Source organism: Sphingomonas sp. BK345 (genome assembly GCF_014193845.1).
In the GTDB taxonomy this organism is placed as follows: domain Bacteria; phylum Pseudomonadota; class Alphaproteobacteria; order Sphingomonadales; family Sphingomonadaceae; genus Sphingomonas.
Genome location: NZ_JACHZX010000004.1, coordinates 55,054 through 110,391 on the forward strand (window position 1 = coordinate 55,054; position 55,338 = coordinate 110,391).

Below are 55,338 nucleotides of genomic sequence, written 5' to 3' on the forward strand. Positions count from 1 at the left end.
CTTCATCGCGATCGGCCTGCCCTATCGCATCGTCGGCGGCTTCCGCTTCTACGAGCGCGCCGAGATCCGCGACGCGCTCGCCTATCTGCGCGTCGTCCACCAGCCCGCCGACGACCTCGCCCTCGAGCGGATCGTCAACACGCCCAAGCGCGGCCTCGGCGACAAGGCGATCGCCAAGCTCCACCAGCTCGCCCGCGCCGAGCGGCTGCCGCTGTCGATCGCGGCGGCGCGCATCCTCGACAGCGACGAACTCACCCCACAGGCGCGCAAGGCGCTCGGCCGCTTCGTCGGCGACGTCGCGCGCTGGCGCGACATGGCCAACGATCTGCCCCACGCCGAGCTGGCGCGTCAGATCCTCGACGAGAGCGGCTATACCGCGATGTGGCAGGCGGAGAAGTCGGCCGAGGCGGCAGGGCGGCTCGAGAACCTCACCGAGCTGGTGCGCGCGATGGAGGAATATGAGAGCCTGACCGCCTTCCTCGAGCATGTCAGCCTCGTCATGGACAATGAGGCAACGCGCGAGGACCCCAAGGTGACGATCATGACGATCCACGCCGCCAAGGGGCTGGAGTTCGACACCGTCTTCCTCGCCGGCTGGGAAGAAGGGCTGTTCCCGTCGCAGCGCGCGCTTGACGAGGGCGGCACGCGCAGCCTCGAGGAGGAGCGCCGCCTCGCTTATGTCGCGATCACGCGCGCGCGCCGCCGCGCCACCATCCTCCACGCCGCCAACCGGCGCATCTACGGGCAATGGACCAGCTCGCTGCCGTCGCGCTTCGTCGGCGAGCTGCCCGACGCGCATGTCGAGAGCGAGACGAGCATGTCGGGCGGCGAGAGCCTGTGGCGCGCCAATTGGAGCGAGCGCGCCGATCCCTTCGCCGACGTAGCGCGCGGCACCGGCCGCGGCCCGGGCTGGCAGCGCGCGGCAGGGACGCTCGGCACGCAGGGCGGGAGCAAGCCCGGCGGCGAGTGGACCAGCCGCACCTTCTCGCGCGAGCCCGTCCGCGTGGTGGAGAGCCGCGCCTCGGCGGTGAGCATCGGCAACAAGGGCCGTGGCGACCTCGCCGTGGGGCAGCGCGTGTTCCACCAGAAGTTCGGCTATGGCGCGATCGCCGAGATCGAGGGCAACAAGCTCGAGATCGACTTCGAGCAAGCGGGGCGCAAGCGCGTGATGGACAGTTTCGTCAGCGCCAGCTGAGACTTTCCCGATGTCTCCGGGTTGTCCGCGTCGGAGGTGTGCCATGTCCGAGACCGCCGAGAAGACCGATCCCGACTTGTGGGAAAAGGTGAAGGACGAGATCACCGCCGGGGCGAAGGGCGGCAAGAAGGGCCAATGGTCCGCTCGCAAGGCGCAGATGGCGGTCGCCGAGTATAAGAAGCGCGGCGGCGGCTTTGAGGGCGGCAAGGACGAGGACAATTCGCTGCACCAGTGGAGCGAGGAGGATTGGGGCACCAAGTCGGGCGCGAAGAGCGAGGAGAGCGGCGAGCGCTATCTGCCGAAGAAGGCGCGCGAGGCACTGTCCGACAAGGAATATGCGCGCACCAGCGCGAAAAAGCGGGCGGACACGAAGAAGGGGAAGCAATTCTCCGCCCAGCCCGACGATGTAGCGGCGAAGACGCGGCCGTACCGCGACCATCGCTCCAAGGCCGACCTCTATGCCGAGGCGAAGAAGCGCGACATTCCGGGTCGCTCGACGATGAGGAAGGACGAGCTGGCGAAGGCGCTCGCGCGGTAGCTGGCGATTCCCGATGGCCATTGCCGACCAATGTGCCCAAGCGAAGGCCTCGGCCAAGTTGGGCAGCGCTCGTGCCCCTTACCACGCCCTCCCCACCTAGATCGCAGCCTCCGCCACGGCACAAGGGGGCGCGCCTTCCTACTCGCGCAGCTCGACCGCGCCGCTTCCCCACAACGCCCACCAGATGATCGCGGGCTGAAGTAGCAGCCGCGGCGCATGGTACCAGATCGGCAGGCCCGTATCGCTGCCGAGGTCGAGCATCGCGTGGTAGATGTTGGCCGGCCACACGCACAGCGCATAGGCCGCAAGCCCCCATCCCGCGAAGCGCCGCGTCGCGCGCGGCAGCAGCATGGCCGCGCCGGCCAGCTCGATCACGCCGGTCACCACCACCACCGCGATCGGCAGCGGGATCACGGGCGGAACGATCCCCGCCATCGCGTCGGTGAAGACGAAATGCGCGATGCCGCCCAGCGCGTAGAACAGCGCGAGCGCCCATCGGCCCCAGCGCCGCGCGTCACTCTCGCGCTGGCGCTTGAAGCCGTAGGAAGCGTAGCGATCAACCGGCAAGCCGGTCAGACCTCCACAGCCAGGAGCGTCACGCCCTCGTACTTGTCGTCCCCCGGGACGAACAACTCGCTCGGCTTGAAGCGTCGGGGCGTGATCCGCAGACCCGTCAGCCCGGCGAGCTTGAACGCGCCGATCTTGGGTTCCTTGGGCGGCTGACCGTCGCGCTCCAGCGTGAGCGCGTCGAGATAGATCTCGCCGTGCTTGGTATACAGGATGTGCGGCGCCAGTGTCACCTCGCCGCGATTATAGGTCGCGGCGATCGCCTGCTGCTTGACGATCGCCTCGAAGACGATCGGGACGGTGTCGGGGACGGCGCTTGGCTTGTTCATCGTCTGAGCATTCATCACGCTGCCCCTAGCCGATCACGCTGCATCGCAGCAAGAACCTCGCGAGATCGGCTACGTTCCCATCATAGCACGAGAAACCCTTCAACGCGGCATCAACTTCTGCGCGAAATAGGTCATCTGCAGCGCCTGCAGCCGCGCCCCCTGCTCGATATCCGCATCGCCCGAATGGCCCCCCGCCGTGTCCTCGTAGAAGAGGTAGGGCAGCCCATATTCCTTGAGCCGCGCGGCGAACTTGCGCGCGTGCTGCGGGCCGACCCGGTCGTCCTTGGTGGTCGTCCAGATGTACGGCTCGGGGTAGCGCACACCCTTGCGGATGTTCTGATACGGCGAGATCGTGCTGAGAAAGGCGCGCTCCTCGGGCACGCTGACCGAGCCATATTCGTCGACCCAGGAGGCGCCCGCCGCGATCTGTTCATAGCGCAGCATGTCGAGCAGCGGCACCTGGATCGTCACCGCCTGCCACAATTCGGGGTGCTGGTTGAACTCGACGCCCATCAGCAGCCCGCCGTTCGAGCCGCCGTAGATGCCCAGCTTCCGCGGGCTGGTCATCCGACGCGCGATAAGGTCCTTCGCCACCGCGGCGAAATCGTCGTAGATCACCTGTCGCTTGGTCTTGCGCCCGGCGTCGTGCCACGCCGGACCGAACTCGCCCCCGCCGCGGATGTTGGCGAGCACATAAGCGCCGCCGCGCTCGAGCCATAATTTGCCGGTGATGGCCGAGTAGCCCGGCAGCATCGGCAGCTCGAACCCACCATAAGCGGTCATGATCGTCGGCGTGCTGCCGTCGTGGCGGATGCCGTCTCGGTGGACGATGAAATAGGGGACCTTTGTACCGTCGGTGGAGGTCGCCTCATGCTGTTCGACCACCAGCCCGGCGGCGTCGAACTTCGCCGGCAGCGTCTTCACCGCCGCTCCCGCCGTCGCGGTCGCGGCGTCGAGCGGCAGCAGCGTCGTCGGCGTCAGGAAGCCGGTCACCGTCACATAGGCATGGTCGCTCTTGTCGTCGGCGCTCGCCACGCTCAGCGACGCATTGTCGGGGAGCGCGACGGGTCGTGCCGTCCAGCCCTCCTCCCCCGGCGTGTAGACTGTCGCCCGCCCGCGGACATTGTCGTTGTAGATCAGCACCAGCCGATCCTTCGTCGTCACCAACTCGTCGACCGACTGGCGCGGGTTGGGCGCGAACACCACCGTCGGGTTCAGCGTCCCCCCCTCGACGTCGGCGAGCGGCACGGAAGCGATCGCGCCCGCCGGCACCTTGCCCCACGGGTCGCTGGTGCGGAACAGCACCTGGCCGTGGACCATGGCCTCGGGGAAGGTGCGCGCCGGCACGTCGAGTTTGCGCGTCCCCGCCGGAGTCCAGACATAGGTCTCGCCGCCGAAGAAGGTCGTCTGCCGCGTGATCGTGACCAGCCGGTGGCCCTGGCCATCGGTGATCACCCCGGCATAGGTGCCGAGCTGGTCGCCCGGCTGGCCGCGGTAGGCCTCGGTCGCCGCGTCCAGCGGCTGGCCGCGCTTCACCATCTTGACCACGAAAGGATAGCTCGAGGCGGTCATGGTCCCCGCGCCCCAGTCGCGGCTGACCAGCAGCGTATCCTTGTCGAGCCAGCTCGCGCCCTGTTTCGACTTGGGCAAAGCGAAGCCGCCGGCGACGATTGTGCCGGCAGCAAGGTCGAACTCGCGATAGCTGATCGCGTCCTCGCCACCCTCGGACAGCGCGACCAGGCACAGCCGCTCCTCGGGCTGGAGGCAGGTCGCGCCCTTCCACACCCATTTCTTGCCCTCTGCCTTCGACAGCGCGTCGAGGTCGAGGACGGTCGTCCATCTCGGCTGCGGTCGGGCATAATCGGCCTCGCTGGTCCAGCGCCAGATGCCCTGCGGATGATCGGCATCGCGCCAGAAATTGTAGATGCGGCCATACAATTGGCTCGGCATCGGGATGCGATCCTTCGCCGCGGCGATCGCCAGCGCCTGCTGGTAGAAGGTTTGGTAGCGCGGATCGGCCTGCAGCCGCGGCAGCGTGCGCTTGTTCTCTGCCTCGACCCAGGCGAGCGCCCTGGCGCCGTCCTTGTCCTCGAGCCAGACATGGGGATCGTCGGTCATCGCCTTGCTCTGGGCGAGCGCCGCCGATGCCGCAAGCGCCGCGGCGAGCGCCACCCCGATGGCGAGCCTTCCCCGTTCCGAAACTCTCATCGCAGCGACCCTTCCCTTCGTTGCCGCTATCCTTGCGGCGGGCGGCGGCGCGGAACAAGCCGCAACGTGGCGAGTCGGGCAGGCAAGGATGCCGCCCGCTGACCCGATCCGACGCGCCGCCGCGGGCGCCCCCGCCGCCGATGGCCTGCCCGCACCGCGCCGCTACGCCGCGGTCGCGGCGCTCTGCTTCGGCACCGCCCTGGTGATCATTGACGGCGGCGTCGCCAATGTGGCGCTGCCGACGATCGCGCGCGACCTCGGCGTGGCGTCGTCGGCGGTAGTGGCGATCGTGACCGTCTATCAGCTGATGCTGGTGATGATGCTGCTGCCCTTCGCCGGACTAGGCGAGCGGATCGGGCTGAAGCGGATGTACCAGCTCGGCCAGATGATCTTCACCGTCGCGACCTTGCTCTGCTTCTTCGCCAAGAGCCTGCCCTTCCTGCTGGTGGTGCGCGCGGCGCAGGCGATCGGCGCGGCGGGTGCCTTGGCGGTCGCCTCGGCGCTGATCCGCCAGACCTATCCGAGCGCCCAGCTCGGGCGCGGCCTCGGCATCAACTCGGTGGTGGTGTCGAGCTCGGCCGCGGCGGCGCCGACCATCGGCGGACTGGTGCTCGCGGTGGCGCCCTGGCCCTGGGTGTTCGCCAGCGCGATCCCCTTCGCGCTCGCCTCGCTGCTGTTCGGCCGCGCCCTGCCCGACCCCGTACCGCGCGACCAGCGCTTCGACGTGCTTGGCGCGGTGATGTGCGCGGCAATGTTCGGGCTGGTGATCGGGGGCGCCGAGAGCGCGGTCCATGGCGACAGCCCGGTGGTGTCCGCCGCGATCGTGCTGCTTGGCGTCGCGATCGGCGTGATCTATGTCCGGCGCGAGCGAGGGACCGCCGACCCGATCCTGCCGGTCGACCTGCTCGCGCGGCCGGTGATCGCGCTGTCGACGATCGGTGGCTTCACCGCCTTCGTCGCCTCAATGACGCTGCTGTTGTCGGCGCCGTTCCGGCTCACGCACGAATATGGCTTCACCGCGGCCGAGGTCGGCGCGGCGATCGCGCCCTGGCCGCTGACCAACATGATCGTCGCGCCGCTCACCGGCTGGCTATCCGACCGCGTGCCGGCGGGGCTGCTCGGCGGGATCGGCATGGCGATCTCAATCGTCGCGCTGGTGCTGATCGCGCTGATGCCGGCTGATCCGAGCTATTTCGACGTGGCGTGGCGGATGGCGCTGTGCGGCTCCGGCTTCGGCACCTTCCTGCCACCGAACGCGCGGCTGATCATCGGATCGGCACCGCGCGCGCGCGTCGCCGCGGCGGGCGGGCTGGTGAGCACGGTGCGGCTGGTCGGCCAGACCACCGGGGCGACCCTGGTGGCGGCGCTGCTGGCGGTCGGCGTCGGCGCCGGGGCGGTGCCGCCGCTGGTGTCGGCCGGCTTGGCGCTGGTGGCGGGCGCGTGCAGCCTCGCGCGACTGCGTCCCTCGGTGCGCGAGGCGGGTAGCGGTGAGGCGGAGGCGGTGCCGGCGGCGACCGTGCGGTAAGCGCGGAGATGTGTTCGCGCACGCGGGAACTGAGTGGCGGCAAACGACGGTGACATGGGTCTCTGAGCTCCTGCGGGGCGCAGGAGCAAGAGCCCCAAGTCTCAAGTCACCTGCCCGACCCTACCCTCGCATCCCCGCCCAGGCGAGCCACAGCCACCCCGCGATCAGCAGCGTCCCGCCGATCGGCGTCACCGCGCCGAGCCAGCGTGGCAGGCCGAGCGCCATCAGATAGAGGGTTCCCGCGAACAGCGCGCCGCCGGCGAGGAACAGCCACGCCGGCCCACGCGCCTCCAGCCGCAGCGCCATCAAAGCAGCGACTGCGTGGACCAACTGATAGTGGCTCCCTGTCTTGAGCCATTCCACCGCCGCGCCACTGGCGCCATGCGCCCCGAACGCGCCCGCGCCCACCGCTAGCGCACCCGACAGCGCCGCCAGGATCACTAGCCAGTTCACTCGCGCTGCCCCCCGCCCCACGGCGCCTGCTCGGCGACCAGCGCGCGCGCGGCGCGGATGTCGCCCGCCTCGATCTGGATGCGCAGCCGCTCACGGTCGCGCGCACGGTACATCTGCTCGGCGCGGTCGATCTCGGCGGGCGAGACGCCCAGCCCCTCCATCGCCAGCCGCGCCATGCGGATCGCGGACTCGAGCACCTCGCGCACCACGGCGCGCGCGGGCCCGGGCTTCAGCCGCACCAGCGCGCGCCGGTCGAAGGCCCGGACGTAAATGGCCGCGCGCGGGAAAGCCTCGTGCACCGCCTCGAGCTGGCCGAGATCGAGTTGGTCGCCGTCCATGCAGAACATAATAAGCTCTGCCTCGGCCGCACCGGCCTGGCGCAGCAGGTCGAGCCGCGTACCGTCGCCGTAGTAGACCTTGGAGCCGAACTCCTCGGCGATGTCGATCATCTCGATGTCGGTGTCGATCAGCGTGACCGGGATGTCCTGCATCATCAGCATCTGCCCGACCGTCTGCCCGAAGCGGCCATAGCCGACGATGATCGCGTTGGCGCCGTCCGCCTTGGGACCGTCCCGTGCGCCGTCGGAGACGATCGGCTCCTCGCGGAAGCGGCGCGTGAACATCATCAGGAAGGGCGTCGTCGCCATCGACAGCGTGATGATCGCGCCGAACAGGCTCGCCGCCTGGGGCGCGATCAGATAGGCGTTCTGCGCCTGGGCGAGCAGCACGAAGCCGAATTCGCCACCCTGGCTCAGCAGCAGTCCGAGCGCGACCGCCTGCCGCCACTTCATGCGGAAGGCGAGCCCCAGCCCGGTGATGATCCCTGCCTTGGTGACGATCAGCGCCGCCGCCATCGCCACCACGAAGAAGGGCCGCTCGGCGATCGCGTGCAGGTCGAGCATCATCCCGACCGCGAGGAAGAACAGCCCGAGCAGGATCGAGCGGAACGGCTCGACGTCGGTCTCCAGCTCGTGGCGATAGGGGCTGTCCGCCAGCATCACGCCGGCGACGAAGGCGCCGAGCGCGGTGGAGAGCCCGAGCCACTCCATGAGCGCCGCCGCGGCGATCACGGTGAACAAGGCGGCGAAGACGAACATCTCGCGCTCGCCGAGATTGCCAATGCCGCGGAACAGCGGGCGCAACACGAACCGTCCGACCGCCACAAGCCCCGCGATCGCCAGCACGGTGTAGATCACCAGCAGCCAGCCCGGCGGCCCCGCCGCCGCCTCGGGGTTGCGGCTCATCGCGGCGATGATCGTGATCATCGGGATGATCGACAAGTCCTGGAACAGCAGGATCGAGAAGGCGCGCTCGCCAAAGGGCGTGCGCAGTCGTCCCGAGGACTGCAGCATCGGCAGCACCTGTGCGGTCGAGGACAGGGCCAGCGGCATCCCTACCGCTAGCGCCGCGGCCAGCGAGAATGTCGCCGCGAGCGCGAGGATCGCGGCGATGGCGACGCCGCAGGCGACGACCTGGAGCAGCCCCAGCCCGAGGATGTCCTCCTTGAGCCGCCACAGCCGCGTCGGGCTCAGTTCCAGCCCGACGATGAAGAGCAGCAGGGTGATGCCGAGCTCGGCGAAGCCCAGCTTGGTCTCGGCGTCGCCGACCAGGCCCAGCAATTGCGGCCCGACCAGCGCACCGGCGACGAGGAAGCCCAGCGTGGCGCCCAGCCCGAGCCGGCGGAACAGCAGCACGAAGACCAGCCCCGCGCCGAGCAGGATGGTGCCGTCGCGGACCAGCGAGCCGTCGGCGGCGTGCTCCATCAGACCGCGACCTTGTTCGCCGCGCGCGCCTGCTCGGCCGCCTCCGCCGCGGCCTCGAAGGCGAGTCGGATCGAGGGATGGCGCGCGGTGAGCTTGAGCCCGGGCGCGAAGATCGCGATGCCGGGCCAGTCGGGCGTGTCGCCGGCGCCGGCGAGCCAGGCGGTGAGCGAGTCGCGCGCCGCCGCCAACTCCTCGGGTGTGCGACCGATGGCGTGCCGCGCCAGCAGCGTCGACGATGCCTGGCCGAGCAGGCAGGCGCGCACCTGCGTGCCCAGCGCCGAGACCCGCCCATCGCGGTCGAGATCAACGTCGACGGTCACACGGCTGCCGCAGATCGGCGATCGCTTCTCGGACGTGCCCGCCGGGTCGGCGAGCCGCTCCGCATAGGGGTTGCCGATCGCCAGCGCGCTGATCTCGGGGGTGTACAGGTCGAGGCTCATGACTCTCTGTTCTCTCTGGCCGGCCGCGGGGGGACGCGCGGCGCGAAGACGGGCTCGCCGCGACGCCGGCGGTCGACGAAGTCGGCGATCGACGCACTCGTCGCGCTGAGCAGCGGATAGGTCCGCGCCTGCGTCAGCCACGCCGGCCGATGCGACGGCCCGCCGCCCGTCGTGTCGAGCACGAGGATCAGCAGAAGATAGGCGAGGCTCGCCAGGATCAAACCCTTCAGCGCGCCGAACCCGAAGCCCAGCGCGCGGTCAATCGGTCCGAGCACCGAGGTGCGGGTGCGCCGCGCCACCGCGTTGACCACGATCTTGCTGAGAAAATATGTGCCTGCGGTGAGGATCACGAAGGCGAGCACCGCCGCGCCCGAGGCGCTGCCGAGGGTGCCGGCCAGCGCACGCGCGAGTGGCAGGTGGAAGATCTTGAGCGCGAACACCATCGCCACCCAGGCGAACAGCGCCAGCACCTCGCCGACGAAGCCGCGCCGGACGCCCCCGAGCGCGGTCAGCGCCACCGCGGCGAGCACGGCGATGTCGAGCCCCTGCAAGTTCATGCCCGCATCCTTATGGTGCCGAGGGGGCGGGGGCCAGTGCCAGTTGCGGATGAGGACGTGGGCGCAGGGGTGCAGACGGGTACCCGGAAAGGTGAAAGCGGTCGGCGCTTAGCCACTCCAATCCTCACCGGCACGGAGAGGGGGACCAGCCGCAGGCTGGTGGAGGGGGCTGTCCGCGGGCGCAGCGTGCGTGGAGAGCCCCCTCCACCACCGCGCTGGAGCGCGGCGGTCCCCCTCCCCGCCATGCGGGGAGGATCTCAGCTCGCTCCCCTCACCCTCTTCCCAGCAGGTGATCGACGAATTGCCCCAGGGTCCGGAAGCTGGACCGCCGCATCACCTCACGCTCCGCCCCGGCCGCGCTCTCCGGCAGCAGCGCACGCTCGAAGCCGAGCTTAGCCGCCTCCTTGAGCCGCAGCGGCGCGTGCGCCACCGGGCGCAACTCGCCCGACAGCGCGATCTCGCCGAATGCCACCGCGTCGGCGGGCACCGGCCGCTCGCTCAGCGCCGAGACCAGCGTCGCCGCGACCGCGAGGTCGGCCGCCGGATCCTGCACGCGATAACCCCCCGCGACGTTCAGATAAACCTCGCAGGTCGAGAAGCTGAGTCCGCAGCGTGCCTCCAGCACCGCGAGGATCATCGCCAGCCGCCCCGAGTCCCAGCCGACCACCGCGCGCCGCGGCGTCGCCCCACTGGCGAGCCGCACCACCAGCGCCTGGATCTCGACCAGCACCGGGCGCGTGCCCTCCAGCGCAGGGAAGACGGTGGCGCCGGTCACGCCCTCGTCGCGCTGAGTGAGGAACAGCGCCGAGGGGTTGGACACTTCCTCCAATCCTTCGGCCACCATCGCGAAAACGCCGATCTCATCGGTGCCCCCGAAACGGTTCTTGAGGCTGCGCAGAATTCGATACTGGTGGCTGCGCTCGCCCTCGAAGCTCAGCACCGTGTCGACCATGTGCTCGAGCACGCGCGGCCCCGCGATCGTGCCGTCCTTGGTGACATGGCCGACCAGCACCACTGCGGTGCCACGCTCCTTGGCGAAGCGGATCAGCTCCTGCGCGCTGGCACGGACCTGGCTGACCGTACCGGGCGCGCCCTCGATCAGATCGGAGTGCATCGTCTGGATCGAGTCGATTACCAGCAGCGCGGGCGGGCGGTCCTGCGACAGCGTCGTCAGGATGTCGCGCGTCGAGGTCGCGGCGGCGAGCCTCACCGGCGCGTCGCCCAGGCCGAGCCGGCGCGCGCGCAGTCGCACCTGGTCGGCGGCTTCCTCGCCCGAGACATAGGCGACATCATGTCCGCGCCGCGCCAGCGCCGCGGCGGCCTGAAGCAGCAGCGTCGACTTGCCGATGCCAGGGTCGCCGCCGATCAGCGTCGCCGAGCCCGCGACCAGCCCGCCGCCGAGCGCGCGGTCGAACTCGGCGATGCCGAACGGCGTGCGCGGTGGCAGCGCCACCTCGGCGTCGAGCCCGACCAGCGCGATCGTGCGTCCGCCACCCTGGAGATTGTGTTTGGCCTGGAAGGGCGTCGCTACCGCCGGCGCTTCCTCCACCAGCGTGTTCCATTCCGAGCAGTCGGCGCACTGCCCCTGCCAGCGATGGGTTACCGAGCCGCATGACTGGCAGACATATTTCTTGTGCATCTTGGCCATAGCATGGTCGTAGCCCAGCCGGAACAGGAAGGGAACGCCCGTTCGATGAACGAGCGGTTCACCGCAGGTGCAGGGCGAGTCGGCCATCACTCGGAACCCTCGTTGTGACGCGATCGTTTCAGCGACGACATGTTCGCAAACGACCATAGGAGTTTCTCGTGAAGCACTTCGCCGTTTTCGCCCTCGCTTCCGCCGCCGCGCTCCCCGGGACCGCGCTGGCGCAAGCGGCGGCGCCGGCCCAGGCGCCTGCCACGGGTGCGGCCACGGTCGCCACTGGCGCCACCGTCTATGACACCTCGGGCGGCGTCGTCGGCACCGTCGAGAGCACCGACGGCACCAATGCGGTGGTCAACACGGGCACGGTTAAGGCGGCGATCCCGCTGACCTCGCTCGGCCAGGGCGCACAGGGTCCGGTGCTGGCGATGACCAAGGCGCAACTCGAGGCCGCAGCCGGGCAGCAGCAGGCGCAGGCCACCGCCGACTTCAAGTCGAAGCTCGTCCCGGGCGCCACGGTCTATGGCACCGGCGGCACGCAGCTCGGCACGATCAAGTCGATCGATGCCAGCGGCGTGACGCTGACCACCGCTGACGGCCCCGTCGTGCTACCGACCAGCGGCTTCGGTCCCGGGCCGCAGGGTATCGTGCTCGGCATGACCGCGGCACAGCTCAAGGCGGCCATGACCGCGGCGGGCGGTGGCAGCGCGGCCGCTTCCTCGTCCAGCTCGTCATCGACCACCGCCGGTGACATGGCCGCCGGCACCACCGCCGCGACCGGTACCGAGAGCGCCTCGACACCTGGCACGACTGCGGACGCCTCGACGACCGCACCGGGCGCGACCACGACGACGACCAAGGCCAAGCGCAAGCCGCGCTGATCCGCGGCTCGGCTGTAACGGGAGCGCCGCCTGCGTCACGCGACTCGGGCGGCGCTTTCGCGTCGGTGGAGGCCCCCTGACCTTGCTTTGTTGCTCCCGGCGAGAGCCGGGAAACGAGGCGAGGGTACCGCTGACACGAGGCCGCGATCGAGGCGAAGACTTTCTCGCACCAATGCGCAGAGCGGAGGCTCGTTGGCGCCGGCGTGGTGCCCGCTTCATCGCTCAAGGTGAAAAGCCGCTAACGCGGCATGAGCCCCCTTCCGAGTCTCCGCGCCTCCGCGCGAACAAACCTTGATACTCCCGACCTTACATCGCGGCGACCGTCTTGGGTGCCGCGTCCCGGACACCCTGGTCGACGTGCTCCGCGAACTGCGCGAAATTGTCGTTGAACAGGTCGACCAGCCGGGCCGCCGCCGCGTCATAGGCCGCCTTGTCCGCCCAGGTCGCTCGCGGGTCGAGGATCGCGCTGTCGACACCCGGCACCGCCACCGGTACCTTGAACCCAAAGTTCGGGTCGGTGCGGAACTCGGCATGATTGAGGCTGCCGTCCAGCGCGGCGTCGAGCAGCGCGCGGGTCGCCTTGATCGGCATGCGATGGCCCACGCCGTACTTTCCGCCGGTCCAGCCGGTGTTGACCAGCCAGCAGTCGGCTCCGCCGCGTGCGATCCGCTCCTTGAGCAGGTTGCCATAGACCGATGGGTGCCGCGGCATGAACGGCGCGCCGAAACAGGTCGAGAAGGTGGCGTCGGGCTCGGTCACACCCATCTCGGTGCCCGCGACGCGCGCGGTGTAGCCGGACAGGAAGTGGTACATCGCCTGATCGGGTGTCAGCTTGGCGATCGGCGGCAGGATGCCATAGGCGTCCGCGGTCAGCATGACGATGCTGCGCGGCGTGCCGCCCATGTTGCGCTCGGACGTGTTGGGGATGAAGTCGATCGGATAGGCGCCGCGGCTATTCTCCGCGAGCGAGTTGTCGTCGAGGTCGAGCTGGCGCGTCACCTCGTCCATCACGACGTTCTCGAGCACGGTGCCGAAGCGCTTGGTCGTGGCGAAGATCTCGGGCTCGGCCTCGGGCGAGAGCCGGATCATCTTGGCGTAGCAGCCGCCCTCGAAGTTGAAGACCGCGTCGTCGGACCAGCCGTGCTCGTCGTCGCCGATCAGCGTGCGCTTGGGATCGGCCGACAGCGTCGTCTTGCCGGTGCCCGACAGACCGAAGAACACCGCGGTGCGCCCGTCGTCGCCCATGTTGGCGGAGCAGTGCATCGGCATCACTCCGGTCGGCGGCAGCAGGTAGTTGAGGATGCCGAATACCGACTTCTTCATCTCGCCGGCGTAGCGCGTGCCGCCGATCAGCACGAGCTTCTCGCTCATGTTCACCGCGATCACGGTCTCGCTCCGGCAGCCGTGGCGGGCGGGATCGGCGCGGAAGCTCGGCAGATCGATGATCGTGTAATCGGCGACGAAGCCCTTCAGCTCGCGCTCCTCCGGGCGGACGAGCATGGTGCGGATGAAGAGGTTGTGCCACGCCAGCTCGTTGATCACGCGGACGCGCACGCGATGGCCCGGCTGCGAGCCGCCGTACAGGTCCTGCACGAACAGGTCGCTCTTGGCGCGCAGCGCGGTGAGGAAATCCTGCTTGAGCGCGGCGAAGTGGTCGGGCGTCATCGCCTTGTTCGACTTGCCCCACCACACGCTCGCCTCGGTCTCGGCGTCGCGCACGATGAACTTGTCCTGCGCCGAACGGCCGGTGTGCTGCCCCGTCTCGACCACCAGTGGCCCGTCGGCGGAGAGCTTGCCCTCGTTGCGCGCCACCGCGCCCTCGACCAGCCGTGCGGTGACCAGGTTCCAGTGGAGCGTGGCGCGGGTCTCAATACCCTGCGCCTCGAGCCCGGCGTCCGGAATGCGATCGCTCAACGGTTCATCCTCTTCTTCGTGCCGCCGAGCCGTCGCCGACTGGCCTCTGCTAAACATGTTTTACACCTGACCAGCCGAGGCGTCAAACATGTTAAACACGCTGCGGTAGCGCTTCGTCGCACGCCATTGAGCGTGCGCGCGCTTTGGATTACCCCGCTGGCATGACCCGGACCTTTCGATGACGGCCACGATCGCGCTGGTCGACGACGACCGCAACATCCTCACCTCGGTGTCGATCGCGCTGCAGGCCGAGGGCTTCCTCACGCGGGTCTATTCGGACGGCGAGGCGGCGTTGAAGGCGCTCACCGACAACCCGCCCGATCTCGCCATCTTCGACATCAAGATGCCGCGGATGGACGGGCTGGAGCTGCTGCGCCGGCTGCGCGAGAAGAGTCGCGTTCCCGTGATCTTCCTCACCAGCAAGGACGACGAACTCGACGAGGCGCTCGGGCTGGCGATGGGCGCGGACGATTACATCGCCAAGCCGTTCAGCCAGCGGCTGCTGATCGCGCGCATCCGGGCCATCCTGCGCCGCACAGAGGGCAGCGCCGCGACCGGCGGTGAGGATGCCGTCGCGCAGGGCCCCATCGAGCGCGGCCGGCTGGTGATGGACCCGGCGCGCCACCGCGTCAGCTGGGACGGCCACGACGTGACGCTGACCGTCACCGAGTTCCTGATCCTCGAGACGCTGGCGCAGCGCCCCGGCATCGTGAAGACGCGCAACCAGTTGATGGATGCGGCGTACCAGGACGACATCTACGTCGACGACCGCACCATCGACAGCCATATCAAGCGTGTTCGCCGCAAGTTCCGCGAGGTCGATGCCGGCTTCGACTCGATCGAGACATTGTATGGCGCCGGCTACCGCTTTTCGGAGGAGTGACGCCGCCGAGCAGGCGCGCTCCTGGTCCGGCAAGGTCTCGCTCACCCCGCGCATCCTTGCCGTCAACATTCTGGCCCTGCTCCTGCTGGCGGGCGGCTTCTTCTACCTCGACACGTTCCGCAGCCGCATCCTCGACGAGCGCGCGGCGCAGGCCTCGCGCGAGGCGCGGCTGATGGCGGAGGCGCTCACCGCCATCCCCGATGCACGACGCGACTGGCTGCTGGAGCGGCTCGCCACCGACACGGGCACGCGGCTGCGGCTGTACGACGCCGGCGGCGTCGCGATCGGCGACTCGCGCGCGCTCGGCGTCGCGAACTTCCGCCTCGACGATCCCGACGACGACTCGCTCGCCAAGCGCAGCGCGCGCTTCCTCGACGCGGCGATCGACCGCGTCGTGCGCGCCCCGCTCGCACCGGGCTATCGCGAGCGCGCCGACGGACGACGCTGGCCCGACGTGCGCGCGGTGCTCGGCGGCGCACCGAGCGCGGTGACGGTCTGGCGCGCGCCCGATCGCACCCCGGTGATCACCGCCGCCGCCACGCTGCCGGGCGGCCGCGCGTTGCTCTCCGCCGTCAACGCGCGCGACATCACCGAGCGGGTGCGGCTCGAGCGCTTCCGGCTCAGCGTGGTGCTGCTGGTGGTGGCGGCGATCTCGATCGGCCTCTCACTGTTCCTCGCGCGCACGATCGTCGAGCCGCTGCGCCGGCTCGCGCGCGCCGCGGTACGGGTGCGGCTCGGCCGCGCGCGCGAGGTGGTGGTGCCGCGGCTGCCCGAGCGGCGCGACGAGATCGGCATGCTCGCGCGCGCGCTCAGCGACATGAGCCTCGCGCTGCGCGCGCGCATCGACGCCACCGAGGCCTTCGCCGCCGACGTCACGCACGAGCTCAAGAACCCCCTCGCCTCGCTGCGCTCCGCGGTGGACGCGCTCGGCCATGTCCGCGCGCCCGAAGCGCAGGCGCAGCTGCTCGCGATCGTCGGCGACGACGTGCATCGGCTCGACCGGCTGATCAGCGACATCTCGGACGCGTCGCGGCTCGACGCCCAGCTCAGCCGCGCGACCTTCGAGCCGGTCGACGTCGAGGCGATGCTGGCCGCGATGGTAGCGCAGCGCGAGGCGCGCGGCGTGGCGCGCGGCGTTCGCCTGAGGCTCGACGCGCGCGACCACGGCGAGCTCCGCGTGCTCGGTGAGGGCGCGCGGCTGGAGCGAGTCTTCGCCAATCTCATCGACAACGCCATCTCCTTCTCGCCCGACGACGGTGTGGTCAGCGTCGCGGCACGGCGCGACCGTTCGATGCTGGAGGTGCGGGTGGAAGACGAGGGCCCGGGCGTGCCCGAAGAGGCGCGCGAGGCGATCTTCCAGCGCTTCCACTCGGTGCGGCCGACGCAGGAGGGCTTCGGCGAGCATAGCGGCCTGGGTCTCGCGATCGCGCGCACCATCGTCGACGCGCACCAGGGCGACATCGGGGTCGAGTCGCGCGACGACCGGCTGAGCGGCGCGCGTTTCGTCGTGCGGCTGCCGCTCGCCGAGCGCGGGGCGGTGGCGTGACCGCGCCGGTGACGCTCCACGCCACCGCGGTCGCGCTCGGCGGGCGCGCAGTGCTGCTCACCGGGCCGTCGGGCGCGGGCAAGTCCGACCTGGCGCTGCGGCTGATCGATCGCGGCGCCGAGCTGGTGGCGGACGATTACACGATGCTGGTGCATGACGGTGCGGACCTGGTGGCGGGATCACCCGCGACGATCGCGGGGCGGATGGAGGTGCGCGGGCTCGGCATCGTCGACCGGCCGTACCGGCGCGTCGCACCGGTCGCGCTGGTGGTGGCGCTCGGCGAAGAGGGCGAGCGCATGCCCGAGCCGCGCTGGATCGAACTCGCCGGGGTCACCCTGCCCGAGATCGTGATCGACCCGCGCTGGCCCTCGGCACCGATCAAGGTGGAATATGCGTTGGCACGGCTGAAGGAGATGCCGTCGTGACCGAGGTGCTGCTGATCACCGGCATGGCCGGGGCGGGCGTGACCACCGTGCTCAAGACGCTGGAGGACCTCGGCTGGGAGACGGTGGACAGCGTGCCGCTGTCGCTGCTCACCCGCGTCGTCGCGCTGCCGCCCGACAGCGGCGAGACACCGCGCCCGCTCGCGTTCGGCTTCGGCACGCGCACGCGCAACTTCGACCCTGCCGCGGTGCTGCGCCGCTTCGAGCAGCTGCGCGAGGAGCCGGGGGTCGAGGTCGGCATGCTGTTCCTCGACTGTTCGGAGGGGGAGCTGGCACGGCGCTTCGCCGAGACGCGGCGCCGTCACCCGCTCGCCGACGATCGTCCCGCCGCCGACGGCATCGCGCTGGAGCGGCGCTTGCTCGAGCCGCTGCGCGCGCGCGCCAACCGGCTGATCGACACGACCCGGCTGACCAGCAACCAACTGGCGCAGGAGATCCGCCGCACCTTCCGCCGCGACGGCACCGTCGGCACGACGCTGACGGTCGAGTCGTTCGGCTTCGCGCGCGGCGTGCCGGCGGGGGTCGACCTGGTCTTCGACATGCGCTTCCTGCGCAACCCGCACTGGGTGCCAGAGCTGCGCCCGCGCACCGGGCTGGACCCCGAGGTCGCCGCCTATGTCGCGGCGGATCCGGCCTATGATGAGGCAGTTGGCCGGATCGAGGAGTTGCTCCTGCTGCTCGTCCCGCGCTATCACGCCGAGGGCAAGCCCTACGTCACCGTCGCCTTCGGGTGCACCGGCGGCAAGCACCGCTCGGTGCATGTCGCCGAGCGGGTCGGTCGTCGGTTGCGCGAGGCGGGCTTTTGTCCCACCATCACGCATCGTGACCTGGCGGCGGCACCGCAGGATGCGCTCGAAGGACGACCATCGCGTCAATGAACGAAGTATCGAAGCCCATGCTCGGACCCGTGATCGGTCTGGTGCTCGTCACCCACGGTCGCCTCGCGGACGAGTTCGTGACGGCGATGGAACATGTCGTCGGTCCGCAGGGGCAGGTGCGCACCGTCGCGATCGGCCCCGACGATGACATGGAGGCGCGCCGCGCCGACATCGCCGGCGCCATCGCCGAGGTCGACTCGGGACGCGGCGTGATCGTGCTCACCGACCTGTTCGGCGGCACCCCGTCCAATCTCGCCATCTCGCTGATGGAGCGCGGGCGGATCGAGGTGATCGCCGGCATCAACCTGCCCATGCTGATCCGGCTCGAGTCGGCGCGCAAGGCGATGACCGTTACCGCCGCGGTCGCCGCGGCGCGCGAGGCGGGGCGGAAGTATATCTCGGTGGCGTCCGAAGTGCTCGGCGAGGCGGCGGCATGACCGTGTCGCGCACCGTCGAGGTGACCAACCGCCGCGGGCTGCACGCGCGCGCCAGCGCCAAGTTCGTCACGCTCGCCTCGGGCCAGCCCGCGCCGGTGAAGGTGGCCAAGGGCGATTCCGAGGTGGTGGGCACCTCGATCATGGGGCTGATGATGCTCGGCGCGGCCAAGGGCGACCAGATCACGATCAGCGCCGAGGGTGACTCGGCCGAGGACGTGGTCGCGACGATGTGCGCGCTGGTCGAGGGCAAGTTCGGCGAGGACTGAGGTCCGCGCCGCCGCCAGCCTATGCCCCGCACGGTCACCGCTTACTCCAACCCGCTCGTCAAACGAGTCCAGGGCCTGCGCGACAAGCGCCACCGCCGCGAGGAGGGGCTGTTCCTCGCCGAGGGGCTGCGCATCCTGACCGAGGCGCGCGAGACCGGGCGCGTGCCGGTCTACCTCTTCTTCGCCGCGGCGAGCGCGCGCCACCCGCTGGTGCTCGCGCTGGTCGAGGCGGTCGAGGCGCGCGGCGGCGAGGCGATCGAGACCATTCCCGACATCCTCTCCAAACTGTCGGGCAAGGACAACCCGCAGGCGGTGGTGGGCGTGTTCGAGACGTTCGAGACACCGCTCGCGGCGCTCGACCGCCACGCCGCGCCCATCTGGCTGGTGGCGGAGCGGCTGCGCGACCCGGGCAATCTCGGCACGATCCTGCGCACCGGCGACGCGGTCGGCGCCGGCGGGCTGATCCTGGTTGACGAATGCGTCGATCCGTTCTCGACCGAGGCGGTGCGCGCCAGCATGGGGGCGCTGTTCACGGTCCCGATCGCGCGCGCGCCCTGGGCGGAGTTCCTGGCGTGGCTGCGCGGCGGCGCGGGTCAATTGGTCGGGCTGAGCCTTCAGACCGAACAGGGATATCGCGACGCGCGCTATGCCGCGCCGACCTTCCTGCTCACCGGCAACGAGGCGCAGGGCCTGCCCGAGGCCTATGAGCGCGAGTGCGACCTGCTGGTGAAGCTGCCGATGCTGGGCAAGGCCGACAGTCTCAACGCCGCGGTGGCGACCGCGGTGATGGCCTATGAGGTGCTGGCGCAGCATCGCAGGTGACTGATGCGGCGTGCGCCGGCGCGCGAATGTTGCGAATGTTGAGTCGTGGGCGAGGTTCGCGACAGGGGCGAATGTCGCCAATGTTGAGTCACGGGTGCGGGTAGCGATCGGTGCCGCGACGCGCGCGCGGATCGCGCGTGGCGGACAGGAGCGGCGCGGTTGCGGCTGTGCGGTCACGCCGTCGTGATAATGCCTGAAACCTCACGTAGGACAGAACAGCTGCGCGAACCGTGGGTGCCGAAGCAGGGCGCAGCGGTGCCGAGAGAACGCTTCATTAGCGTGTTGGGCGAAGCGCCAGCGCTTTCCTGGTGCTATCCACCGCGGCGGGGCAGGAATGCGGCATAAAAAGGTATGACGCGCGCCGGCGCTTCACGTCCCGCCGTCTTCCCGGACCTGATCCATATACATCTTACCGCGAGGCCAACCGCTTATGCGTACGCGGCGCGATGGAGTCCGGGACGACGGGGCGGCACCGGGCGAGCGGAAGCTGTGCGACTTGCGATATGTGATCATCCCGGCGGCGGGGGAGGTCAAGCGCGGGCCGCGCCCACGCGCGCGTTGCTCACAGGCAGGTGACGGGGCCGCCCGTAGCCCCCTTCGACTTGGCGCAGAGCAGGATCGGATCGGTCTCGACCAGCCGCAATGATCGCACCATCCGCTCGGTCGCGCTCTTGTATCTGAGGAAGTGCGGCGAACGGATATGCGCCTCGTAAGCGGCGCGGCTGGCATAGACTTCGAGGAGGCGCACCGACGTCGGCCGCTCCACCAGCGCCACGGAGTGGAGCATCAGCACGCCGGCTTCGAGACGCACCGACGCCTCCTGTTCCTCGGCGAGAAGCCGCTTGTACGCGTCGAGTTGCGCCGGATCGATCTCGAGCTCGGCGATCCGCACGATCGGCACCGGCTCCCGCGCCGGCGACCCGGGGGTGGTGGCGACGAGCGCCATCGCTGCGAAGACCATCGAACTCATGGCGATACTCCCGTCATCCTGACGGCCGACCCGTCACTTCACTCCGCGGCATCCTCCAGCGCGACCGGCTCCGCCGCCGCCAGCTTGGTCAGCGGCCGAGCCGCCTGCTCGCCGACCGGCAGCGGATCGATCGTCTTGTTGCCGGTGTCGATGTTGAGCGCCTCGAAGCGCCGCGCGCTGGTCAGCACCTGGCTCTCCAGGCTTCCCACGAAGCTATTATAGGCGCCCATCGCGGTGTCGAGATTCTTGCCGAGCCGGGCCACGTGCGTCCCCATCGTCGCCAGCCGTGCGTACAGCTCTTTGCCGAGCGCGCCGATCTCCTGCGCCTCGCGGGCCAGTTTCTCCTGCCGCCACACCGCCGAGACGGTGCGCGCGATCGCGATCAGGTTGGTCGGCGTCGCCAGCAGCACGCGGCGGTCGAACGCGAAATCCCACAGCGTCGGATCATGCTCCAGCGCGGCGGAGAGGAAATGCTCGCCGGGCACGAACATCACGACATATTCGGGCGCGTCGGCGAACTGGGTCCAATAGGCCTTGGCGCCGAGCGCGCTGACGTGCGTGCGCATCGACTGGGCGTGCGCGGCGAGGCCGAGCTGGCGCTCCGCCTCGTCCACCGCGCCGAACGCGTCCTGATAGGCGTTGAGCGAGACCTTGGCATCCACGATCAGCGACTTGCCGCCGGGGACCCGGACGATCGCGTCGGGGCGCAGCCGGCCGCCGTCCTCGCCCGCGACGCTGACCTCCATCTGGAAGTCGGTATGCTCGGCGAGCCCGCACGACTCGAGCACGTTGCGCAACTGCTGCTCGCCCCATCGCCCGCGCGCCTTGGGCGCGTTGCGCAGCGCGTTGACCAACTTGGCCGCCTCGCCGGAGACCCGCTCCTGCCCGGCGCGCATCGCCTCGATCTGGCCGTGGAGCTGGCCGAACGCGTCGCGCCGCTCCGCCTCGATCTTGGCGACGCCCTCCTCGTAGCGCTGGAGTCGATCATTGACCGGCTGGAGCAACGCCTTGAGGCCCTGCCCGGCCTGCTCCTCGGACTGGCGCAACCGCGCCTCGGCGCGCTCCAGGAACGCTTTCTGCGCGTCGGTGAGCACGGTCTGCGCGGCGTCGCGGAAGCGCGCGCTGAGCTCGTCCGCGGCAAGCTTGAGGTCGGCGATGCGCTGCTCGGCGGCGCGCCCCTCGGCGGTGAGCCGCGCCACCTCGAGCCGCGCCGCCTCGCGCTCGTCGCGCGCCTGGGCGAGCTCGGCGCGGAGCGGCTCGGCGGCGCGCGCGCGCTCCTCCGCGCCGGCGAGATCGGCGATGGCGCGGCGGAACAGCTCGGCCTGCGCGTCGCGCTCGGCACGCATCCGCTCGGCCGCGGCGCGGGTCAGCAGCCAGCCGGCGAGCGCACCCAGCGCGAGCGCGATCAGCGCGACGGGAAGAAGATCGGTCATCGCTGGAACATAGATCGAACGGGAGCGCGATCGCAAGCGATCGGTGCGAGAGCAGGGACATCGCCCAAGGTTGTGCCCGTGCGAACGCGAAAGTTCAGAGCGGCGAGCGCGACGCTACGGGCCTGGTTTCCCGCGTGCGCGGGATCACGGGTGACGCCAGCACTCACCCTCACCCACCAGAGGCATCATCCTGAACTCGTTTCAGGATCCACCCGTTCGCGCGTCCAGCCGCCGGATGGATGCGCCGCACCGTGGGGCGGCGTTCCGGCTACTCTCCCCTCACCCGCCGCGACGGAGCTTGTCCAACTTCTTCAGCAACATGCCCCGCTTCAGCCGCGAGATATGGTCGATAAAGAGCACGCCGTTGAGATGATCGATCTCGTGCTGCATGCAGGTCGACATCAGCCCCTCGAACTCGGCCTCGTGGCGCTCGCCCGCGGTGTCGAGCCAGGTCACGCGACAGCGCTCGGGGCGGGTCACCTCGGCATACTGCTCGGGGATCGACAGGCAGCCCTCGTTGTAGCTCGACTGCTCCTCGCTCACCCAGCTGATCTCGGGGTTGATGAACGCCTGGGGCGCGCGCGCCGCCTCGGGCGGTTCGCCCTCCTCCAGCTCGCGCTCCTGCAGGTCGATCACGACGATCCGTCGCAGGGTACCGACCTGGATCGCGGCGAGCCCGATCCCGCGCGCGTCATACATCGTGTCGAACATGTCGGCGACGATGCCGCGCACCTCGTCGTTCACCTCGGCGACGGGAGCGCAGGTCTCGCGCAGCCGCGCGTCGGGTACCTCTACGATCGGAAGAATGGCCATGCGCGCGAGCTAGGGGCGCGCCGGAGAAGCGTCAAGCGAGCGCGCTCACGCCACGGGACGCCGCGCGCGCAGCGCCTGCGCCAGCGTGCCCTCGTCGAGATAGTCGAGCTCGCCCCCGACCGGCAGGCCGTGCGCCAGCTGGGTCAGCCGCACCGGGAAACGCTCCAGCCGCTCGGCGAGATAATGTGCGGTGGTCTGCCCCTCCAGCGTCGCGTTCATCGCCAGCACCACCTCGTCGACCCCGCCAGCGGCGACTCGCGCGAGCAGCGGCTCGATCGACAAATCCTCCGGCCGCACGCCCTCCAGCGCTGACAGCCGCCCGCCGAGCACGTGAAACCGCCCCGGGAACAGCCGCGACCGCTCCAGCGCCCACAGGTCAGCGACGTCCTCGACGACGCAGAGCGAGCGGTCGTCGCGGCGCGGGTCGGCGCAGATCGCGCACGGGTCGGTGGTGTCGACGTTGCCGCAGGTCGAGCAGGTCGACAGCCGCTCCTCCACCGCCACCAGCGCCGAGCGCAGCGGCGCCAGCGCGCCCTCGCGCTTCTTGACGAGGTGGAGCACCGCGCGGCGCGCCGAGCGCGGGCCGAAACCGGGGAGCCGCGCCAGCGCGTTGGTCAGCGCCTCGATCTCGGGGGATGCCATGCGGAACAGATAGGGGGTTGCGTCGCGCCGCGCCAGCGTGTCGAGAGCTGGCGCCATGCGGATCATCTTCATGGGAACACCCGAGTTCGCGGTGCCGACGCTCGAGGCTTTGGTGGCCGCCGGACACGAGGTCGTCGCAGTGTACAGCCAGCCGCCGCGCCCCGGCGGGCGGCGCGGGCGCGAGCTGGTCGCCTCACCGGTGCAGCGCCGCGCCGAGGCGCTCGGGCTGGCGGTGCGCACGCCGGTGACGCTGCGCGACGCGGGCGCACAGGCCGAGTTCGCGGCGCTGAGTGCCGATGTTGCGGTGGTCGCCGCCTACGGCCTCATCCTGCCGCGCGCGGTGCTCGACGCGCCGCGGCTGGGCTGCCTCAACGTCCACGGTTCGCTGCTGCCGCGCTGGCGCGGCGCCGCGCCAGTGCAGCGCGCGATCCTCGCCGGCGACGCCGAGACCGGCGTGGGAATCATGCAGATGGAGGCCGGGCTCGACACCGGGCCGGTGCGGCTCGAGGGGCGCACGCCCTGCGCGGGCAAGAGCGCGGGCCAGCTCACCGCCGAGCTCGCCGCGATGGGCGCGCGGCTGATGGTGCAGGTGCTCACCGACCCCACCGCCTACCCGCCGCGGCCGCAGCTTGAGGAGGGCGTCACCTACGCCGCCAAGATCAGCAAGGAGGAGGCGCGGCTCGACTTCACCGCCACGGCCGCGCAGGTCGTGCGCCAGGTGCTCGCCTTCGATCCCGCGCCGGGTGCCTTCGTCGAGCACGCGGGCGAGCGGATCAAGGTGCGTGCCGCGCGCGGCGAGGACGGCAACGGCGCGCCCGGCGAGGTGCTCGACGACGCGCTGCTGGTGGCGTGCGGCAGCGGCGCGATCCGGCTGCTGCGCTTGCAGCGCGCCGGACGCGGCGAGATGGACGCGGGCGAGCTGCTGCGCGGCTTCGCGCTGCCGCCGGGCACGAGGCTGTGACGCGGTACGCGCTCACCGTCGAGTTCGACGGGCGCCCGTTCATGGGCTGGCAGCGCCAGGCGCATGGGCCGAGCGTGCAGCAGGCGATCGAGGAAGCCGCACACGCGGTCACGGGCGAGACGGTCGTGGTCCACGCCGCCGGTCGCACCGACGCCGGGGTCCACGCCACCGCGATGCGCGCGCACCTCGACGTCGCGAAGCCGCTGACCGCCTTTCGCCTCGGCGAGGCGCTCAACGCGCGGCTGCGGCCCGCGCCGGTGGCGATCATCGCGTGCGAGGCGGTGGCGGACGACTGGCACGCGCGCTTCTCCTGCCTGGGGCGCGCGTACACCTATAGGATCGTCAACCGGCGCGCGCCGCTGACGCTGGAACGCGGCCTCGCGTGGCATGTGACGCAGCCGCTCGACGCCGCGGCGATGCACGCGGCGGCGCAGCGGCTGGTCGGGCAGCACGATTTCACCACGTTCCGCTCGGCGCACTGCCAGTCGGCGAGCCCGGTCAAGTCGCTCGACTCGATCGCGGTGACTCGCGACGGTGATCGGCTAGCGGTCGACGTGGCGGCGCGCTCGTTCCTCCACCATCAGGTGCGCTCCATGGTGGGCTGCCTCGCTTTGGTGGGGCTCGGACGGTGGAGCGCCGACGATCTGGAGGGCGCGCTGCGCGCGGCGGACCGCGCGCGGCTCGGCCTCAACGCGCCGCCGGACGGGTTATACTTTGTGAGCGCGCGCTACCCGGGGTGAGGTGTTGAGCCCGCGAACCCGGCTCGCCGGCGTCGTACGCGATCTGCCCGCGCCGATCCCGACTCTCCCACCGTCATCCCCGCGACAGCAGGGATCCGAAGTGCCGACGTCAGCGACATAAGTCGCTACGGCCGCGCGTCTGGATCCCCGCCTCCGCGGGGATGACGAGAGGAACGCCTCGACGGTTGCGCCGTCGCTCACGTCGCGCGCGACAGCCGCGCCGCGAGCTCGACATGGGTCGACCAGCGGAACTGCCCGACCGGCTGCACCCAGTCGAGCCGATAGCCCGCCTCGACCATCTCCTTAGCATCCCGCGCGAAGCTACTTGGATTACACGAAATATATGCCACCACCGGCACCTTGCTCGCGGCCAACTGCGCGGCCTGCTCGCGCGCGCCGGCGCGCGGTGGGTCGAGCACCACCGCATCGAACCGGTCGAGTTCGGTCGCGGTGAGCGGGCGGCGGTACAGGTCGCGGTGTTCGGTGAAGACCGGCCGCCCGGCACGCCCCGCCGCCGCCTTGAGCGCCAGCAGCGCGTCGCGCCCGCCCTCCGCGGCGTAGACCCGCGCGGGCAGCGCCAGCGCGAAGGTACCGAGCCCCGCGAAGAGGTCCGCCACGATTCGCGGCGCACCCACCGCTTCGCGCGCCGCCGCGACCAGCGCCGCCTCGCCCTCGCGCGTCGCCTGGAGGAAGGCGCCGGGTGGCAGCGGCACCGCGACGCCGCCGAGCGTCACCGTCGCGGGCTCCGGCTCCCAGCGCGTCTCCGCGCCGAGCCCGTCGTCGAACGCCACGCGCGCGACACCGTGCGCCTGGGCGAAGGCGGTGATCGAGTCGTGATGCTGCAATCCCTCCGGCGTAACGCCGGTGACGAGCACGTCCGGCCCCTGGTCGGCGAGCGCGAGATGCACGTCGAGGCGCCGCTTCGCCCTGAACGAGGCGAGCAGGCGCTTGAGTGGCTTGACTAGCGCGAACAGCTCGGGCGCGAGCACGTGGCATTCGTGCAGGTCGACGAGCTGGTGGCTCTTCTCCGCGCTGAAGCCGAGCCGCCCCGAGGGCTCGAAGTGGAGCGTCGCGCGGCGCCGCGTCCGCGGCGGCGACAGCAGCGGCGCGCGGAGCGGCGCGACGAGCCCCTGCGCCGCGAGTGCCGACTCGACCCGCTCGGTGATGAAGCCCGCCCAGCTCGGATCGTCGAGATGCTGGAGCTGGCAGCCCCCGCAGGTCGGGAAATGCCGGCACGGCGGCACCTGGTGGTGTGGACCGGGCAGGACGCTGCCGTCGTCCGCGAGCGTGTCGCCCGGCGCGGCAAACGCTGCGTAGCGGCCGTCGGCGGTGACACCGTCGCCGCGACCGGCGACCTTGACGACGAGGCTCACGCGCGCGTTTCCCGGATCACCGCGGCGAGCGCGGGGGCGAGCGCCTTGGCGAGATCGTCGGCGATGAAGCCGGCGCTGAGCCGGCGCGCCGCCGCGGCGTGGAGCCACACGCCCGCCGCGGCGGCGTCGAGCGGGTTCCCGCCCGTGGCCAGCCGCGCCGCGATCGCGCCCGCCAGCACGTCGCCGCTGCCCGCGGTGGAGAGCCAGCTGCTCGCCTCGCCCGCGAGCAGCGCGCGGCCGTCGGCCGCGGCGATCACCGTGTCGGGGCCTTTGTAGACGACGACGGCCCCGGCACGCTCCGCCGCGGCGCGCGCGGCGGCGAGCTTGGAGCCATGGACCTCGCCGAACAGCGCGTGAAACTCGCCCGCGTGCGGCGTGAGCACGATCGTACCGCCGCGCGCGCGCAACCGCTCGGGCGTGAGGAGATGGAGCGCGTCGCCGTCGATCAGCAGCGCGCGCTCGCTCGCCAGCGCCTGCTCGAGCAGATCGCGTGCGTGATCGTCACGGCCGAGCCCGGGGCCGACCACCAGCGCGCCGATGCGCGCGTCGGCGAGCGGGTCGTCGCGCTCGAGCGAGCGGCGCACCAGCGCGTGCGGCGCCTGCGGCATGGTCGCGCCGAACAGCGATACGTAACCCGCGCCGGCGCACATCGCGGCGCGCGCGGCGAGCTCACCCGCGCCCGCCATGCGGCCTCTGATCACCGCGACCATGCCGCGGCTGAACTTGTGGCTGTCGGAGGGGGGAGCCGCGAGGAGCGGCGGCGGGAGCGCGCGCGTGTCGCCGCTCAGCGCGATCCCGAGCGGCAGCACGCGCACCGCACCGCAGCGCACGGCGGCGGGCTGGAGCAGATGCGCGGGCTTGGCCGCGCCGAGCGCGAGCGTGACATGGTAGTGCGGGACCTCGCCGAGCACAGCGCCGTCGTCGCTGACGACCCCGCTGGGCAGATCGACCGCGATCGCCAGCGCCGCGCTGGCGGCGAGCCGCGCCAGCGGATCGGCCTCGCCGGTCGCGAGGGCGCGGCTGAGCCCCGTGCCGTACAGTGAATCGATCAAGACGGGCGCGGGCTTGGCCGCGGCGAGCGGCTCGACCGCCCCGCCCCAGGCCTCGCGCGCGGCGATCGCGGCGGCACCGCGCGGCGCGGCAGCGGCGGCAACGCGGACAGTGCGGCCGAGCGCGCGCAGCCGCGCCGCAGCGAGGTAACCGTCACCGCCATTGTTGCCCGGGCCGCACACCACCAAGACGGCGTGAGCGCCCGCGAGCCGGTGCACCGCGTCCCCGACCGCGCGGCCGGCGCGCTGCATCAGCGACTCGACGCTGTCCCCGGCGGCGATCGCCGCCTGCTCGGCGGCGCGCATCGCCGCGGCGTCGAGCACGATCGTGCCGTCGAGCGGCGTCATGGCGTCAGGTCCCTCATCTCACGGCGCGGGCGCGATCGGCGCGGGCGCGAGCGGCACGTCTGAGCCGCATGGCGGCGCGCGTGTCAATGCTGGGGCGGTGCTGCGCGCGGATAATGCACGCGACGTGGGAGGTTAGCGGGTGTCGCCGCGACCCGCTTCGATGACCTGCCGAGTCGACCGCGAGTCATCGCACAGCCAATCGTCGCCCCACGCTCTTTGTCATCCCGGACTTGGTCCGGGATCCACGGTGCCGCGTAAGCAGAGGCCATCATGCTGGTCGAGGGCTGGATCCCGAACCAGGTCCGGGATGACGGAGAGGGGTGAGGCGATGCGCTACCACCGCCAGTCCAGCCGCCCGCGATCCTCAGCGACCAACGGAAGACACTCGCGGCGCGCGACGTGCCCCCGCTCAGATGTCCGCGAACATGTGGCGCTCCGCCTTCGCGCCGGGGTGCGTCACCGCGCCCTGATACGCCGGCCCGACGTTCCGCGCGTAGCGCCACAGCGCGCCGGCGCCGTAAGCGTTCTCGCGCCCCTGCCAGCGCTCACGCCGCTCCGCCAGCACCGCCTCGTCGACGAGCAGGTCGATCGTCCCCGCCTCGGCGTCGATGCGGATCGGATCGCCGTCCTCGACCAGCGCGATCGGACCGCCCTCGGCCGCCTCGGGGCCGACATGGCCGATGCAGAAGCCGCGCGTGCCGCCCGAGAAACGTCCGTCGGTGATCAGCGCCACCTTCTCGCCCATGCCGAGCCCGTAGAGTGCCGCGGTGGTCGACAGCATCTCGCGCATGCCGGGGCCGCCCTTCGGTCCTTCGTAGCGGATCACGATCACCTCGCCCTCGGCGATCCGGCGCGCCTCAACCGCGGCGAAGGCGTCCTCCTCGCAGTCGAAGCAGCGCGCCGGTCCCTCGAACTGGAGCCGGTGCATGCCCGCCACCTTGACGATCGCGCCGTCGGGCGCGAGCGAGCCGCGCAGGCCGACCACGCCGCCGGTCGGGGTGATCGGGGTGCGGACGTCGTAGATCACCTTCTGGTCGGGGTTCCACGTCACCTGGTCGATGTTTTCGCCGAGAGTGCGGCCGGTGACGGTTAGACAGTCGCCGTCGAGCAGCCCGCCCGCCAGCATCGTCTTCATCAGCATGTAGACGCCGCCGGCCTCGTACATGTCCTTGGCGACATACTTACCGCCCGGCTTGAGGTCAGCAATGTAAGGTGTTGTTTTAAAAGCCTCAGCGACGTCGAACAGGTCGAAGTCGATGCCCGCCTCATTGGCCATGGCGGGAAGGTGGAGCGCGGCGTTGGTCGAGCCGCCGGTCGCCGCGACGACGCGCGCCGCGTTGACGAAGGCGGCGCGCGTGCAGATGTCGCGCGGGCGCAACTGGCGGCCCACCAGCTCCATCACCTGCGCGCCAGCGGCGACGGCGATCTGCTCGCGCGTGGTATAGGGTGCGGGCACCATGTTGCTGTTGGGCAGGCTCAGTCCGATCGCCTCGCCGACACAGGCCATGGTGTTGGCGGTGAACTGCCCTCCGCACGCGCCGTGGCCCGGACAGGCGACCTTCTCGAGCTCGTGCACCTCGGACAGCGGGCAGGCGCCCGCGGCATATTTGCCGACCACCTCGAACACGTCGACGACGGTGACGTCGCGATCGTGGAAGCGGCCGGGCAGGATCGACCCGCCGTAGACGAAGATCGACGGGATGTTGAGCCGGAGCATCGCCATCATCATGCCGGGCAGCGACTTGTCGCAGCCGGCGAAGCCGACCAGCGCGTCGTAGCAATGACCGCGCACGCTGAGCTCGACCGAGTCGGCGATCACCTCGCGGCTGACCAGCGAAGCCTTCATCCCCTGGTGCCCCATCGCGATCCCGTCGGTGACGGTGATCGTGTTGAAGCGACGTGGCATGCCGCCCCCCTGCTCGACGCCGCGGCGAGCGGCGTCGGCCTGGGCGTCGAGGGTGGTGTTGCACGGCGCGCTGTCATTGCCCGCGGAGGCGAGCGCGACGAAGGGGCGCGCGATCTCCTCCTCACCGAGGCCCATGGCGTAATAATAGCTTCGATGCGGCGCGCGCTCGGGACCGACCGACACGTGGCGGCTCGGCAGGCGGGACTTGTCAAAGGTCTGGGTCATATCGCGCACGCCTATGTCGCGGGAGGAGGCGTTCACGCAAGTATGTTGTGGCGGAGAATCGGCTCAGGCGGCTGGGCGTACGTTGCCGTATGCGTGATCGGCTTCTCCTGGCGTCATCCCCGCGTAGGCGGGAATCCAGACACGTAGGTGCTCGATGGAGCCGCGATGTCAGCGGTTATGGACCCCCGCTCTCCCGGGAGTAACGAGAGCGGGGGCGATGACCAAACAACGCTTCGCGGCGAACGGCCTGGGTGACGGAGGGCGCGAGACAATTCGAGCGGACCAGGAGCATGACGCAGCCCTTCGCCGCACGCTGCCAAGACGCGCCTGTCTCACCCCAGATCGGCGAGGGCCTTCTCGACATTGTCCATCGTGAACGGCTTGGCGAGCCGCGGGCGCGCGCGATGCTCGGGCGCGATCTCGTCGCCGCCGCCGCCGGTGGCGAACACGAACGGGATGTCACGCGCGGCCAGCGCGTCGGCGACGGCGAAGCTCTTCTCGCCGCCGCGCAGGTTGACGTCGAGGATCGCGGCGTCGAAGCCGCCCGCCTCCACCATCGGCAGCGCCGCCTCCACGCTGTCGGCGGTGCCGGCGTGGCTTTTGTCGAGCGCGTCGAGGAAATCCTCGAGCATCATCGCGATCAGGGGTTCGTCTTCGACCAAAAGCACGCGCATCGTCATGCCGCGTGCCATAGCGTGCTCGCGCGCCGGCGCAACACAGGGTTGGACCCGTTATGATCCGCCGCGGGCCTCCTGCGCCACCAGCGCGTCGCGCGTCGCCTCGGCGAGCTGCTGGACCGAGAAGGGCTTCGGCAGGAAGGCGACATTGTCGAGGTCGATCGAGCGGCGCAGCTGCTCCTCGGCATATCCCGACATGAACAGGATCGGGATGTTCGGGTGCGCCTGGCGCAGCTGGCGCGCCAGCGTCGGCCCGTCCATCACCGGCATCATTACGTCCGAGATCACCAGCGTCGGCCGGTCGACTCCCTGCATCAGTTCCAGCGCCGCCTCGCCGTTCTCCGCGGCGAGCACGGTATAGCCCTGGCGCGCCAGCGCGCGCTCCGCCACCGCGCGGACCATATCCTCGTCCTCGACCAGCAGGATCGTGCCGCTGCCCCACAGGTCGCCGGTGCGCTGGCGCGGCGCCGGCCTGCTCGCGGCGGGTGCCGCCCCCGCTTCCGCCGCGGCGGCGGCATAGACCGGCAGATAGATGGTGAAGGTGGCGCCCTGCCCCGGCTTGGAATCGGCGAAGATGAACCCGCCCGACTGTTTGACGATGCCGTAGACGGTCGAGAGCCCGAGTCCGGTGCCCTTGCCGACGTCCTTGGTGGTGAAGAAGGGCTCGAAGATCTTGGGCAGCACCTCGGGCGGGATGCCCGTGCCGGTGTCGGACACGTCGAGCGCGGTATAGTCACCGAGCGGCACGATGTCGCTACCGCGGCGGCGGATCTCGGCGATCGGCACCGAGCGCGTCTGGATCGTCAGCTTGCCGCCGGTGCCCTTGCTCAGCATCGCGTCGCGCGCGTTGACCGCGAGGTTGACGACGACCTGCTCGAGCTGCCCGGGGTCGGCGCGGACCGGCCCGAGGTCGCGGCCATGCTTGACCTCCAGCGTCACCGTCTCGCCCATCAGCCGGCGCAGCAGGTTCGACACCTCTGACACGACGTCGGGCAGCTGGAGCACCTGCGGGCGCAGAGTCTGCTGGCGCGAGAAAGCGAGCAGCTGGCGCGTCAGGCTGGCCGCGCGGTTCGAGTTGGCGCGGATCTGCTGGATATCGTCATAGTCGCTGTCACCGGGCGAGTGGCGCATCAGCATCAGGTCGCAATGGCCGATGATCGCGGTGAGGATGTTGTTGAAGTCGTGCGCGACGCCGCCGGCGAGCTGACCGACTGCCTGCATCTTGGTGGCCTGCGCCACCTCGCGCTTCAGCCGGTTCTCCTCGCCATTGTCCTTGAGGCTGAGCAGCACCGCGGCGTCGCCCAGCCCGCGCGCCGCGGCGATCGAGAGCGCCACCGGCTCGTCGGGATGGTCCTTGAGCCGCACCGCCAGGTCCATCGGCCGCCCGCCCCCGCTGGCGCGGCGGATCGCGTCCGCCACGGCGGCCTTGTCCTCACGGACGACCAGATCGCCCGGGTAGGTCGGGGTCGCGCCGGGCTCGACGCTGGCGGCGCGCGCGAAGGCGCGGTTCATCTGGGTGAAGCGACCCTCGCGATCGACGAGCGCGACGCCGAACGGCATCAGCATCAGCAGCCCCTCGAGGTCCTCCGCCGCGCCGCCGGCGGCGATGCCACCGTCGACGTCGACCATCGCCACCAGGATCGGCGCGTCCGGATCGTCACCGAGCGGGATCTGGAGCAGCCGCAGCGGCGTCGCGCTCGCCCCCTCGGCGAGGAAGCGGACGGTGCCGCCGGGATCCTCGCTGAGAAAGCGCGCGAGGTCCTCGTCGACGATCGTGCCCTCGGGCGTGCCCGTGGCGCGCGTGCGCAGCACCGCGTTGGCGGACAGGACATGGCCGTTGGCGGTGATCAGTGCGGCCATCACCCCCGCGGCGCCGAGCTGCTGGCCCAGTCCGCCGTCGATCGACTCGAGCAGCCGCGCCACCTGCCCGGTCGGCGCCGCCGCGCCGAGGAAGCGCCAGATCAGGAAGTCCTGCTGCTGCCCCGTGCGCGCGATCACCGCGTCGATCGCACCCGCCGCGCCGCGCAGCGAGGCGCGCGCGGTGCCGTCGCGCCACGCCGCCCGCCCGGCGACCGCCAGCTGCCCGGCGCCGTCGCCCACCAACGGTAGCGCGGGCGGGGTCGGGAAGCCGCCGAAGAGCTGCTCGTAGCGGTCGTTGGCGCACACCAGTTTCCCGCCACGATCGGTGATCGCAACCGCGTCGTCGCTCGACTCGGCGAGCGAGCGGACGAGTTCCCAGTCATGCTCGACCGCCGGCCCGGTCGCCTCGGGTGCGCGTAGCCGCATGGCCACCACCGCGACGCCGGCGAGGACCAGCGCGGCGGCGACGAAGCCGCATGCCACCGCCATGTCGCCGATCAGCCACAGCACCAGCGCCGCCGCGAGCGCGCCGGCGAGCAGCGCGATGCCCAGCGCGCCGCGCTGGCCGCGCCACCAGCCGCGTGAGTCGAGCGAGGCGAGCGGGATCATCGTGCCGCGCTCACCCGATCGTCACGCGCTGGTCTACGGCAAGCCCCAGCGTCTCGCCCGGTTCCGTGCCGACCGCGTGACGCCAAGGCGCCGTGTCACGCGCGAAAAAGGGCTTCGCTCGAAGGGCCCCCGCGCACGGCCATGCCGCCGCTGCACCCCATCGATCTCGCGGGCGGAGCGCCGCGGCGGGGCGGAGAGCGAGGGGCGACGTCGCGGCCGCGGCGGTCAAACGCATGTACGTGGCACCCTCTCGTCTGTCACAGCTGGGCTGCGCGCTCTCTTAACCACGCGCGCCACGCCGCGCCAGCGCCGCGGCACCTTCAGTGGCAGCCGCCATGGCGGCGATGCTCGTGGCGATGCCGCCACTTGCGCGCGATCCACAGCCGCCAGCCGAGCGCCGCCAGCGCGTAGCCGAGCACCGCGGCGACCGCCGTCAGCACCAGCAGCCCCAGCACCAGCGGCGGCCCCGCGTCCCACAGCCACTGCAGCCAGCCGGTCGCCGCCTCCGCCACGGGCTGGGCCACCGCGGGCGCGTTGGAGCGCAGCAGCCAGGCGCCGATCTGATAGGCGGCGAACAGGATGAAGGGCGTGGTGAAGGGATTGGTGATGAAGGTCACCAGCGCCGCCACCGGCACGTTGGCGCGGAACGGCAAGGCGATCAGCGCGGCGATCGCGATCTGCGCCACCGGGAAGAGGATCCCCGCGACCATGCCCAGCGCCACCCCGCGCGGCACCGAGCGGCGCGTGAAGCGCCACAGCTCGGGCGCGAGCACGCGATGCGCCACCGGGCGGAGCAGCCGGCTGCGCTCCATCGACTCGCGCGTCGGCAGGTTGCGGCGGCTCCATGCCGCGATCCGGTCCCATAAGGTGAGCGGTCGCGCCGGCACTCAGCTATGCTCACGCAGCACGCGCCCGGCCTCGCGCTTCCACTCGCGCTCCTTGATATGCTCGCGCTTGTCGTGCGCCTTACGCCCCTTGGCGAGCGCGAGCTCGACCTTGGCGCGGCCCTTGCCGTTGAAATAGACGGTCAGCGGCACGAGCGTCATGCCGTCGCGTGCCACCGCGCCGTGCAGCTTGTTGATCTCGCGCTCGTGCAGCAGCAGCTTGCGCGGGCGCTTGGGCTCGTGGTTGAAGCGGTTGCCGTGGCTGAACTCGGGAATGTTCGAGTTGACCAGCCAGACCTCGTCGCCCTTCACCTCGGCATAGCTCTCCGCGATCGATCCCTCGCCGAAGCGCAGGCTCTTCACCTCGGTGCCGCTGAGCACGATCCCCGCCTCATAGGTGGTGTCGATCGCATAGTCGAAGCGCGCGCGGCGGTTCTCGGCGACGATCTTCTTCTTGTCGAAGGTGGCGGGCTTGGGACGCGACATGCGCGCGATGTAGGCGCAGCCGCGCGCCAGGGCAAAGGGGGACGTGCGGGCCAATCGGAAGGGGTGAGACGATCGCCTTCTGCCGGCAGATCGTGGTGGCGCTTCCGGTCATGGTTCTCGCTGGCCGGCGGCGTCCCGACGAGACGTCGTCATCCCTGCCTCCGCCATCTTCCCTAACCCCTCGGTCATTTAATATTCTTGTCGTCATCCCCGCGCAGGCGGGGATCCATAAACGCTAACGTGGCGGCCCGATCGAGGACCTGCGTGTCTGGATCCCCGCCTCGCGGGGATGACGAAAGAAGGGCGTGGGAATGACGGACCGGGAAAGGCCGTCGCGCGCTTCGTGCTCGAGCAGGCCGGCACGAGTGAGTGACCGATACAATTAGACCAATGTGAGAGGACGCACTTCCTCGTGCGTCGAACCCACTGGCACATCACAATCCCGCGTGCGCCATCGCCGCGTCGACCGCCTGCCGGCTCGCCTCGCCCGGCCACGTCATCGGCAGCCGCAGCCCGGCGGGGAAGTCTGGCCGTACCCGAGTCATCGCGTACTTCACCGGTCCCGGCGACGCGTCGCTGAACAGAGCGACGTGGAGCGGGAACAGCCGGTCGTGCAGCACCAGCGCCTCCGCCGCGTCACCGGCCGCGCAGGCGCGCTGGAAGTCGGCGCTGAGCCGCGGCGCGACATTGGCGGTGACCGAGATGCACCCCACCCCCCCCACAGCGTTATAGGCGAGCGCGAGGTCGTCGTTGCCCGAGAGCTGGCAGAAGTCCGCTCCCAGCGCCGCACGGTGCTGCGACACGCGCTGGAGCACGCCTGACGCGTCCTTCACCGCGACGAAGACCTGCGGGAAGGCGGTGACGATCCGCACCAGCGTGTCGGGCAGGATGTCGGTGACGGTGCGCGCGGGCACGTTGTACAGCACGATCGGCAGCGGCCCCTCCTGCGCCAGTGCCTCGAAATGGCGGAAGATCCCCTCCTGCGACGGCCGGTTGTAGTAAGGCGGGACCATCAGCGCCGCGTCGGCGCCGGCCTCCTTGGCGGCGCGCAGGTTGGTGGCGGCGACGCGGGTGTCGTTCGAGCCGGCGCCCGCGATCACCGGGACGCGCCCGCGCGCCTGGTCGACGCAGACGCGCACGATCGCGAACTGCTCCTGCTGAGTCAGCGTCGCCGCCTCGCCGGTGGTGCCGCAGGGGACGAGCGCGGACGAGCCCTCGGCGACCTGCCACTCGATCAGCTCGCGATAGGCGCGCTCGTCGAAGCCACCGGCCGGGTCGAACGGGGTCACCAGGGCGGGAATGGAACCGGAGAACATGAGGTGAATTTGCTCCTGCGACCGATTGGGGGGCGCCGTTCAGCGCAGATACGGCTAGGGTCGCTAGTCTGTCCACCGGTCGCGTCGTACAGAGAGTGAAGGCAGGTTCGTTGATCTTCGTCGTAGCAGCAGCAGGCGTCGCGGTTCTCGCGGCAAGTCAATATGGTAGCGTGTCGGTGCCGCAAGGTGCCCCGGCCCCCGCCGCGATCCCCAGCCCGGCCGCGCCGCTGCCCGGCATGGCGCAGCCGCTGGCGCAGTGGAAGGTGCTCCAGCAGACCGACGCGCTGCCGTTCGACAGCTATGTCAGCTTCCTCACCGCGCACCCCGGCTGGCCCGGCGAGGCGGCGATGCGCCGCACGGTGGAGCGCAAGGCGTCCGACCCGAACGTCGCGCCCGCCAGCGTCGCGGCCTATTGCCGTCGGTGGGCGCCGCTGACCGCCGCGGGATGGGTCGCGTGCGCGCGCGCGTACATGGCGACGGGCGCCAGCGCGCAGGCGCAGGAGGCGGCGCGCACCGCCTGGCGGCTCGGCTCGCTCTCGGCGCAGGACGAGGCGGCGGTGCTGGGCCAGTTCGGCTCGGCGCTCACCCCGGCCGACCACGATCGCCGCTTCGACGCGCTGCTATGGCAGGGCAACACTTCGGCGGCGGCGCGCGTGCTGCCCTACACCAGCGCGTCGGCGCGGCCGCTGTTCACGGCGCGGCTCGCCTTCCGCAGCGACTCGCCCGAGGCCTCGTCGTTGGCGGCGAGCGGCGACTCGATCGGAGCGCGCGACCCGGGCTATATCGCCGACAAGGCGACGTGGCTGCGCAACGCGGGCGCCTCGCCCAGCGCGCGTTCCTGGCTGGCACGAAGCCGCAGCGGCATGGCGCTGCCGGGCAATGTCGAGAAATTCTACGAGGTGCTGCTGGTCAACGCGCGCGCGGCGGCGGCGGATGGCCAGTGGCAGACCGCCTATGACATTGCGCGCCAGGTCGACGACGCCTATCCGCCCGGCACCGACGTCTCGACCAAGGGCTATGGCGAGCGCGACGATTACACATCGCTGGCGTGGCTCGCCGGCCAGGCCGCGACCAGGCTCAACCGCCCGGCCGACGCGCGCGCCATGTTCGAGCGCTACGGTCGCGCCAGCCAGGCGCCGCAGACGCGGGCGAAAGGCTTCTACTGGGCGGCGCGTGCCGCCGAGAAGGCGCAGCAGCCCGACACCGCGGCGCTGTTCGAGCGCGCCGCCGGCTACCGCGACCAATATTACGGCCAGCTCGCGATCGAGCATCTCGGGCGCCGCCTCACCGCCCCGCCCGCGCCGCCGACGCCCGCGATCGACCCCGCCGCGCGCCAGGCCTTCTACGCGCGCGAGATCGTCCGCGCCGCGCAGTTCCTCGGGCAGACCGGCCAGTATCAGGACCAGACCGCGTTCGTGAAGCAGATCGCGGTCGTGGCGAAGGGCGACACCGACCATTATCTCGCCGACGAGCTGTCGCGCCAGCTGCGCCGCCCCGACCTGGGCGTGCTGGTCGGGCGGAGCGCGATGCAGAACGGGCTGACCGAATATAGCGCCAACGGCTTCCCCACCGTCGCCGTACCAAGCGGCTACGAGGACCAGTGGACGATGATCCACGCGGTGGCGCGGCAGGAGAGCCAGTTCGACCGCACCGCGCGCAGCCCCGTGGGCGCCTCCGGGCTGATGCAGCTGATGCCTGCCACGGCGCGCGAGCAGGCGGGCAAGCTGGGCCTGTCCTACGACGCCGGGCGGCTGGTCGACGACACGGGCTACAACATCCAGCTCGGATCGAGCTACTTCCAGCGCATCTTCGGGCTGTACGGCAGCTATCCGCTGGCGATCGCGGCCTATAACGCCGGGCCGGGCAACGTGAATAAATGGCTCCGCGCCAACGGCGACCCGCGCACCGGGGCGGTCGACATGGTCGACTGGGTCGAGGCCATCCCTTACTCCGAGACGCGCAACTACGTGCAGCGCGTGCTCGAGAACGCCGTGGTGTACGACCTGATGAACCCGCCGCGGGCGCGCAGCCGCGGGCCGAACAACCTGAGCTGGTACCTCGGGCGCAGCCGCGGCGGCTGATCTCGCGGCCGGACCCGCGGACGGCGGGGCCGATCGCGCGAGACGATCACTTCCGCTCGGCGGCGCTCCGATCGCGCGTGGCGGCGAACTCGCTGCCCGCGCTCCAGCTCGGCCAGACGCCGGGGCGTGCCAGCCGGGTGCCGACGTCGCGGAACAGGTCGACGTCCATCGCCGCGCCGCGCAGGTCCCAGCCCGCGTCCCAGCTGTCGCAGGTCTTGTGGTAGCAGGCCATGTACGCGTCGAGCCACATCTGCCCGGCGGTGCGGCCGCCCTGCGCCAAGTCCGACGCGCCGCCGAGCGCCATCAGCAGCAGCGCGGGCACGCCGCGCCGCACCGTCGAGAAATGGTCGGCGCGGTAGAACAGGCCGCGCTCGCTGAACGTCTCCGGCGTGATCGTGCGTCCCTGCGCGCGCGCCGCCGCGGCGAGCAGCGGGTCCAACGTCGACTGGCCGGGGCCGACCAACACCACGTCCTTGGCCGGACCCGCGGTCTGGAGGATGTCGAGCGTCAGGTTCGCCGCGGTGGTGGCGAGCGGCATCGTCGGGTGGGTCGCGTAATATTCGGACCCGAGCAGCCCGCGCTCCTCGCCGGTCCACAAGGCGAAGACGAGCGAGCGCTCGGGCGCCGGCCCCGCCTTGAACAGCCGCGCCAGCTCGACCACGCCCGCGGTGCCGAGCGCGTCGTCATTGGCGCCCGGGCGGAGCGTGCACCCGCTCGAGTCGGGCGGCCCCTCGCCATAGGCATCCCAGTGCGCCGCGAACATCACCGACTCGTTCGGGCGGGTGCGACCCGGGATCTTGGCGAGCACGTTGGCGCTGGTGATCCGCTCCACCTTCACCGCCGCGGCGGCGGAGAAGCTCTTGCCCATCGCCACCGGGCGGAACGACGCCGAGCGCGCCTTCACCCGCAGCGCCGCGAGGTCGAGCCCGGCGGCGGCGAAGAGGCGCTCGGCGGCGTCGTGCTCGATCCAGCCCTGGAGCGGCACGCGCGGGTCGTCCGCGCCGCGGACGATGTCGTAATTCTCGCCGTTAGAGGCGTTGACGGTCGACCAGGGATAGCCCGCGCCCGCGGTGTCATGGATGATCAGCGCGGCGGCAGCGCCCTGCCGCGCTGCCTCCTCGAACTTGTAGGTCCAGCGGCCGTAATAGGTCATCCGGCGGTCGCCGAAGCGGCCCTTGGCGTCGTCGCCCGGCTGCGCCTCGAAGTCGGGATCGTTGACGAGGAAGACCAAGGTCTTGCCTCGCAGGTCCATGCCCTTGAAGTCGTCCCACTGCGCCTCGGGCGCGCGCACGCCGTAGCCGACGAAGACCAACGGCGAGTCGGTGATCGCGATCGTCCCCGCGGGCCGCACGCTGGTCACCGCGATCTCCTTGCCCTGTGCCAGCGCCGCGTCGCCGACGCGCATCACGGCGTCGGGCGCGACGCGCGTATGGATCAGCGGCACCTGCTGGAGGTACTGGCCGTCCGGCCCCGCGGGCGCGAGCCCCAGCGCCTTGAACCGCGCCACCAGCCAGTCGAGCGTCCTCTTCTCCCCCGGCGTTCCCGGCGCGCGACCGCCGAAGTCGGGCGCGGCGAGCGTGCGGACGTCGTCCGAGAGCCGCTTCGGCTCGGCGTGCGACGCGCCCTGCGCGAGAGCGGGCGCCGCGATCAGCGCGAGCGCGGCGAGAGGCATGAGGCGTCGGGTCAAAAAGTCAGTCCTTCCAGCGTACGTAGACGTGGTTCTCGCGCCGATCGACGTCGATCGAGGGGATCGCATCGACCAGGTCGGAGAGCCGCTTGTAACCGTAGTTGCGCACGTCGAAGCTCGAGCGGTTGGCGGCCCGCTGGCCAAGGGCGGACAGGCCGACGAACCCGTCCCTGTCGGGCTTGAGCGAGTCGTACGCGTCGTGAAGCAGGTGGAGCAGCTCGGGATCGTCGACCGTTCCCGTGGCGCGCGCGGGCGCGGCGCTGGCAGTGCCGATCGCGGGCGGCACCGACTGGTCGAACGGCACCTCGACGCGACGCGCGCGCTTGGGCTTGGTCGTCTCGAGCAGCGCGTTGACGTCGATGAAGCGCGTGCAGGCGTTGCGAAAGCCCTCCGGCGTATTGCTGTTGCCGAAGCCGTAGACGTCGAGCCCGTCCTGCCGGATCCGCGTCGCGAGCGGCATGAAGTCGCTGTCGGACGACATGATCCCGAAGGCGTCGACGCGACCGCGGTGGAGCAGGTCCATCGCGTCGATCGTCATCTTCATGTCGGTCGCGTTCTTGCCGCGGGTGAGGTCGAACTGCTGCTGCGGCTCGATGCCGTGCTTGACGGTCATGTCGCGCCAGCCCTTGAGCGCCTCCTTCACCCAATTGCCGTAAACGCGGCGGACGTTCACGCTGCCGAATTCGGCCAGCGCGGTCAGCACTGGGTCGAGCGCGTGCCAGGAGGCATTGTCGGCGTCGATCAGCAACGCGATGTTGCGGGTGGGAAGGTCGTCGGCGGGCATGCCGCTGCATCGGCGGTGGAACGACGCAGGTCAATGTTTATGAGGACATCCCGATTGGTCGGCTAGAATCGCGCATCGACTGTGCCCAGCCACGTCGTTCGCGACGCCTATTCGGGAGCGGGAACGGTCGGGGCCGTCGTCGACGCCGTCCGCCCCCTCATTCCCCTACCCCCTGTCGCTGCGATAGGCCACGCCCGCGTCGATATCGTCCTGCTTGGTCGGTCGCACGCTGCCGTCGGGATCGTCGACCTGGCCGAGATCGGCCGCGCTGCCGACCTCGCGTGCCAGCGCACCACCGCCGCTGCTCGGCACCGCCTCACCGCCGGGGATCATGCCCTCGATCACATCCTTGTCGTCATGGTCGCGCGCGCTCTCGGTGCGCGGGTTCTCGTTCGCCATCGTCTCTCTCCTAATTGAAAGATCAACGGCTTAGCCGGCCTCACCGTTCCTCAAGCGAGCGGATAGGAAACTGCCGCGACCTCATAGTCGCGCTCGCCGGCGGGCAGGTGGACGCGGCGCAGGTCGCCTACCGCGGCGCCGCGCAGCGCGCGGGCCAGCGGCGCGTTCCAGCCGACCCGTCCCGCCCCGGCGTCGGCCTCGTCATCGCCGACGAGCGTGAGCACACGCTCTCTGTCGTCCTCGTCGACGAGGGTGACGGTGGCACCGAACCACACGCGCGTGCGGTCGGGCTGCTGGGCCGGATCGACCACCTTGGCGGCCTTCATCCGCTTCGACAGCCAGCCGAGCCGCCGGTCGATCTCGCGCAGCCGCTTGCGGCCGTAGATGTAATCGCCGTTCTCGGAGCGGTCGCCGTTGCCCGCGGCCCAGGCGATCGTCTCGACCAGCGCGGGACGCTCGTCGGCGAAGAGCTGGTCGTACTCGGCGCGCAGCGCGGCATAGCCCGCGGGGGTGATGTAATTGGGTCGGTCCATTCGCGCAGCTACGCCAGCCGGGGCCGCGAGGGGAAGCGGTTAGCGTGGCGAAGGCGTACCGGCGCCGGGATGGGCACGATGACTCGTACCCGCCCCGACGCTCCCGTCAGCGCGTCAGCTTCTTGTACGCAAGCCGCGTCGGGCGGTCGGCGGCGTCGCCCATACGGCGGCGCTTGTCCTCCTCGTAGCTCTCGTAATTGCCCTCGAACCACTCGACGTGGCTGTCGCCCTCGAACGCGAGGATGTGCGTGCAGAGACGATCGAGGAAGAAGCGATCGTGGCTGATCACCACCGCGCAGCCAGCGAAGGTCTCCAGCGCCTCTTCCAGCGCGCGCAGCGTCTCGACGTCGAGGTCGTTGGTCGGCTCGTCGAGCAGCAGGACGTTGCCGCCCTCCTTGAGCATCTTGGCCATGTGGACTCGGTTGCGCTCACCGCCCGAGAGCTGGCCGACCTTCTTCTGCTGGTCGGGACCGCGGAAGTTGAACGCGCCGACATAGGCGCGCGTGCCCAGCTCCTGCTTGCCGAAGCGGAACACCTCGAGCTCGTCCGAGATCTCCTGCCACACGTTCTTGTTGGGATCGAGGTCGTCGCGGCTCTGGTCGACATAGCCGAGCTTGACGGTCGAGCCGACCTCGATCGTGCCCGCGTCGGGCTGCTCCTGGCCGGTGATCAGCTTGAACAGCGTCGACTTGCCGGCGCCGTTCGGCCCGATCACGCCGACGATCCCGCCCGGCGGGAGCATGAAGTCGAGGTTCTCGAACAGCAATTTGTCGCCGTACGACTTGGTCAGCCCCTTGGCCTCGATCACCTTGCCGCCGAGCCGCTCGGGCAGCTGGATCAGGATCTGCGCCTTGCCGGCGACACGATTCTCCTGCTTCGCCATCAGCTCGTCGAAGGCGCGGATACGTGCCTTGCTCTTGGTCTGGCGCGCCTTGGGGGTCTGGCGCATCCACGCCAGCTCGTCGGCGATCGCCTTCTGCTTGCCCGCCTCCTCGCGCTCCTCCTGCTCGAGACGCTTGGCCTTCTTCTCGAGATAGCCCGAGTAGTTGCTCTCATAGGTGTAGTAGCGCCCGCGATCGAGCTCGAGCACCCAGTTGACGACATTGTCGAGGAAGTAGCGGTCGTGGGTGACGAGGATGACGTTGCCGGCATATTCCTTGAGGAAGTTCTCGAGCCACGACACGCTCTCCGCGTCGAGGTGGTTGGTCGGCTCGTCGAGCAGCAGGATGTCGGGCTTCTCCAGCAGCAGCCGGCAGAGCGCGACGCGACGGCGCTCGCCGCCCGACAGCTTGGTGACGTCGGCGTCGCCCGGCGGGCAGCGCAGCGCCTCCATCGCGACCTCGAGCTGGTTGTCGAGCGTCCAGCCGTCGACCGCGTCGATCTTGCCCTGGAGCTCGCCCATTTCTTCCATCAGCGCGTCGAAGTCGGTGTCGTCCTTGGGATCGCCCATCTCGGCGGAGATCGCGTTGAAGCGATCGACCAGGTCCGCGATCGGGCGCACGCCGTCCTTGACGTTGCCGATCACGTCCTTGGTGGGATCGAGCTGCGGCTCCTGCGCGAGATAGCCCACGCGCACGCCCTCGGCGGCCCATGCCTCGCCGGTGAAGTCCGGGTCCATTCCCGCCATGATCTTCATCAGCGTCGACTTGCCGGCGCCGTTGGGGCCGATGATCGCGATCTTCGCCGAGGGGATGAACTGCAGGTGGATGTTGTTGAGCACGGGCTTGTTCGCGCCCGGGAAGGTCTTGGTCAGACCCTTCATGACATAGGTGTACTGGACGGCCATCTGGCGCGCTGCTCCATGGGCTGGGTACGACGGAAATGCGGTGGCGCGCATGTAAGCGCGCCGGCGTGCGTTGGCAAATTGGCAACGCTTGATTACGCCGCTGCGGATGAACCGCTCCCCGCTCCGGATCGCCGCGCTCGCCACCAGCGCCCTCGCCACCCTGGTCGCGCTCGCCGCGCCCGCCGCCGCGCAGCACGCGGTACCGCGCGCGCCCGCCGCGGTGGCGCCCGAGGTGGCAGCGCTGCGCGACGCCGCGCTGAAGGACGAGCTCGCCTATGAGCTGGTCGAGGGGCTGACGACCGAGATCGGCCAGCGCCTCGCCGCCACCGACGCCGAGGCGCGCGCGCGCGACTGGGCGGTGAAGAAGCTGACCGCGCTGGGTTTCAGCAACGTCCGCGCCGAGCCCTTCACCATGCCGCTGTGGCTGCGCGGCGAGGAAGAGGCCGAGATCGTCACGCCGTTCCCGCAGAAGCTGAAGCTGGTCGCGCTCGGCCACTCCGCCGCGACCCCGCCCAAGGGGATCACCGCCGAGCTGGTCGTGTTCTCGACCTATGGTGACCTTGTGGCCGCGCCGGCGGGCTTGCTCACGGGTAAGATCGCCTATGTCGGCAACAGCATGCAGCCGACGCAGGACGGCTCGGGCTACGGCGCCAACGGCGTCGCGCGCTTCAACGGCCCCGGCGTCGCGGCGAGCAAGGGCGCGGCGGCGATCGTGATCCGCTCGATCGGCACCGACACCCACCGCTTGCCGCATACCGGCACGACCGACTTTCCCGACGGCGTGAAGCCGATCCCCGCCGCCGCGCTGTCGGTGCCCGACGCCACGCTGATCGAGCGCATGGCCAAGCGCGGCCAGCCGATCCGGATGCACCTGCTGCTCACCCCGCGCTCGCCCGGCCCGAGCCAGTCGGGCAACGTCATCGCCGAGGTGCCCGGCACCGACCCCAATGCGGGCGTGGTGCTGGTCGGCGGCCATCTCGACAGCTGGGACCTCGCCACCGGCGCGATCGACGACGCCAGTGGCGTGGCGATCACCGCCGCCGCGGCCAAGCGGATCCTCGACAGCGGCCATCGCCCGCGGCGCACGATCCGAGTCGTCTGGTTCGGCGCGGAGGAAGTCGGCGGCCTCGGCGGCGCGGCCTATGCCGAGCGCCATGGCAAGGAGCGCCACGCGATCGCGGCGGAGAGCGACTTCGGCGCCGACCGCGTGTGGCGCTTCGAGACCTCGTTGCCGGAGAGCGCCGCGGCGGTCGGCGACCGGCTCGCCAGCGCGCTCTCGCCGCTCGGCATCGTGCGTGGCGCGGGCAAGGCGGGCGACGGCACCGACATCGCCGCGACGATCGCCACGGGCGTCGCCGGAGTCGACCTCAACCAATCGGGCCTGCGCTACTTCGACACGCACCACACGCCCGACGACACGCTCGAGCGGGTCGATCCCGAGCAGCTGCGGCAGAATGTCGCGGCCTGGACGACGATGCTCGCCGTCGTCGCCGACGCGCCGGAGGAGATCGGGCCGGTGCCGCGGCCGTGAGCGCGAGGAGCTGCGGCAGGCGTCACCGTTCGTCGCAACCTTTCGGAGAGATGAATTTTGCTTATTGACCCCCCGCAGCGGTAGGGTATGGCGAGCGTTCGCGACGGCGTTGGGGTCGGCCGCGAATGGTTTATGATGCTTGGGAGCATTCAGATGAAGAAGATCCTGCTCGTCGCCGCCGCCGCGTCGCTGATGTCGGTCGCCGCCTGCTCGAAGTCGCCGGAGGCCGCCGCGGTCGAGAACAACGCCGACATGATGGCGGACAACATGGACGCGCTCGCGAGCAACGTCGCCGACATGTCGAACACCACCGCGAACCCGTTCGCCGAGGACAATGCCGAGGCGGTTGCCGAGAACATCCACTCGGCCGCTGACAATGTCCGCGACTCAGGCGAGGACGCCGCGCACAACATGTGATCGACCGGGTCGGGTTCGGGAGGATGAGGCGCTCGCTGCTTCCGCTGCTCGCCGCCGTCGCGCCGCTCGGCGTCACCGCGTGCGACCGCAACCCCGAACCCGCCTCGATCGGGAACAACACCGAGACGATGGCCGACGCGCTCGAGCGTCGCGCCGACAATCTCGAGGCGATGGCCGAGGCCGCCGCCAACGACAGTGCCGCGGCGATGCTCGCCGGTGCTGAGACGAACTTCGGCGACGATGCGGGTAACACCGGCAACGTCGCGGCCGAACCGGCGACGCGCTGAGCGCTGGAGCCGGTGAAGCGTCGGGATCGGCTAGGGGCACCCGCGGGTGCCCCTTCGCTTGTCCGCCCGAGCTTGCGTCGCCGCGCCGCGGCGACTAGGCCGGCAACCGCGTCGGGGAGTGGCGCAGTCTGGTAGCGCGCCTGCTTTGGGAGCAGGATGTCGCAGGTTCGAATCCTGTCTCCCCGACCACAGCCTTATCTCACCGCATTCCTCCCAGCGCCATTCGGCCGATCCGGGAGCCTACCCCCGTCAGCCTTGCTGGCACAGCTATGGTGTGAGGACGAGAACCGCGCACGCCGAGCGACGACGACGACCTGTGCCACCCCGTGTGACGTCGTGCCGCGCCGCGCCAGAGGGAGAGTCCGCCGCGCGCAGAATCACGCCAATACACTCTCGTACCAGCTCGCATAGGGCGTGTTTCGCGCCATGCGTCTGGTGTAATCGGGGGCACCATCGTCCCACCAGAGCGGTCCGCGCTCGCCCAGCGCCACCTTCGCTGCCTGGACGCCTGCGCGTGCCGATCGCAGCGCCTCGCCGTGGCCGGCGCGCAGCGCGACGGCGACCGCGCGGCGTGCCGTCATCAACTCACCCACCAGGCGCTCCCGCTCCTGCTCGGAGAGGCGCGGATCGGAGCGCCGCCACAGCCGCCCTCGCACCACGAGGTAACGATTGTCCGGCGTGACCAGCGTCGAAGTGGGCACGCCGGGACCGCTGGATGTAGGCCCGCGCGTCAGCCGTTACCGACCGTCCACGACGCGCGGCTATCGTCGCACTTGCCGCTCAGCCCGGGAACCTCGTCGAGCTGGCGAAGGTCAGTGAAGCGGCCTCGTTCCTCGCGATAGCGGACGATCTCGAAGCCGTGCCCCCGCAGACCTGGGACCGCGTCCAACTGGTCTGCCGTCGCGGTGTTCACGTCGAGCGTATCTTGCCTGGTCATCAGCCTTCAACGCGGCAGCGCGTTCTTCGATGCGCGCTGCCGCTCGGCCGCAGCGGCTACGCGCGCCGGCGCAGGTGAAGGTAGGTCGGATCATAGCCGCACATCGCGCGCAGCCGCTCGATGTCGTGCACGCGGATCATCTTCCTGGTCACGGAGATGAGGCCCTCGGTACGCATCCGCTGGATGACCCGGTTGGTGTGCACCGTGGTGAGCGCCATGGTGTCGCCGAGCTGCTCCTGCGTGAGCGGGACCTCGAGCGCGTCGCCCGCGTCGAGGCACACTTGCCGCATCCGGTCCCACAACTCGCAGAACAGATGGGCCACGCGGTCGAAGGCGTCGCGTTGGCCGAGGTTGACCAGCCAATGTCGCAGTACCGCCTCGTCCACCAGGGTCGACCACCACAGAGCGCGCGCGATCTTGGGGCAGCAGTCGGTCAGGTGGATGATCGCCTCGCGCGAGATGAAGGCGAGGGTCGCGTCGGTCAACAGCCCGATGCTGTGGTCCATCACGTCTAGGATAAAAACGTGCGGGTCGCACAGATCACCGGGAACGAGGTAGGCGACGATCTGTCGTGACCCGTTCTCGAGCACCTTGTAGCGACACGCCCAGCCGCGCAGCAGCAGGATCACCTGCTCGGGACGATCGCCCTCGCGGATCACGTCGCTGTGGGCGTGGCCGGTCACCGGGGCGCCGAGCAGCGCGCGAGCGCCGCCACGTCGCCGTCGGCCAGATCGGTGAAGCTGCTCAGCTTCGCCGCGAGCGGATTGAACATGGCGTCTCCCGTCACCTGACGGGATACACCTGGATCAAGGTCGCGCCACAACATGCATCACGGTGTGGGGACGTGACGCGCGCGCTGCGCCACTCATCGCTTAATCTCGTGCGCCGGCGATGGTGTCCGAAGGCGGCTCAGAGGCGCGAACGTCGAGCTGCCGGGTGGCGAGCGCCCGCGATATGTTGCTGAGATCGTTGCGATCGGGCAGCCTGCCGGCGATGTGCAACCGCTACCGTATGACCGAGGCGCAGATCGCACTGGCAACGCGCTACGGCGTCGCGGTGCCCTTCCCGCCCGACCTCGAAGTGCCGCCGCCCGAGCTCTTCCCCGACCGCCCCGCCTATGTCGTGCGCGAAACCGACGCCGGCCGCGCGCTCGACGCGATGGCCTGGGGCTTCCCGCACCAGGTGCCGGGCAAGCGCATCGACAAGGCCACCGGCAGGCCGGTGCTGCTCACCAAGAACATCACCAACGTCCGCAACTACACCTCGCCCTTCTGGCGCTCGGCGCTGGCCAACCCGCGGCGGCGCTGCCTGGTGCCGTTCACCGCCTTCAGCGAGTATGGCCAGCACCGCGCGGCGGACGGCAAGCTCCCGCTCCACTGGTTCGACGTGCCGAGCCGCGCGATCGTCAGCTTCGCCGGCGTGTGGCGCCCGACGGAGCAGGGCGCGGTGTTCGCCTTCCTGACGTGCGCACCCAACCCGCTGGTCGCACCGATCCATCCCAAGGCGATGCCGGTGCTGCTCCACGAGGAGGACGAGGAACGCTGGCTCAGCTGTCCGTTCGAGGACGCGGTCGCGCTGGCGCAGCCGTACCCGTCGCAGCTGATGGCGGTGAACTGATCGCGGAGGTCAGCGCGGACCCCGCCCCTTGTCAGCACTCGACCACATTCACGGCCAGACCGCCGAGGCTGGTCTCCTTATACTGGCTGCGCATGTCCTCGCCGGTCTGTCGCATCGTTTCGATCACCGCGTCGAGGCTGACGACGTGACTGCCGTCGCCGCGCAGGGCGAGATAGGCGGCGTTGATCGCCTTGACCGCACCCATCGTGTTGCGCTCGATGCACGGGATCTGGACCAGCCCGGCGATCGGGTCGCAGGTGAGCCCGAGATTGTGCTCCATGCCGATCTCGGCGGCATTCTCCACCTGCCGGTCGGTGCCGCCCAGCACCGCGGCGAGCGCGCCTGCCGCCATCGAGCAGGCGACGCCGACCTCGCCCTGGCACCCCATCTCGGCGGCCGAGATCGAGGCGCGCTTCTTATACAGCATGCCGATCGCCGCGGCGGTGTAGAGGAAGTGACGCGCGCCGGCCCGCGTCGCGCCCGGCACGAGTTCTTCGTAGTAGCGCAGCACCGCGGGCAGCACGCCCGCCGCGCCGTTGGTCGGCGCGGTGACGACACGGCCGCCCGCGGCATTCTCCTCGTTCACCGCGATCGCCCACAGGCTGACCCACTCGAACACCGCGGCGGGGCGATGCTCCGGGCCGCACCGCGACAGGGACTCGTGCAGCGCCCGCGCGCGGCGGCGCACCCGCAGCCCGCCCGGCAGCGTGCCTTCCTGCGCGATGCCGCGGTCGATACAGGCGCTCATCGCGTCGCGCACTGAGTCGAGGAAGGCGTCGCTCTCCGCGGGCGAGCGCCATGCCTCCTCGTTGGCGCGGACGAGCGCGCCGATGCTGAGCCGGGTCTCCTCGCAGCGCACCAGCAGCTCGGCGCTCGACGAGAAAGGATGCGCCACCGCGACATTGTGCGCGAGCGGCGGCGCGCCGAGCCGCAGGATCGCGCCCCCGCCGATCGAGAAATAGGTCTCCTTCATCGTCGCGCCATCGTCATAGGTCGCGGTGAAGCACATGCCGTTGGGGTGCTGCGGCAGGAACGTGCGCGGGTGGAAGACGAGGTCGTCCTCCGCGTCGAACGCGATCGTCCGCGCACCACCGAGCGAGAGCCGCTTGGTCTCCCGGACCGCGGCGACGATCGCGGGCGCGGTGTCGGGGTCGAGCCGCTCGGGCAACCAGCCCGCCAGCCCGAGCAGCGTCGCCGTGTCGGTGGCGTGGCCGCGCCCGGTCAGCGCGAGCGAGCCGTACAGCGCGCAGCTGACATGACGCGGCGCGCGCTCGCCCGCGATGGCGCGCTCGGCGAAGTCGTGCGCGGCGCGCATCGGCCCGACCGTGTGCGAGCTCGATGGGCCAACGCCGATCGTGAACAGCTCGGCCACGCTGATCGGGCGTGTCGCGCCGCGATCGAGCGGCAGCATCTGGGACTCGGTCGGCACGCGCTCTCCCCGACCGCTCGCCGCGGCCCATGCCCCTCTGTCCCTTGTGCCTGAGATCGCTATCCCGTCGGCGGACGCGTCGCCGCGCCTCTCTCCAGATGTTGGCGCCGGCGGGTCCTTTTACCTGAGAGTTTCCGGGGCGGTTGCTCCTTCGGTGCCGGATCTGCCCGGTCTCTCCCACGTCGACGCGCACGCTATCCCGCGACCTGCCGTAACGGTCAAGCCGCCGCGGCACGCGCGTCTCGTCGGAGTGGGTCAGCGCCAGCCGAGCGCCGGCGCGACATGAGTCATGATCGCCTCGAGCACGTGCGCGTTATAGTCCACGCCGAGCTGGTTGGGCACGGTGAGCAGCAGCGTGTCCGCCTCGGCGATCGCCTCGTCGGCGCGCAGCTGCTCGACGAGGCGGTCCGGCTCGGCGGCGTAGGAGCGGCCGAACACCGCGCGCATGGCGTCGATCACGCCGACCTGATCGTCGCCGCCGGCCTGGCCGAAATAGGCGCGGTCCCGATCGTCGACGAGCGCGAAGATCGAGCGCGACACCGAGACGCGCGGCGCCCAGTCGTGTCCCGCCTCGGCCCAGGCCGCGCGATAGGCGCGAATCTGGCGCGCCTGCTGGACATGGAACGGCTCGCCGCTCTCGTCCTTCTTCAGCGTCGAACTCTGCAGGTTCATCCCCTGCCGCGCCGCCCAGACCGCGGTCGAGTCCGACGCCGAGCCCCACCAGATGCGTCGCCGCAGCCCCGCCGCGTGCGGCTCGAGCCGCAGCAGCCCCGGCGGGTTGGGGAACATCGGCCGCGGGTTGGGCTGGGCGAAGCCCTCGCCCTTCAGGAGCTCGAGATAGACCTCGGCGTGACGGCGCCCCATGTCGGCGTCACTCTCGCCCTCGCCCGGCGCATAGCCGAAGTAGCGCCACCCCTCGATCACCTGCTCGGGCGAGCCGCGGCTGATGCCGAGCTGGAGCCGCCCGCCCGCAATCAGATCGGCCGCACCCGAATCCTCCGCCATGTAGAATGGGTTCTCGTAGCGCATGTCGATCACGCCGGTGCCGATCTCGATCCGCTTGGTGCGCGCGCCCACCGCGGCGAGCAGCGGGAACGGCGAGGCGAGCTGCCGTGCGAAATGGTGGACGCGATAGTAAGCGCCGTCGACGCCGAGCTGCTCGGCCGCCTCAGCCAGTTCGATCGACTGCAACAGCACGTCGCTGGCCGAGCGCGTCGCCGACTGCGCCGTCGGCGACCAATGGCCGAACGACAGGAAACCGATCTTCTTCATGTGCTACTCCCGCGCCGTCGGCGCCTCGCTACCGGGAGGAGGTGGCGGCGCGGGCGGACGCTGGCAAGCGCGGCGAAACGAAACGGTGCGTTACGGCGCGGCGCGTCGCACCAGCGCGGCGACCGCGTCGAACGCCTCGCGCGCGCCCTCTTCCGCGCGCTCCTCCTCCCCGGCCGACAGGGCGACCGCGTCCACCGCCGCGGTGAAGCTGCGCCAGTGGCGCGCGCGGCCGTCGGCATGGCCGGCGAGGTGGCGCGCGCCGAAGGTTGGCCCGAGGCCCAGCGTCATCGCCGCCTTGAGCAGGATCGCCGCGCCCAGGCTCGACCCCTCGGCGACATAGAGCCAGCCGATCGCGGTGCCGCGGTCCGGCGCGACTTCGGCGGCAAAGCGCGGCGGCGGCGGCGGCGCGAGCGGGACGTGGAGGTCGGCGGCATCCTGCTCCACCGCCGAGAGGCGCGCGCGGGCGGCCAGGTCGGGGATTAGCGCGGCGAGGCTCGGTGCGGCGTAGAGCGGCGCGATCAGCGCGTGGAAGTCGCGGTGGATCGCGAGCAGGCGCGCGTACCGCGAGCGATCGCCGAAAGGGTCGAGCGCCATGATCGAATCATCGAGTCGACGGTGCGCCACGTCGGTGGCGGAGCGGAGGCGCTGCGTGCGCGTCGGGAACGGCTCAGGCGATGCGGGCGATGTCGTCACCCACCGCGGCTAGCACCCGCGTGGTGACGAACGCAACGCGCGCTTGCCACCCGCGCGCTGCATCCCGCATGCGGGACGCCGGCCATGGACGAGGAGGCAGGCGTGGGCGACGGCGAGCGGAACGACAGGCAGCGCTATGACGTGGTGATCGTCGGCGCCGGCCACGGCGGCGCGGCGGCCGCCGCGGCGCTGCGCCAGCGCGGCTTCGATGGCAGCATCGCGCTGATCGGCGCCGAGCCCGAGCTCCCTTACGAGCGCCCGCCGCTCTCGAAAGAGTATCTGGCCGGTGAGCGCGCGTTCGAACGCATGCTCATCCGTCCTGCCACCTTCTGGCACGAGCGCGACATCACGCTGCTGCTGGGACGGGCGGTGGTCGCGGTCGACGCCTTGGCGCGGCATGTGACCCTCGGGGACGGTCGTGTGATCGACTACCATCGATTGATCTGGGCGGCGGGGGGCAGCGCGCGACGGCTCGCCTGCGAGGGCCACGACCTGGCGGGTGTCCACACCGTCCGCTGCCGCGCCGACGTCGATCGCATGATCGCCGAACTGTCGCGCGTGGAACGAGTCGCGGTGGTCGGCGGCGGCTATGTCGGGCTGGAAGCGGCGGCAGTACTGACCGCGCTGGGCCGCCAGGTCACCGTGATCGAGGCGCGCGAGCGCCTGCTCGCCCGCGTCGCCGGCGCCGCGCTCGCTGACGTCTACGCGGCCGAGCATCGCGCGCACGGAGTCGACGTGCGACTCGGCGCGGAGGTGGAGTCGGTCGTCGCGAGCGACGGTGCGGCAGCGGGCGTGCGCCTCGGCGACGGCGAACGGATCCCGGCGGAGATGGTGATCGTCGGCATCGGCCTGATCCCCGCCGTGGCACCGCTGCTCGCCGCCGGCGCCGAGGGCGGTGACGGCGTGATCGTCGACCCGCTCTGCCGTACCAGCCTCCCCGACGTCTACGCGATCGGCGATGCCGCCGCGCACCGCAACGCCTACGCTGGCGGTGCCCTGGTGCGGCTCGAGTCGGTCCAGAACGCGACCGACCAGGCCGGCACCGTGGCCAAACACCTGACCGGAACCGACGAGCCGTACGCGTCGGTGCCGTGGTTCTGGTCGAACCAATATGACCTGCGGCTTCAGACGGTCGGACTCTCCGCCGGGCACGACGAGGCGATCGTTCGTGGCGCACCGGCGAACCGCCGCTTCAGCGTGATCTATCGCCGCGCCGGCCGGGTGATCGCGCTGGATTGCGTCAATGCGGTGCGCGATTTCGCTCGCGGGAAAGCCCTGGTCAGCGCGGGCGCCCGCATCGATCCAGCGGTATTGGCAGATACCGCGATCCCACTGTGACCGCCTTCGGTACGATCAACCGACCACGATAGGCGAGCGCGCGCTTGCGCCCCTGCTCCGCTGATAGATGCCGTTGTCGTCGCAGAACGCTCGACACACCCGCCGTGACTGTTGCGCACCGGTAACTACTGTAATTTTGCCGCCACGGGCACAGGTGAGCAGCGGGTCAGCGCGAGGCGATCGTCGACCCCAGACGTGACAAGCCGCGCTGTGCGAGCGCGTGCGAGGATTGCACGCTGCCATCCGCCAGGTCCATCGCGACAGGCTCCTGATCCAGCACCTGGCCATAGAGCGAGCGCGCCTGCGTGACCCGTCCGGTCCGCGCGTACACGGCGGCGAGATTGAGCATCAGCTCGGGGCGGGTCGGGAAGATCGCGCGCTCCGCGTCGATCGTCTGCTCCGCCTGAGCGAGGCTGCCGGCCGAGATCGCTTGGTAGCCGACCCGGTCCTTGGCGGCCGCGGGTCCGGCCACGAGCGCGACGAGCGTGGCGACGGCAACCCATCCCGAGGTGCGCATGATCCTGTCTCCTATGTCCCCGGACAGCCGTCCCGGTTACGTTTTTGTGACAGCATCATGTCACTTTTCTGACAGCCATGCAACGGGATCTGCGCGGGGCGCCCGCTTCTTGTAATCACTGAAATGGGTAAGTGAGCGCGGTGCAAGCTGATCGACCTTCCGTGTCGCGAGTCCAGCTTAACCAAGTAACTAGAGAATGCCCGCCCTTCTTAATAATGTCACAGCCCGGACGCGATATTGAAAGGCAGGTCGCATTTTTATAGGAAATTAAAGTCATCGTTCCATAACGTCATTAGCGACATGAGCTTCACAGTCATTTGCCCCAGATCGACCGGAAAGCTAGCGCGCGGAGAAAGATACCAACCGAACGGACCCGCTCGCGACATTCTCATCCTCATCCACCGGCATGTCCCTCCCCGCAACATCATTGCAAGACCGGCATCGAGACAATCTGCTGAAACGCAGCGTCACCGCCCGCCTGCTCACGCCACTCCTCGGCGCGTTGGCGCTGCTGTGGCTCTTGGCCGGCTTCACCTGGTGCGCCGCGCGACAGGTACACGACGTCAACGCTGTCGCCGCGACGACTCAGGACCGTGTGGTCCTTCTCGGTGAGATCCGGTCGCTCAGCCGCTCGCTCCAGCGCGACGCGCTCAACCTCGTCACCAAGGACGAACCGGCCGAGCTGCCGATCATCCTGCGAAAGTTCGCCTCACGATCGCGCACGATGCGGGCCGACCTCCGGACTCTCCGACACGGCGCTGGCAACACGCTGCCGCCAGGCTATTTCGCCCTCTCCGACCGCGTGCTCGACGCACTTCAGGCGGTGGCGCGGCAGGCGCAGCGCGGCGATCGCGACGGCGCCCTTCGGCGCTTCCATCGCGAGGTTCGGCCCGCCAAGCGCGCTGCGTCCAGGGTCGCCGACGCCGAGATCGAGTCGCTCACCGCCCGCGCCGGCACGCTGCGCACCGACGCGAAGGCGGTCGAGCTACGGGCGGGTCGCAAACTGATCGCGGCAGTCTTGCTGCTCACCGGCTGTGGTTTGGTCGCCGGCCTGATCATCACGCGGCGCAGTGTTATCCTGCCGCTCCAGCAGTTGCGCTCGAGCATGTATGAGCTCGCTGCGGGGCACGCGCCGGTAACCGTGACAATGCTAGGCCGCTCCGACGAGATCGGCCAGATGGCGCAGTCGTTGGCCGACCTGCAGCGTCAGCTCGCGCTGGCGGAAGCGGCGAAGCGCGAACAGGCGCGCCAGATCGTCGAGCAGATCGGTCGTACACTCGCGTCACTCGCGCACGGCGATCTCAGCGCACGGGTGGATCAGGCCATGGCTGGCGAATTCGCCACGCTTGGCGGCGACCTCAACGTGGCGATGGGGGCGATTGGGGCCGCGCTGGCGACGGTACGCAGCAGCACCGCCGAGCTCGCCACCAGCGCGGACACGCTCCGCGCGGCGTCGGACGATCTGTCGCGACGCACGGAGGGACAGGCCGCCTCGCTCGCCACCACCGCCGCAGCCATGCACGAGATCACCCAGACGGTGCAGGAGACCGCCGACATCGCGGGTGTGGCTAATACCATGGTCGCCGATGCACGCGTCGACGCCGAGCAGATGGGCGACACGGTGCGGCGCGCGACCGAAGCGATGATCGCGCTGGAGCAATCATCCGCCGAGATCGGCGAGATCATCAGCGTGATCGACGGCTTCGCGTTTCAGACCAGCCTGCTCGCGCTCAACGCCGGGATCGAGGCCGCACGCGCCGGCGACGCCGGGCTCGGCTTCGCAGTGGTGGCGAGCGAAGTGCGCGCCTTGGCGCAGCGATCCGCCGACGCGGCACATGACGTCAAGGCGCGGATCACCGCGTCGGTCCGCCAGGTCGATACCGGGGTCGGACTCGTCACCCAAGCCGGCGACGCGCTAGCGCGGATCAAAGAGCGCGTGATCGAGGCCGCCGAGCTCGTCGCCGCTATCTCGCACGCCGCGCGCGAGCAGTCGATCGGTCTCCAGCAGGTCAATGATGCGGTCGCGCAGATGGATGGCACGACGCAGGACAATGTCGCGGTGGTTGAGGAGGCGACCGCGGCGGTGCGCCGGCTCGACGCGCTGGTACGGACGATGACCGAACAGATCGACCGCTTCTGCCTCGACGAGCCGACGCCGGCGCCGTCGCACGCGCTCACCGCGATACGCCGCTCGGCGTGACCGTTGGTCCACTCCGCCCGCAGCGCAGGCGCTGACCGCGCCGCGATCAAACAGAAAGGGCGGCCCCGCGGGACCGCCCTGTCGCTTCACCGAACCGGAAACCGACTCAGAATTCCTTATAGAATTGCTCGTTGCCGACGAAGCCCAGCTTCGTGATGTTCGAGCGCTTGATGTCGGCCAGCGTCTGGTCGACCACCGAATAGCGCGTCGCCGGATCGGGCTGAAACTGCAGCTCGGGTTCCGGGGTCATC

54 protein-coding genes, 1 tRNA gene and 1 riboswitch (2 of these 56 cut by a window edge) are annotated in these 55,338 nt (G+C 70.5%); of the genes, 21 read left to right on the forward strand and 34 right to left on the reverse strand.

Translation table 11 applies throughout. The features are described 5' to 3' along the window. Positions 1 to 1,195, forward strand: partial view of a UvrD-helicase domain-containing protein gene (locus tag FHY03_RS13635; RefSeq protein ID WP_183931409.1) — the 3' portion only. The gene continues 1,127 nt to the left of window position 1, outside the view; 1,195 of the gene's 2,322 nt are visible here — the last part of the coding sequence; its start codon lies off the left edge, out of view; it ends in the stop codon at positions 1,193 to 1,195. Between the two features lie 43 nt (positions 1,196 to 1,238). Further along, the gene (locus FHY03_RS13640; RefSeq protein WP_183931410.1) at positions 1,239 to 1,733 is read left to right on the forward strand and encodes a hypothetical protein; all 495 of its coding nucleotides are present in this window, start codon (positions 1,239 to 1,241) and stop codon (positions 1,731 to 1,733) included. Positions 1,734 to 1,871: 138 nt separating this feature from the next. Here FHY03_RS13640 and FHY03_RS13645 read toward each other — a convergent pair whose 3' ends face one another. The 3 genes from FHY03_RS13645 to FHY03_RS13655 form a co-directional block, all read right to left on the reverse strand. Continuing rightward, a complete protein-coding gene (locus FHY03_RS13645; protein WP_260158995.1) occupies positions 1,872 to 2,300 on the reverse strand; it encodes a hypothetical protein in 429 nt (142 codons plus the stop codon). A gap of 5 nt (positions 2,301 to 2,305) precedes the next feature. Then, a complete protein-coding gene (locus FHY03_RS13650; protein ID WP_183919925.1) occupies positions 2,306 to 2,629 on the reverse strand; it encodes a hypothetical protein in 324 nt (107 codons plus the stop codon). 99 nt (positions 2,630 to 2,728) lie between these two features. Beyond that, positions 2,729 to 4,837, reverse strand: a complete 2,109-nt coding sequence (locus FHY03_RS13655) for a prolyl oligopeptidase family protein (protein WP_183931411.1) — start codon at positions 4,835 to 4,837, stop codon at positions 2,729 to 2,731. 88 nt (positions 4,838 to 4,925) lie between these two features. Here FHY03_RS13655 and FHY03_RS13660 point away from each other — a divergent pair, with 88 nt between their 5' ends. Beyond that, entirely contained in the window at positions 4,926 to 6,362 is a 1,437-nt protein-coding gene (locus FHY03_RS13660; RefSeq protein WP_183931412.1) for an MFS transporter, read from the forward strand. A gap of 120 nt (positions 6,363 to 6,482) precedes the next feature. On the opposite strand, the gene FHY03_RS13665 is transcribed toward FHY03_RS13660, so the two are convergent. From FHY03_RS13665 to radA, 5 genes are all read right to left on the reverse strand, one after another. Beyond that, positions 6,483 to 6,815, reverse strand: a complete 333-nt coding sequence (locus FHY03_RS13665; RefSeq protein WP_183931413.1) for a DUF423 domain-containing protein — start codon at positions 6,813 to 6,815, stop codon at positions 6,483 to 6,485. After that, positions 6,812 to 8,578 carry a cation:proton antiporter gene (locus FHY03_RS13670; protein ID WP_183931414.1) on the reverse strand — a complete coding sequence of 589 codons (1,767 nt, stop codon included), beginning with the start codon at positions 8,576 to 8,578 and terminating at the stop codon, positions 6,812 to 6,814. The genes FHY03_RS13665 and FHY03_RS13670 overlap by 4 nt, the downstream gene beginning before the upstream one ends. Then, positions 8,578 to 9,018, reverse strand: coding sequence for an iron-sulfur cluster assembly scaffold protein (locus FHY03_RS13675; protein ID WP_183931415.1), 441 nt, complete (start codon positions 9,016 to 9,018; stop codon positions 8,578 to 8,580). Before FHY03_RS13675 ends, FHY03_RS13670 begins: the two co-directional genes overlap by 1 nt. Next, a complete protein-coding gene (locus tag FHY03_RS13680; protein ID WP_183919913.1) occupies positions 9,015 to 9,575 on the reverse strand; it encodes a CvpA family protein in 561 nt (186 codons plus the stop codon). Before FHY03_RS13680 ends, FHY03_RS13675 begins: the two co-directional genes overlap by 4 nt. Positions 9,576 to 9,846: 271 nt before the next feature. Continuing rightward, a complete protein-coding gene (radA, locus tag FHY03_RS13685) occupies positions 9,847 to 11,223 on the reverse strand; it encodes a DNA repair protein RadA (protein WP_183931580.1) in 1,377 nt (458 codons plus the stop codon). 158 nt (positions 11,224 to 11,381) lie between these two features. On the opposite strand from radA, the gene FHY03_RS13690 reads away from it, so the two are divergent. Further along, positions 11,382 to 12,098, forward strand: a complete 717-nt coding sequence (locus FHY03_RS13690) for a hypothetical protein (RefSeq protein WP_183919911.1) — start codon at positions 11,382 to 11,384, stop codon at positions 12,096 to 12,098. 306 nt (positions 12,099 to 12,404) lie between these two features. Here the strand turns inward: FHY03_RS13690 and FHY03_RS13695 are convergent, their stop codons facing one another. Beyond that, positions 12,405 to 14,012: a phosphoenolpyruvate carboxykinase gene (locus FHY03_RS13695; protein WP_183931416.1), complete on the reverse strand. Its 1,608-nt coding sequence runs from the start codon at positions 14,010 to 14,012 to the stop codon at positions 12,405 to 12,407. A 178-nt stretch (positions 14,013 to 14,190) separates the two neighbouring features. Between FHY03_RS13695 and FHY03_RS13700 the strand changes: the two genes are divergently transcribed. Genes FHY03_RS13700 through FHY03_RS13730 form a run of 7 tightly spaced genes read left to right on the forward strand, consistent with a single transcriptional unit; the run spans position 14,191 to position 19,287 of the window. Next, the gene (locus tag FHY03_RS13700) at positions 14,191 to 14,895 is read left to right on the forward strand and encodes a response regulator transcription factor (protein ID WP_183931417.1); all 705 of its coding nucleotides are present in this window, start codon (positions 14,191 to 14,193) and stop codon (positions 14,893 to 14,895) included. Further along, entirely contained in the window at positions 14,864 to 16,441 is a 1,578-nt protein-coding gene (locus FHY03_RS13705; protein ID WP_183931418.1) for a stimulus-sensing domain-containing protein, read from the forward strand. Before FHY03_RS13700 ends, FHY03_RS13705 begins: the two co-directional genes overlap by 32 nt. Beyond that, the gene (locus FHY03_RS13710; RefSeq protein WP_183919903.1) at positions 16,438 to 16,866 is read left to right on the forward strand and encodes an HPr kinase/phosphorylase; all 429 of its coding nucleotides are present in this window, start codon (positions 16,438 to 16,440) and stop codon (positions 16,864 to 16,866) included. The genes FHY03_RS13705 and FHY03_RS13710 overlap by 4 nt, the downstream gene beginning before the upstream one ends. After that, on the forward strand, positions 16,863 to 17,762 hold the full coding sequence (gene rapZ, locus FHY03_RS13715; protein WP_308462232.1) for an RNase adapter RapZ: 900 nt from the start codon (positions 16,863 to 16,865) through the stop codon (positions 17,760 to 17,762). Before FHY03_RS13710 ends, rapZ begins: the two co-directional genes overlap by 4 nt. Positions 17,763 to 17,791: 29 nt before the next feature. Continuing rightward, positions 17,792 to 18,199: a PTS sugar transporter subunit IIA gene (locus tag FHY03_RS13720; protein WP_183921381.1), complete on the forward strand. Its 408-nt coding sequence runs from the start codon at positions 17,792 to 17,794 to the stop codon at positions 18,197 to 18,199. After that, positions 18,196 to 18,465, forward strand: coding sequence for an HPr family phosphocarrier protein (locus FHY03_RS13725; protein ID WP_183919901.1), 270 nt, complete (start codon positions 18,196 to 18,198; stop codon positions 18,463 to 18,465). Before FHY03_RS13720 ends, FHY03_RS13725 begins: the two co-directional genes overlap by 4 nt. Before the next feature lie 21 nt (positions 18,466 to 18,486). Then, positions 18,487 to 19,287: an RNA methyltransferase gene (locus FHY03_RS13730; protein WP_183919899.1), complete on the forward strand. Its 801-nt coding sequence runs from the start codon at positions 18,487 to 18,489 to the stop codon at positions 19,285 to 19,287. A 562-nt stretch (positions 19,288 to 19,849) separates the two neighbouring features. On the opposite strand, the gene FHY03_RS13735 is transcribed toward FHY03_RS13730, so the two are convergent. From FHY03_RS13735 to recR, 4 genes are all read right to left on the reverse strand, one after another. Further along, entirely contained in the window at positions 19,850 to 20,257 is a 408-nt protein-coding gene (locus FHY03_RS13735; RefSeq protein WP_221190210.1) for a putative quinol monooxygenase, read from the reverse strand. Between the two features lie 38 nt (positions 20,258 to 20,295). Next, positions 20,296 to 21,690, reverse strand: coding sequence for a DNA recombination protein RmuC (locus tag FHY03_RS13740; RefSeq protein WP_183919897.1), 1,395 nt, complete (start codon positions 21,688 to 21,690; stop codon positions 20,296 to 20,298). A 279-nt stretch (positions 21,691 to 21,969) separates the two neighbouring features. Next, complete coding sequence (def, locus tag FHY03_RS13745; protein ID WP_183931419.1) at positions 21,970 to 22,503, reverse strand: peptide deformylase; 534 nt, start codon at positions 22,501 to 22,503, stop codon at positions 21,970 to 21,972. 45 nt (positions 22,504 to 22,548) lie between these two features. After that, entirely contained in the window at positions 22,549 to 23,145 is a 597-nt protein-coding gene (recR, locus tag FHY03_RS13750; RefSeq protein ID WP_183921378.1) for a recombination mediator RecR, read from the reverse strand. 55 nt (positions 23,146 to 23,200) lie between these two features. Between recR and fmt the strand changes: the two genes are divergently transcribed. Together fmt and truA are read left to right on the forward strand one after the other, a co-directional pair. Next, positions 23,201 to 24,106, forward strand: coding sequence for a methionyl-tRNA formyltransferase (gene fmt, locus FHY03_RS13755; RefSeq protein ID WP_183931420.1), 906 nt, complete (start codon positions 23,201 to 23,203; stop codon positions 24,104 to 24,106). Beyond that, positions 24,103 to 24,846, forward strand: coding sequence for a tRNA pseudouridine(38-40) synthase TruA (gene truA, locus FHY03_RS13760; protein WP_183931421.1), 744 nt, complete (start codon positions 24,103 to 24,105; stop codon positions 24,844 to 24,846). The genes fmt and truA overlap by 4 nt, the downstream gene beginning before the upstream one ends. 197 nt (positions 24,847 to 25,043) lie before the next feature. On the opposite strand, the gene FHY03_RS13765 is transcribed toward truA, so the two are convergent. The 8 genes from FHY03_RS13765 to dapA all read right to left on the reverse strand — a co-directional run bounded on the left by FHY03_RS13765 (position 25,044) and on the right by dapA (position 35,579). Continuing rightward, positions 25,044 to 26,219 (reverse strand): class I SAM-dependent RNA methyltransferase, encoded by a 1,176-nt coding sequence (locus tag FHY03_RS13765; protein ID WP_183931422.1) that lies wholly within the window; start codon positions 26,217 to 26,219, stop codon positions 25,044 to 25,046. Continuing rightward, positions 26,216 to 27,616 carry an NAD(P)H-hydrate dehydratase gene (locus FHY03_RS13770; protein WP_183931423.1) on the reverse strand — a complete coding sequence of 467 codons (1,401 nt, stop codon included), beginning with the start codon at positions 27,614 to 27,616 and terminating at the stop codon, positions 26,216 to 26,218. The genes FHY03_RS13765 and FHY03_RS13770 overlap by 4 nt, the downstream gene beginning before the upstream one ends. Before the next feature lie 409 nt (positions 27,617 to 28,025). Continuing rightward, on the reverse strand, positions 28,026 to 29,747 hold the full coding sequence (gene ilvD, locus FHY03_RS13775; protein ID WP_183919885.1) for a dihydroxy-acid dehydratase: 1,722 nt from the start codon (positions 29,745 to 29,747) through the stop codon (positions 28,026 to 28,028). 332 nt (positions 29,748 to 30,079) lie between these two features. After that, positions 30,080 to 30,427 carry a response regulator gene (locus FHY03_RS13780; RefSeq protein WP_183919883.1) on the reverse strand — a complete coding sequence of 116 codons (348 nt, stop codon included), beginning with the start codon at positions 30,425 to 30,427 and terminating at the stop codon, positions 30,080 to 30,082. Between the two features lie 51 nt (positions 30,428 to 30,478). Continuing rightward, positions 30,479 to 32,893 carry a response regulator gene (locus tag FHY03_RS13785; RefSeq protein ID WP_183931424.1) on the reverse strand — a complete coding sequence of 805 codons (2,415 nt, stop codon included), beginning with the start codon at positions 32,891 to 32,893 and terminating at the stop codon, positions 30,479 to 30,481. Between the two features lie 320 nt (positions 32,894 to 33,213). Further along, on the reverse strand, positions 33,214 to 33,780 hold the full coding sequence (locus tag FHY03_RS13790) for a DUF2062 domain-containing protein (protein ID WP_311721699.1): 567 nt from the start codon (positions 33,778 to 33,780) through the stop codon (positions 33,214 to 33,216). Continuing rightward, entirely contained in the window at positions 33,781 to 34,263 is a 483-nt protein-coding gene (gene smpB / locus FHY03_RS13795) for an SsrA-binding protein SmpB (RefSeq protein ID WP_183919879.1), read from the reverse strand. 434 nt (positions 34,264 to 34,697) lie between these two features. Continuing rightward, positions 34,698 to 35,579, reverse strand: a complete 882-nt coding sequence (gene dapA / locus FHY03_RS13800) for a 4-hydroxy-tetrahydrodipicolinate synthase (protein ID WP_183931425.1) — start codon at positions 35,577 to 35,579, stop codon at positions 34,698 to 34,700. Positions 35,580 to 35,815: 236 nt separating this feature from the next. Between dapA and FHY03_RS13805 the strand changes: the two genes are divergently transcribed. After that, on the forward strand, positions 35,816 to 37,660 hold the full coding sequence (locus tag FHY03_RS13805; protein WP_183921375.1) for a lytic transglycosylase domain-containing protein: 1,845 nt from the start codon (positions 35,816 to 35,818) through the stop codon (positions 37,658 to 37,660). 46 nt (positions 37,661 to 37,706) lie between these two features. On the opposite strand, the gene FHY03_RS13810 is transcribed toward FHY03_RS13805, so the two are convergent. From FHY03_RS13810 to ettA, 5 genes are all read right to left on the reverse strand, one after another. Continuing rightward, on the reverse strand, positions 37,707 to 39,332 hold the full coding sequence (locus tag FHY03_RS13810; protein WP_183931583.1) for a M28 family peptidase: 1,626 nt from the start codon (positions 39,330 to 39,332) through the stop codon (positions 37,707 to 37,709). A 19-nt stretch (positions 39,333 to 39,351) separates the two neighbouring features. Next, positions 39,352 to 40,131, reverse strand: a complete 780-nt coding sequence (locus FHY03_RS13815) for an NYN domain-containing protein (protein WP_183931426.1) — start codon at positions 40,129 to 40,131, stop codon at positions 39,352 to 39,354. A gap of 165 nt (positions 40,132 to 40,296) precedes the next feature. After that, positions 40,297 to 40,530, reverse strand: a complete 234-nt coding sequence (locus FHY03_RS13820; protein WP_183931427.1) for a hypothetical protein — start codon at positions 40,528 to 40,530, stop codon at positions 40,297 to 40,299. Positions 40,531 to 40,580: 50 nt separating this feature from the next. Continuing rightward, positions 40,581 to 41,063: a transcription elongation factor GreB gene (greB, locus tag FHY03_RS13825; protein WP_183919871.1), complete on the reverse strand. Its 483-nt coding sequence runs from the start codon at positions 41,061 to 41,063 to the stop codon at positions 40,581 to 40,583. A gap of 106 nt (positions 41,064 to 41,169) precedes the next feature. Continuing rightward, positions 41,170 to 42,849, reverse strand: a complete 1,680-nt coding sequence (gene ettA, locus FHY03_RS13830) for an energy-dependent translational throttle protein EttA (protein WP_183919869.1) — start codon at positions 42,847 to 42,849, stop codon at positions 41,170 to 41,172. 106 nt (positions 42,850 to 42,955) lie between these two features. On the opposite strand from ettA, the gene FHY03_RS13835 reads away from it, so the two are divergent. The 4 genes from FHY03_RS13835 (at position 42,956) to FHY03_RS13850 (ending at position 45,273) form a co-directional block, all read left to right on the forward strand. After that, a complete protein-coding gene (locus tag FHY03_RS13835) occupies positions 42,956 to 44,380 on the forward strand; it encodes a M20/M25/M40 family metallo-hydrolase (protein WP_183931428.1) in 1,425 nt (474 codons plus the stop codon). A 153-nt stretch (positions 44,381 to 44,533) separates the two neighbouring features. Next, complete coding sequence (locus FHY03_RS13840; protein ID WP_183919865.1) at positions 44,534 to 44,797, forward strand: hypothetical protein; 264 nt, start codon at positions 44,534 to 44,536, stop codon at positions 44,795 to 44,797. Between the two features lie 23 nt (positions 44,798 to 44,820). Further along, positions 44,821 to 45,084, forward strand: a complete 264-nt coding sequence (locus FHY03_RS13845; RefSeq protein ID WP_183931429.1) for a hypothetical protein — start codon at positions 44,821 to 44,823, stop codon at positions 45,082 to 45,084. Positions 45,085 to 45,196: 112 nt separating this feature from the next. Next, positions 45,197 to 45,273 (forward strand) — tRNA-Pro (locus tag FHY03_RS13850). Positions 45,274 to 45,461: 188 nt separating this feature from the next. Here FHY03_RS13850 and FHY03_RS13855 read toward each other — a convergent pair. From FHY03_RS13855 to FHY03_RS13865, 3 genes are read right to left on the reverse strand one after another with little or no spacing between them, the layout of a single operon-like run. Then, on the reverse strand, positions 45,462 to 45,785 hold the full coding sequence (locus FHY03_RS13855) for a hypothetical protein (RefSeq protein WP_311721704.1): 324 nt from the start codon (positions 45,783 to 45,785) through the stop codon (positions 45,462 to 45,464). Positions 45,786 to 45,814: 29 nt separating this feature from the next. Next, entirely contained in the window at positions 45,815 to 46,021 is a 207-nt protein-coding gene (locus tag FHY03_RS13860; protein WP_183931430.1) for a helix-hairpin-helix domain-containing protein, read from the reverse strand. A 56-nt stretch (positions 46,022 to 46,077) separates the two neighbouring features. Then, the gene (locus FHY03_RS13865) at positions 46,078 to 46,704 is read right to left on the reverse strand and encodes a Crp/Fnr family transcriptional regulator (RefSeq protein WP_221190211.1); all 627 of its coding nucleotides are present in this window, start codon (positions 46,702 to 46,704) and stop codon (positions 46,078 to 46,080) included. Positions 46,705 to 46,975: 271 nt separating this feature from the next. Here FHY03_RS13865 and FHY03_RS13870 point away from each other — a divergent pair, with 271 nt between their 5' ends. Then, entirely contained in the window at positions 46,976 to 47,638 is a 663-nt protein-coding gene (locus FHY03_RS13870; RefSeq protein ID WP_260159005.1) for an SOS response-associated peptidase, read from the forward strand. A gap of 31 nt (positions 47,639 to 47,669) precedes the next feature. Here the strand turns inward: FHY03_RS13870 and FHY03_RS13875 are convergent, their stop codons facing one another. From FHY03_RS13875 to FHY03_RS13885, 3 genes are all read right to left on the reverse strand, one after another. After that, positions 47,670 to 49,049, reverse strand: a complete 1,380-nt coding sequence (locus FHY03_RS13875) for an L-serine ammonia-lyase (RefSeq protein ID WP_183931587.1) — start codon at positions 49,047 to 49,049, stop codon at positions 47,670 to 47,672. Positions 49,050 to 49,170: 121 nt separating this feature from the next. Further along, positions 49,171 to 49,257, reverse strand: a riboswitch (glycine riboswitch). A gap of 65 nt (positions 49,258 to 49,322) precedes the next feature. Beyond that, complete coding sequence (locus FHY03_RS13880) at positions 49,323 to 50,339, reverse strand: LLM class flavin-dependent oxidoreductase (protein ID WP_183931431.1); 1,017 nt, start codon at positions 50,337 to 50,339, stop codon at positions 49,323 to 49,325. A 90-nt stretch (positions 50,340 to 50,429) separates the two neighbouring features. Then, positions 50,430 to 51,032: a biliverdin-producing heme oxygenase gene (locus FHY03_RS13885; protein ID WP_183931432.1), complete on the reverse strand. Its 603-nt coding sequence runs from the start codon at positions 51,030 to 51,032 to the stop codon at positions 50,430 to 50,432. 84 nt (positions 51,033 to 51,116) lie between these two features. On the opposite strand from FHY03_RS13885, the gene FHY03_RS13890 reads away from it, so the two are divergent. Further along, positions 51,117 to 52,370 (forward strand): NAD(P)/FAD-dependent oxidoreductase, encoded by a 1,254-nt coding sequence (locus FHY03_RS13890; RefSeq protein WP_183931433.1) that lies wholly within the window; start codon positions 51,117 to 51,119, stop codon positions 52,368 to 52,370. Positions 52,371 to 52,536: 166 nt separating this feature from the next. Here FHY03_RS13890 and FHY03_RS13895 read toward each other — a convergent pair whose 3' ends face one another. Further along, positions 52,537 to 52,887 (reverse strand): M48 family metallopeptidase, encoded by a 351-nt coding sequence (locus FHY03_RS13895; RefSeq protein ID WP_183931434.1) that lies wholly within the window; start codon positions 52,885 to 52,887, stop codon positions 52,537 to 52,539. 406 nt (positions 52,888 to 53,293) lie between these two features. Between FHY03_RS13895 and FHY03_RS13900 the strand changes: the two genes are divergently transcribed. Then, a complete protein-coding gene (locus FHY03_RS13900; RefSeq protein ID WP_183931435.1) occupies positions 53,294 to 55,087 on the forward strand; it encodes a methyl-accepting chemotaxis protein in 1,794 nt (597 codons plus the stop codon). Between the two features lie 106 nt (positions 55,088 to 55,193). Here the strand turns inward: FHY03_RS13900 and FHY03_RS13905 are convergent, their stop codons facing one another. Continuing rightward, positions 55,194 to 55,338 carry the 3' portion of a biopolymer transporter ExbD gene (locus FHY03_RS13905; protein ID WP_183919840.1) on the reverse strand. 284 nt of this gene lie beyond the right edge of the window, so the window shows 145 of its 429 coding nt (coding positions 285–429); its start codon lies off the right edge, out of view; it ends in the stop codon at positions 55,194 to 55,196.

Bases quoted from the DNA above. Each gene is read 5' to 3' on its own strand.
- FHY03_RS13640 (WP_183931410.1), top strand. From the start codon at position 1,239: ATGTCCGAGACCGCCGAGAAGACCGATCCCGACTTGTGGGAAAAGGTG.
- FHY03_RS13650 (WP_183919925.1), bottom strand. From the start codon at position 2,629: ATGAACAAGCCAAGCGCCGTCCCCGACACCGTCCCGATCGTCTTCGAG.
- FHY03_RS13655 (WP_183931411.1), bottom strand. From the start codon at position 4,837: ATGAGAGTTTCGGAACGGGGAAGGCTCGCCATCGGGGTGGCGCTCGCC.
- FHY03_RS13660 (WP_183931412.1), top strand. From the start codon at position 4,926: ATGCCGCCCGCTGACCCGATCCGACGCGCCGCCGCGGGCGCCCCCGCC.
- FHY03_RS13670 (WP_183931414.1), bottom strand. From the start codon at position 8,578: ATGGAGCACGCCGCCGACGGCTCGCTGGTCCGCGACGGCACCATCCTG.
- FHY03_RS13675 (WP_183931415.1), bottom strand. From the start codon at position 9,018: ATGAGCCTCGACCTGTACACCCCCGAGATCAGCGCGCTGGCGATCGGC.
- FHY03_RS13680 (WP_183919913.1), bottom strand. From the start codon at position 9,575: ATGAACTTGCAGGGGCTCGACATCGCCGTGCTCGCCGCGGTGGCGCTG.
- radA (WP_183931580.1), bottom strand. From the start codon at position 11,223: ATGGCCAAGATGCACAAGAAATATGTCTGCCAGTCATGCGGCTCGGTA.
- FHY03_RS13700 (WP_183931417.1), top strand. From the start codon at position 14,191: ATGACGGCCACGATCGCGCTGGTCGACGACGACCGCAACATCCTCACC.
- FHY03_RS13705 (WP_183931418.1), top strand. From the start codon at position 14,864: ATGGCGCCGGCTACCGCTTTTCGGAGGAGTGACGCCGCCGAGCAGGCG.
- FHY03_RS13725 (WP_183919901.1), top strand. From the start codon at position 18,196: ATGACCGTGTCGCGCACCGTCGAGGTGACCAACCGCCGCGGGCTGCAC.
- FHY03_RS13730 (WP_183919899.1), top strand. From the start codon at position 18,487: ATGCCCCGCACGGTCACCGCTTACTCCAACCCGCTCGTCAAACGAGTC.
- FHY03_RS13735 (WP_221190210.1), bottom strand. From the start codon at position 20,257: ATGAGTTCGATGGTCTTCGCAGCGATGGCGCTCGTCGCCACCACCCCC.
- FHY03_RS13740 (WP_183919897.1), bottom strand. From the start codon at position 21,690: ATGACCGATCTTCTTCCCGTCGCGCTGATCGCGCTCGCGCTGGGTGCG.
- def (WP_183931419.1), bottom strand. From the start codon at position 22,503: ATGGCCATTCTTCCGATCGTAGAGGTACCCGACGCGCGGCTGCGCGAG.
- recR (WP_183921378.1), bottom strand. From the start codon at position 23,145: ATGGCATCCCCCGAGATCGAGGCGCTGACCAACGCGCTGGCGCGGCTC.
- fmt (WP_183931420.1), top strand. From the start codon at position 23,201: ATGCGGATCATCTTCATGGGAACACCCGAGTTCGCGGTGCCGACGCTC.
- FHY03_RS13770 (WP_183931423.1), bottom strand. From the start codon at position 27,616: ATGACGCCGCTCGACGGCACGATCGTGCTCGACGCCGCGGCGATGCGC.
- ilvD (WP_183919885.1), bottom strand. From the start codon at position 29,747: ATGACCCAGACCTTTGACAAGTCCCGCCTGCCGAGCCGCCACGTGTCG.
- FHY03_RS13780 (WP_183919883.1), bottom strand. From the start codon at position 30,427: ATGACGATGCGCGTGCTTTTGGTCGAAGACGAACCCCTGATCGCGATG.
- FHY03_RS13785 (WP_183931424.1), bottom strand. From the start codon at position 32,893: ATGATCCCGCTCGCCTCGCTCGACTCACGCGGCTGGTGGCGCGGCCAG.
- smpB (WP_183919879.1), bottom strand. From the start codon at position 34,263: ATGTCGCGTCCCAAGCCCGCCACCTTCGACAAGAAGAAGATCGTCGCC.
- dapA (WP_183931425.1), bottom strand. From the start codon at position 35,579: ATGTTCTCCGGTTCCATTCCCGCCCTGGTGACCCCGTTCGACCCGGCC.
- FHY03_RS13805 (WP_183921375.1), top strand. From the start codon at position 35,816: ATGGCGCAGCCGCTGGCGCAGTGGAAGGTGCTCCAGCAGACCGACGCG.
- FHY03_RS13810 (WP_183931583.1), bottom strand. From the start codon at position 39,332: ATGCCTCTCGCCGCGCTCGCGCTGATCGCGGCGCCCGCTCTCGCGCAG.
- FHY03_RS13815 (WP_183931426.1), bottom strand. From the start codon at position 40,131: ATGCCCGCCGACGACCTTCCCACCCGCAACATCGCGTTGCTGATCGAC.
- FHY03_RS13820 (WP_183931427.1), bottom strand. From the start codon at position 40,530: ATGGCGAACGAGAACCCGCGCACCGAGAGCGCGCGCGACCATGACGAC.
- greB (WP_183919871.1), bottom strand. From the start codon at position 41,063: ATGGACCGACCCAATTACATCACCCCCGCGGGCTATGCCGCGCTGCGC.
- ettA (WP_183919869.1), bottom strand. From the start codon at position 42,849: ATGGCCGTCCAGTACACCTATGTCATGAAGGGTCTGACCAAGACCTTC.
- FHY03_RS13835 (WP_183931428.1), top strand. From the start codon at position 42,956: ATGAACCGCTCCCCGCTCCGGATCGCCGCGCTCGCCACCAGCGCCCTC.
- FHY03_RS13840 (WP_183919865.1), top strand. From the start codon at position 44,534: ATGAAGAAGATCCTGCTCGTCGCCGCCGCCGCGTCGCTGATGTCGGTC.
- FHY03_RS13845 (WP_183931429.1), top strand. From the start codon at position 44,821: ATGAGGCGCTCGCTGCTTCCGCTGCTCGCCGCCGTCGCGCCGCTCGGC.
- FHY03_RS13860 (WP_183931430.1), bottom strand. From the start codon at position 46,021: ATGACCAGGCAAGATACGCTCGACGTGAACACCGCGACGGCAGACCAG.
- FHY03_RS13870 (WP_260159005.1), top strand. From the start codon at position 46,976: ATGTTGCTGAGATCGTTGCGATCGGGCAGCCTGCCGGCGATGTGCAAC.
- FHY03_RS13875 (WP_183931587.1), bottom strand. From the start codon at position 49,049: ATGCTGCCGCTCGATCGCGGCGCGACACGCCCGATCAGCGTGGCCGAG.
- FHY03_RS13880 (WP_183931431.1), bottom strand. From the start codon at position 50,339: ATGAAGAAGATCGGTTTCCTGTCGTTCGGCCATTGGTCGCCGACGGCG.
- FHY03_RS13890 (WP_183931433.1), top strand. From the start codon at position 51,117: ATGGACGAGGAGGCAGGCGTGGGCGACGGCGAGCGGAACGACAGGCAG.
- FHY03_RS13895 (WP_183931434.1), bottom strand. From the start codon at position 52,887: ATGCGCACCTCGGGATGGGTTGCCGTCGCCACGCTCGTCGCGCTCGTG.
- FHY03_RS13900 (WP_183931435.1), top strand. From the start codon at position 53,294: ATGTCCCTCCCCGCAACATCATTGCAAGACCGGCATCGAGACAATCTG.